Annotated in this window: 36 protein-coding genes (1 of these 36 running past the window's edge); 14 read left to right on the top strand and 22 right to left on the bottom strand. The window is 70.3% G+C overall.

Annotation, left to right across the window (positions count from 1 at the left end; all coding sequences use genetic code 11):
• On the bottom strand, positions 1–11,806 hold the 5' portion of the coding sequence (locus ACIBH4_RS17585) for a type I polyketide synthase (RefSeq protein WP_399172367.1). The gene continues 17,795 nt to the left of window position 1, outside the view; 11,806 of the gene's 29,601 nt are visible here — the first part of the coding sequence; the start codon lies at positions 11,804–11,806; its stop codon lies beyond the left edge, outside the window.
• Positions 11,807–12,075: 269 nt separating this feature from the next.
• A complete protein-coding gene (locus ACIBH4_RS17580) occupies positions 12,076–13,260 on the bottom strand; it encodes an RNA-guided endonuclease InsQ/TnpB family protein (protein ID WP_399172365.1) in 1,185 nt (394 codons plus the stop codon).
• A 219-nt stretch (positions 13,261–13,479) separates the two neighbouring features.
• On the opposite strand from ACIBH4_RS17580, the gene ACIBH4_RS17575 reads away from it, so the two are divergent.
• Positions 13,480–14,112, top strand: a complete 633-nt coding sequence (locus tag ACIBH4_RS17575) for a class I SAM-dependent methyltransferase (RefSeq protein WP_362521174.1) — start codon at positions 13,480–13,482, stop codon at positions 14,110–14,112.
• On the opposite strand, the gene ACIBH4_RS17570 is transcribed toward ACIBH4_RS17575, so the two are convergent.
• From ACIBH4_RS17570 to rfbC, 14 genes are all read right to left on the bottom strand, one after another.
• Positions 14,109–15,239, bottom strand: a complete 1,131-nt coding sequence (locus tag ACIBH4_RS17570; RefSeq protein WP_362521177.1) for an HAD-IIIC family phosphatase — start codon at positions 15,237–15,239, stop codon at positions 14,109–14,111. The genes ACIBH4_RS17575 and ACIBH4_RS17570 overlap by 4 nt on opposite strands.
• An 18-nt stretch (positions 15,240–15,257) precedes the next feature.
• On the bottom strand, positions 15,258–16,367 hold the full coding sequence (locus ACIBH4_RS17565) for an acyl-CoA dehydrogenase family protein (RefSeq protein ID WP_362521179.1): 1,110 nt from the start codon (positions 16,365–16,367) through the stop codon (positions 15,258–15,260).
• Entirely contained in the window at positions 16,360–16,650 is a 291-nt protein-coding gene (locus ACIBH4_RS17560) for an acyl carrier protein (protein WP_362521182.1), read from the bottom strand. The genes ACIBH4_RS17565 and ACIBH4_RS17560 overlap by 8 nt, the downstream gene beginning before the upstream one ends.
• On the bottom strand, positions 16,647–17,501 hold the full coding sequence (locus tag ACIBH4_RS17555; RefSeq protein WP_362769419.1) for a 3-hydroxyacyl-CoA dehydrogenase family protein: 855 nt from the start codon (positions 17,499–17,501) through the stop codon (positions 16,647–16,649). Before ACIBH4_RS17555 ends, ACIBH4_RS17560 begins: the two co-directional genes overlap by 4 nt.
• A 105-nt stretch (positions 17,502–17,606) precedes the next feature.
• Positions 17,607–18,638 carry a GDP-mannose 4,6-dehydratase gene (locus ACIBH4_RS17550; RefSeq protein WP_362521188.1) on the bottom strand — a complete coding sequence of 344 codons (1,032 nt, stop codon included), beginning with the start codon at positions 18,636–18,638 and terminating at the stop codon, positions 17,607–17,609.
• A 360-nt stretch (positions 18,639–18,998) separates the two neighbouring features.
• Complete coding sequence (locus ACIBH4_RS17545) at positions 18,999–19,535, bottom strand: cold shock domain-containing protein (RefSeq protein WP_364236992.1); 537 nt, start codon at positions 19,533–19,535, stop codon at positions 18,999–19,001.
• 162 nt (positions 19,536–19,697) lie between these two features.
• Positions 19,698–19,889, bottom strand: a complete 192-nt coding sequence (locus ACIBH4_RS17540; protein ID WP_399172382.1) for a DUF5988 family protein — start codon at positions 19,887–19,889, stop codon at positions 19,698–19,700.
• Positions 19,890–19,981: 92 nt separating this feature from the next.
• Positions 19,982–20,671 (bottom strand): LuxR C-terminal-related transcriptional regulator, encoded by a 690-nt coding sequence (locus ACIBH4_RS17535; protein ID WP_364236981.1) that lies wholly within the window; start codon positions 20,669–20,671, stop codon positions 19,982–19,984.
• Between the two features lie 636 nt (positions 20,672–21,307).
• Positions 21,308–24,139, bottom strand: a complete 2,832-nt coding sequence (locus tag ACIBH4_RS17530; protein ID WP_362769424.1) for an AAA family ATPase — start codon at positions 24,137–24,139, stop codon at positions 21,308–21,310.
• The gene (locus ACIBH4_RS17525) at positions 24,132–26,921 is read right to left on the bottom strand and encodes a LuxR family transcriptional regulator (RefSeq protein WP_362521203.1); all 2,790 of its coding nucleotides are present in this window, start codon (positions 26,919–26,921) and stop codon (positions 24,132–24,134) included. The genes ACIBH4_RS17530 and ACIBH4_RS17525 overlap by 8 nt, the downstream gene beginning before the upstream one ends.
• A 571-nt stretch (positions 26,922–27,492) precedes the next feature.
• Entirely contained in the window at positions 27,493–28,938 is a 1,446-nt protein-coding gene (locus ACIBH4_RS17520) for a carboxyl transferase domain-containing protein (RefSeq protein WP_362521206.1), read from the bottom strand.
• Positions 28,939–29,040: 102 nt separating this feature from the next.
• Positions 29,041–29,925 carry a DUF742 domain-containing protein gene (locus ACIBH4_RS17515; RefSeq protein WP_362521209.1) on the bottom strand — a complete coding sequence of 295 codons (885 nt, stop codon included), beginning with the start codon at positions 29,923–29,925 and terminating at the stop codon, positions 29,041–29,043.
• 91 nt (positions 29,926–30,016) lie between these two features.
• The gene (locus ACIBH4_RS17510) at positions 30,017–32,875 is read right to left on the bottom strand and encodes a BREX system ATP-binding domain-containing protein (RefSeq protein ID WP_362521212.1); all 2,859 of its coding nucleotides are present in this window, start codon (positions 32,873–32,875) and stop codon (positions 30,017–30,019) included.
• 436 nt (positions 32,876–33,311) lie between these two features.
• A complete protein-coding gene (gene rfbC, locus ACIBH4_RS17505; RefSeq protein WP_362521215.1) occupies positions 33,312–33,905 on the bottom strand; it encodes a dTDP-4-dehydrorhamnose 3,5-epimerase in 594 nt (197 codons plus the stop codon).
• 456 nt (positions 33,906–34,361) lie between these two features.
• Between rfbC and ACIBH4_RS17500 the strand changes: the two genes are divergently transcribed.
• From ACIBH4_RS17500 to ACIBH4_RS17490, 3 genes are all read left to right on the top strand, one after another.
• The gene (locus ACIBH4_RS17500) at positions 34,362–34,502 is read left to right on the top strand and encodes a hypothetical protein (RefSeq protein ID WP_362769427.1); all 141 of its coding nucleotides are present in this window, start codon (positions 34,362–34,364) and stop codon (positions 34,500–34,502) included.
• On the top strand, positions 34,499–35,602 hold the full coding sequence (gene manA, locus ACIBH4_RS17495; RefSeq protein WP_362769429.1) for a mannose-6-phosphate isomerase, class I: 1,104 nt from the start codon (positions 34,499–34,501) through the stop codon (positions 35,600–35,602). Before ACIBH4_RS17500 ends, manA begins: the two co-directional genes overlap by 4 nt.
• A 450-nt stretch (positions 35,603–36,052) precedes the next feature.
• A complete protein-coding gene (locus tag ACIBH4_RS17490) occupies positions 36,053–36,568 on the top strand; it encodes a calmodulin-binding protein (protein ID WP_362521221.1) in 516 nt (171 codons plus the stop codon).
• Between the two features lie 120 nt (positions 36,569–36,688).
• On the opposite strand, the gene ACIBH4_RS17485 is transcribed toward ACIBH4_RS17490, so the two are convergent.
• Positions 36,689–37,030, bottom strand: coding sequence for a hypothetical protein (locus tag ACIBH4_RS17485; protein ID WP_362769432.1), 342 nt, complete (start codon positions 37,028–37,030; stop codon positions 36,689–36,691).
• A 340-nt stretch (positions 37,031–37,370) separates the two neighbouring features.
• Here ACIBH4_RS17485 and ACIBH4_RS17480 point away from each other — a divergent pair, with 340 nt between their 5' ends.
• Entirely contained in the window at positions 37,371–39,005 is a 1,635-nt protein-coding gene (locus ACIBH4_RS17480; protein ID WP_362769434.1) for a protein kinase, read from the top strand.
• A 109-nt stretch (positions 39,006–39,114) separates the two neighbouring features.
• On the opposite strand, the gene ACIBH4_RS17475 is transcribed toward ACIBH4_RS17480, so the two are convergent.
• Entirely contained in the window at positions 39,115–40,008 is an 894-nt protein-coding gene (locus ACIBH4_RS17475; protein ID WP_362521233.1) for a hypothetical protein, read from the bottom strand.
• Between the two features lie 388 nt (positions 40,009–40,396).
• The gene (locus ACIBH4_RS17470; protein WP_362521237.1) at positions 40,397–41,503 is read right to left on the bottom strand and encodes an RNA-guided endonuclease TnpB family protein; all 1,107 of its coding nucleotides are present in this window, start codon (positions 41,501–41,503) and stop codon (positions 40,397–40,399) included.
• A 122-nt stretch (positions 41,504–41,625) separates the two neighbouring features.
• On the opposite strand from ACIBH4_RS17470, the gene ACIBH4_RS17465 reads away from it, so the two are divergent.
• Complete coding sequence (locus tag ACIBH4_RS17465; protein WP_362521242.1) at positions 41,626–42,639, top strand: LacI family DNA-binding transcriptional regulator; 1,014 nt, start codon at positions 41,626–41,628, stop codon at positions 42,637–42,639.
• Positions 42,640–42,795: 156 nt separating this feature from the next.
• Here the strand turns inward: ACIBH4_RS17465 and ACIBH4_RS17460 are convergent, their stop codons facing one another.
• Positions 42,796–43,014 (bottom strand): hypothetical protein, encoded by a 219-nt coding sequence (locus ACIBH4_RS17460; RefSeq protein ID WP_362521247.1) that lies wholly within the window; start codon positions 43,012–43,014, stop codon positions 42,796–42,798.
• 540 nt (positions 43,015–43,554) lie between these two features.
• Here ACIBH4_RS17460 and ACIBH4_RS17455 point away from each other — a divergent pair.
• The 5 genes from ACIBH4_RS17455 (at position 43,555) to ACIBH4_RS17435 (ending at position 51,436) form a co-directional block, all read left to right on the top strand.
• Positions 43,555–44,877 (top strand): cellulose binding domain-containing protein, encoded by a 1,323-nt coding sequence (locus ACIBH4_RS17455; protein ID WP_362521254.1) that lies wholly within the window; start codon positions 43,555–43,557, stop codon positions 44,875–44,877.
• 399 nt (positions 44,878–45,276) lie between these two features.
• Positions 45,277–46,287 (top strand): ketoacyl-ACP synthase III family protein, encoded by a 1,011-nt coding sequence (locus ACIBH4_RS17450; RefSeq protein WP_362769437.1) that lies wholly within the window; start codon positions 45,277–45,279, stop codon positions 46,285–46,287.
• A complete protein-coding gene (locus tag ACIBH4_RS17445; RefSeq protein ID WP_362521267.1) occupies positions 46,284–46,535 on the top strand; it encodes a phosphopantetheine-binding protein in 252 nt (83 codons plus the stop codon). Before ACIBH4_RS17450 ends, ACIBH4_RS17445 begins: the two co-directional genes overlap by 4 nt.
• An 18-nt stretch (positions 46,536–46,553) precedes the next feature.
• A complete protein-coding gene (locus tag ACIBH4_RS17440) occupies positions 46,554–47,597 on the top strand; it encodes a ketoacyl-ACP synthase III family protein (protein WP_362521272.1) in 1,044 nt (347 codons plus the stop codon).
• 20 nt (positions 47,598–47,617) lie between these two features.
• The gene (locus ACIBH4_RS17435) at positions 47,618–51,436 is read left to right on the top strand and encodes a beta-ketoacyl synthase N-terminal-like domain-containing protein (protein WP_362769440.1); all 3,819 of its coding nucleotides are present in this window, start codon (positions 47,618–47,620) and stop codon (positions 51,434–51,436) included.
• A gap of 339 nt (positions 51,437–51,775) precedes the next feature.
• Here the strand turns inward: ACIBH4_RS17435 and ACIBH4_RS17430 are convergent, their stop codons facing one another.
• Both ACIBH4_RS17430 and ACIBH4_RS17425 read right to left on the bottom strand, forming a co-directional pair.
• Positions 51,776–52,339 carry an Hsp20/alpha crystallin family protein gene (locus ACIBH4_RS17430; protein WP_362770353.1) on the bottom strand — a complete coding sequence of 188 codons (564 nt, stop codon included), beginning with the start codon at positions 52,337–52,339 and terminating at the stop codon, positions 51,776–51,778.
• Positions 52,340–52,545: 206 nt separating this feature from the next.
• Positions 52,546–52,686, bottom strand: coding sequence for a hypothetical protein (locus tag ACIBH4_RS17425; protein ID WP_350947093.1), 141 nt, complete (start codon positions 52,684–52,686; stop codon positions 52,546–52,548).
• Positions 52,687–52,954: 268 nt separating this feature from the next.
• Between ACIBH4_RS17425 and ACIBH4_RS17420 the strand changes: the two genes are divergently transcribed.
• The 3 genes from ACIBH4_RS17420 to ACIBH4_RS17410 all read left to right on the top strand — a co-directional run bounded on the left by ACIBH4_RS17420 (position 52,955) and on the right by ACIBH4_RS17410 (position 57,522).
• On the top strand, positions 52,955–53,599 hold the full coding sequence (locus ACIBH4_RS17420) for a hypothetical protein (RefSeq protein ID WP_362506361.1): 645 nt from the start codon (positions 52,955–52,957) through the stop codon (positions 53,597–53,599).
• 261 nt (positions 53,600–53,860) lie between these two features.
• The gene (locus ACIBH4_RS17415; protein WP_362506364.1) at positions 53,861–55,687 is read left to right on the top strand and encodes an ABC transporter ATP-binding protein; all 1,827 of its coding nucleotides are present in this window, start codon (positions 53,861–53,863) and stop codon (positions 55,685–55,687) included.
• 146 nt (positions 55,688–55,833) lie between these two features.
• A complete protein-coding gene (locus ACIBH4_RS17410) occupies positions 55,834–57,522 on the top strand; it encodes a PQQ-dependent sugar dehydrogenase (RefSeq protein ID WP_362770351.1) in 1,689 nt (562 codons plus the stop codon).
• The last annotated feature ends 149 nt before the right edge of the window (positions 57,523–57,671 follow it).

The raw sequence follows: 57,671 nt of genomic DNA, 5'->3' as shown, positions 1-57,671 counted from the left end.
GCGAGGCGAGCCGTCGCGCCTGCGCGCGCAGCGCCTCCTTCGTCCTGCCCGACACCACCCACGGCACCGCGCCGAGAGCGAGAACGGGGTCGGAAGCCGCGGCTGCGGAATCCTCGCGGCCGTCGGGACCGGCGAGCGCGACCTCGCCGACCGGCTCCTCCGCGTCCGGCGCCTGTTCGAGGATCGCGTGGGCGTTCGTGCCGCTGATCCCGAAGGAGGACACGGCGGCCCGGCGCGGCCTTCCGGTCTCCGGCCACGGGGTGGCCTCGGTCAGCGGCTCGACCGCGCCCTCCGTCCAGTCCACGTGGGACGACGGCGTGCCCACGTGCAACGTTTTGGGCAGCGTCCCGTGCCGCATCGCCATGACCATCTTGATCACGCTGGCCACGCCCGCCGCGGACTGGGTGTGGCCGATGTTCGACTTGACCGACCCGAGCAGGAGCGGGCGCTCCCTGTCCTGCCCGTATGTGGCGAGGAGTGCCTGGGCCTCGATGGGGTCGCCCAGGCCGGTCCCCGTGCCGTGCGCGTCGATCGCGTCGACCTCGGCCGCCGACAGCCGCGCGCCCGCGAGCGCCTTGCGGATCACCCGCTGCTGTGAGGGGCCGTTCGGCGCGGTCAGACCGTTGGAGGCGCCGTCCTGGTTCACCGCGGAACCGCGCACCACCGCGAGGATCGGGTGGCCGTTGCGCCGCGCGTCGGACAGCCGCTCCACCAGGAGCAGGCCGACCCCTTCGGCCAGGCTCATCCCGTCGGCCGCGTCGGAGAACGCCTTGCACCGGCCGTCGGCGGCGAGTGCCCGCTGGCGGCTGAACGCCACGAAGGCCGCCGGGGTGGTCATCACCGTCACGCCGCCCGCCAGGGCGAGCGAACTCTCGCCCTCGCGCAGCGACTGGCAGGCCAGATGCAGCGCCACCAGCGACGACGAGCACGCCGTGTCGACCGTGACCGCGGGACCTTCCAGGCCCAGTACGTACGACACCCGGCCCGACAGCACGCTCGGGATGGTGCCGGTGACCTGGTGTCCCTCGGCGTCGGCGGAGTCCGAGCCGTACTCCTGGTAGCTGGAGCCGATGAACGTGCCGGTGGAGTGGCCGCGCAGCGTGAGGGGATCGATGCCGGCCCGCTCGATGGCCTCCCACGCGGTCTCCAGCAGCAGCCGCTGCTGCGGGTCCATGGTCAGCGCCTCACGCGGTGAGATACCGAAGAACCCGGGGTCGAAGTCGCCGGCGTCGTGCAGGAACCCCCCTTCGACCGAGTAGGTCGTGCCGGAGTGATCGGGGTCGGGGTCGTAGAGCCCTTCCGCGTCCCAGCCCCGGCCCGCGGGGAATCCGGAGATCGCGTCGCCCCCCTCGGTCACCAGTTCCCACAGCTGTTCCGGAGAGCCGACGCCGCCGGGGAAGCGGCAGGCCATCCCGATGATCGCGATCGGCTCGTCGGCGCGGACGGCGATGGAGCCTCCGGCTGTGTCTTCGCCGTCTTCGCCGTCCTCACCGGCCGTACCCTCCGCGCCCGCGACCCGCGCCCGCAGGAACTCCACCAGCGCGGCCGGGTTCGGGTGATCGAACACCAGCGTGCTCGGCAACGCCAGACCGGTCACCGCGACGAGCCTCTTTCTCAGCTCCACCGCGGTGAGCGAGTCGAAGCCCAGCTCTCGGAAGGCGCGCCGCTCGGAGACCGTCTCGGCCGAGGCGTGTCCCAGCACGGCCGCCACCTCGGCGCGTACCAGGTTCAGCAGCTCGCGCCGGCGCTCCTTGTCGGTCAGGCCACGTAGCCGCGCGACGAATTCCGGGTCGCCGGAGGCTCCTGGCCCGTCCTCGCTCTCGCGCTGCGCCCTCACCTCCGCGAGCTCGCCGAACAGGTTGCTGGGCCGGGTCGAGGTGAAGATCGGATAGAACCGGTCCCAGTCGACGTCGGCGACCGTCACCACCGCGTCCCTGCCGCCGACCGCCCGGTTCATCTCGCCGATCGCGATATCGGGGGGCAGCAGGGCCAGGCCGCGCCTGAGCAGGTAACCGGCCATGCCTCCCTCCGCGGCCATGTCCCCGGCCGCAGCGGCGTCCCCCTGCCCGGCCGTGTCGCCCGCCGCAGCCGTGTTTCCCTCCGCGGCAGCGCCCCTCGCACTGTCCCCCGTGAGGTCCCCCGCGACGGCCATGCCCGCTTCCGCCCACGCGCCCCAGGCCACCGACGTCGCGGCGAGACCTCGCGCGTGCCGGTGCTCGGCCAGCGCGTCGAGATAGGCGTTGGCCGCCGCGTAGGCGCCCTGCCCAGCGCTGCCCCACACCCCGGCGATCGAGGAGAACAGCACGAAGAAGTCGAGCTCGCGATCCCCCAGCAGGCCGTCCAGGTTGGCGGCACCGGCCACCTTTGCCGTCGTCACCTCGGCGAGGGTGGCGGCGTCCGCCCGCTCAAGGGGTGCGACGGCCTGCCCCACCCCGGCCGCGTGGACGACCCCGGTGAGCGGGTGCTCGGCCGGGATCGTGGCCAGCACGGCGGCGAGCGCGTCGCGGTCGGCCACGTCACAGGCGACGACGCTCACCTCGGCACCCAGCGCGAGCAGCTCGTCGCGCAGCTCCGGCGCCCCGGGGGCGTTCATGCCGCGCCGGCCGGTCAGCACGAGACGCGTGACGCCGCCGCGTACCAGCCACCGCGCGGTGGCCGCGCCGAGGGCACCGGTCCCACCGGTGATCAGCACCGTGCCGCCGGAGCCCAACCCGACGGTGCCTGAACCCGATATCCCACCACCGGAACCCGACGCCGTACCACCGGAATCCCGCACGACAGCATCGGAATTCGACACCGCACCGCCGGAACCACGCACGGCACCGCCGGTCGGGCCGGCCTGGCCGGACGCGGCGGGGTGACGCCGCAACCGCCGCCCGAACACGCCCGACGCCCGCACCGCCACCTGGTCCTCGCCGTCCAGGCCCGCCAGCACGCTCGCCAGCCCCTGGGCGCAGCGTCCTTCGACGACCTCGGGCAGGTCGACCAGACCACCCCAGCGCTCCGGATGCTCCAGGGCCGCGACCCGGCCCATGCCCCACACCTGCGCCTGCACAGGACGGGTCACCCGATCGCCGGGAGCCGCGGACACGGCGCCACGGGTGACACACCACAGCGGCGCATCGATCTCCGCGTCGCCGAGCGCCCTCAGGAGCGCGACCGTGAGTGCGAGACCGCTCGGCACCGCCCCACCGTCCTCGACGGGCGCCTCCGCGGGCGCGAGCATCGACACCACACCGGAGATCTCGTCCAGCTCCCCGAGCCGGGCCGCGAGCGACGCGGGGTCGGCTGGATCGGCATCCGTCCCCTCCAGCACGAGCCGCTGCACCCGCGCCCCGTGTCCCTCCAGCGCGGCGACCACGTCGCCGTCCGAGATCCCGTCGGCGGTCACGACCAGCCAGGTGCCCTCCAGTACGGCGAGAGGGGGCGTACGGCGGGGCTTCCACTCCACCCGATAGCGCCAGGAGTCGAGCGTCGCCACCTCGCTCCGGCTCCGCCGCCACGACGACAGGGCCGGGAGCAGGGTGTCCAGCGAGGAGGCGTGCTCGTCGCGCAGGCCGAGGATCGCGGCCACGTCCCCGGCGTCACCGCGCCCGACCGCGTCCCAGAGCCGCGCGTCGGCCGGATCGGCGACCGCGTCGTTCGCGACGGGCGGCGGCTCCGGCCAGAACGACTCGTGCTGGAACGCGTACGTCGGCAGGTCCACCCGGCGGGCCCCGCGCAGCAGGGCCGGCCAGTCGACGCGCACGCCGTTCACATGCAGCTCGGTCAACGCGGTCATGAGCGCGGCGCCCTCGCCGCGGTCGCCGCGCAGCACGGGCAGTAGCAGCGCCTCCGCATCCTCGGGGAGGGCGTCCTGGGCCATCGCGGTCAGCACGCCGTCCGGCCCGATCTCCAGGAACGCGGTCACGCCCGTCCCGTGCAGTTCCCGCACGCCGTCCCGGAACCGGACGGTCTCCCGCACGTGCCGCACCCAGTAGTCGGGGGAGCACACCTCGTCCGTGACGAACCCACCGGTCACGTTGGAGATCATCGGGATCCGAGGGGGCGCGTACGACACCGTCTCGGCGACCGCCCTGAACTCCGCGAGCATCGGCTCCATCAACGGGGAGTGGAACGCGTGCGACACCCGCAGCCGCTTGGTCCTGCGCTCCTGGGCGGCCAACCCGGCGGCGACCTCCAGCACCGCGGCCTCGACCCCGGAGATCACCACCGACGCCGGGCCGTTCACCGCCGCGACGGACACCTCGTCCTCGCGCCCGGCCAGCGCCTGACGGATCTCCTCCTCACTCGCCTGGATCGCCACCATCGCGCCACCGGCGGGGAGCGCCTGCATCAACCGGCCCCGCGCGGCGACCAGCGCGCAGGCGTCCTCCAGCGTCAGCACCCCGGCGACGTGCGCCGCGGCGAGTTCCCCGATCGAGTGCCCCGCCAGCGCGGCCGGACGCACGCCCCACGACTCGACCAGCCGGTACAGCGCGACCTCAAGGGCGAAAAGCGCCGGTTGCGTGTACGCCGTGCGGTCGAGCAGTTCGGCGTCGAAGAAGAGCGCCTCCCGCAGCGGGCGGTCCAGGTGAGGACTCATCCGGGGAGCCAGCGCCGCGAGCACGCCTTCGAGCGCCTCCGCGAACACCGGGAACCGCTCGTAGGTCTCCAGGCCCATGCCCACTCGCTGGGCGCCCTGGCCGGTGAACAGGAACGCCGGCCTCGGCTCGTCCTTGGCCTGGCCTCGTACGACTCCCGGCGCGGTCAGGCCTCCGGCCAGCGCACGCAACCCGGCCAGCGCTCCGGCGTGGTCCTCGGCCCGCACGACGGCCCGGTGCTCGAAGAGAGAACGGGTGGTCACCAGCGAGAACGCGATATCGGCGAGGGACGCCTCGGGACGGCCTTCCAGGTGGGACAGCAGCCGCGCGGCCTGCGCCCGCACCGCCCCCTCCGTCCTGCCGGAGACCGGCAGCGGCAGCGGCAGGCCCGCCGTCGGCGACCCGGCGGCCGAGGGCGTCTCCCCGTCGGCCGACGGGGTCCCCTCGGCGACGTCCTGTTCGACGCCCTGCTCGATGATGAGGTGGGCGTTGGTGCCGCTGAAGCCGAACGAAGACACGGCGGCCCGGCGCGGGTGACCCGTCTCGGGCCACTCCCGCGCCTCGGCCAGCAGCTCCACCGCGCCCGCGGCCCAGTCCACGTGCGAGGACGGCGCGTCGACGTGCAGGGTCCTGGGCGCGACGCCGTGCCGCATCCCCATGATCATCTTGATCACACCGGCGACACCCGCAGCCGCCTGCGTGTGACCGATGTTCGACTTGATCGACCCCAGCAGCAGCGGCCGGTCCTCCGGCCGGTCCTGACCGTAGGTGGCGAGCAGCGCCTGCGCCTCGATCGGGTCACCGAGAGTGGTCCCGGTCCCGTGCCCCTCCACCACGTCCACCTCGGACGCCGACAGGCGCGCTCCGGCCAGGGCCTGGCGGATCACCCGCCGCTGTGAGGGGCCGTTCGGCGCGGTCAGCCCGTTGGACGCGCCGTCCTGGTTCACCGCGGAACCCCGCACCACCGCCAGCACGTCGTGACCGTTGCGCCGGGCGTCCGACAGGCGCTCCAGCACCAGCACCCCGACGCCCTCGGCCCAGCTCACGCCGTCCGCGCCGTCCGCGAACGACTTGCATCGCCCGTCGGCGGACAGCCCTCGCTGCCGGGAGAACTCCACGAAGGCCCCGGGCGTGGCCATCACGGTCACACCGCCGGCCAGGGCGAGCTCACACTCCCCCGAGAGCAGTGCCTGTGCGGCCAGATGCACCGCGACCAGCGAGGACGAGCAGGCCGTGTCGACCGTCACGGCCGGCCCTTCCAGCCCCAGCGTGTAGGACACCCGGCCGGAGACGACGCTCGCGGCGGTCCCCGTACCCCGGTAGCCCTCGAACTCGCCCGCGCCCAGGATCCCGCTGTAGTCGGTGTACATCACCCCGGCGAACACGCCCGTCCGGCTGCCCCGGAGCGTGGCCGGGTCGATTCCCGCCCGCTCGACGGCCTCCCAGGAGGTCTCCAGCAACAGGCGCTGCTGCGCGTCCGTCGCGAGTGCCTCCCGCGGGCTCATTCCGAAGAAGTCCGCGTCGAACTCCGCCGCGTCGTGCAGGAAGCCGCCCTGCCTGGTGTACGAGCTGCCCGCGTGGTCGGCGTCCGGGTGGTAGAGCACCCCCAGATCCCAGCCGCGATTGACCGGGAAGCCCGTGATCGCGTCATGGCCCTCCGCCACCAACCGCCACAGGTCCTCCGGCGAGGCGACGCCACCCGGATAGCGGCAGCCCATCCCGACGATCACGACCGGGTCGTCGGCGACCGGCGTGATCGTGGCCGGAACGGCGACGTCCCGCTCGCCCAGCGCCTCCTCCAGCAGGAACTCCGCCAGCACGGCGGGCGTGGGATGGTCGAAGACCAGCGTGGCCGGCAGGCGCAGCCCGGTCGCCGCGTTCAACCGATTGCGCAACTCCACCGCGGTCAGGCTGTCGAAGCCCAGCTCCCGAAACTCCCGCCGGACGTCCACCGCCTTCGGCGAGGTGTGCCCCAGTACCAGTGCCACCTCGGTACGCACCAGGTCCACCAGTAGCCGGACACGCTCGGCGGGTTCCGCCCCGATCAGCCGTCCCACCAGCGCGCCGTCGCCGGCCACGGCCGACGCCATCCCTGACACCGCCGACCTGCGGACCCCGCGCACCAGCCCGCGCAGCAGGTGCGGCACCTCACCACCCACCCGCACCGCCGCCAGGTCCAACCGCACCGGAACCACGGCGGGCCCGCCGGACCCGATCGCCGCCTCGAACAACACCACACCCTGCTCCGGCGTGATCGCCGACATCCCGGCACGCGTCAACCGACGCGCCTGAACCTCGTCCAACCCACCCGTCATCCCCGCGCCCTGCTCCCACGGACCCCACGCCAACGACACCCCCGCCAACCCCAGCCCCCGCCGATACTCCGCCAACGCGTCCAAGAACGCGTTGCCCGCCGCGTAATTGCCCTGCCCCGCCCCACCGAACGTCCCCGCCACCGACGAGAACACGATGAAATCGGCCAGATCCTCATCCTGGGTCAGCTCGTGCAGATGCCACGCCGCATCCACCTTCGGCCGCAACACCACATCCAGATCCTCAGCCGACAACGACGGAATCGTCCCATCGGCCAGCACACCCGCAGTGTGAATCACCGCCGTCAGCGGATGTTCCTCCGGCACCCCGGCCAGCAACGCCGCCACCTGATCCCGATCGGCCACATCACACGCCGCGACCGTGACCTCGACCCCATGCGCGATCAACTCCGCCTGCAACTCCACCGCGCCAGGGGCGTCCAGGCCCCGGCGGCTGGTCAGCAGCAGACGACGCACCCCACGCTCGGCCACCACATGCCGCGCGAACAAACCCCCCAGACCACCCGTACCACCAGTGATCAACACCGTCCCCTCGGAATCCCAGACCCGCCCCTCACCCAAGCCGGAGACGGAACCGGACCCGAGATCAACACCACGCTCGGAGGCGGGCGTCACCCGCGTCAGGCGCGGCACCCGCACCTCACCCCTGCGCACCGCCACCTGCGGCTCACCCGAGGCCAGCACCCCCGCCAACACAGACGACGACAACTCATCGTCGATGTCCACCAGCACGAACCGACCAGGATTCTCCACCTGCGCAGAACGCACCAACCCCCACACCGCCGCAGCCCCCAAATCCACGACCACCTCACCCTCACCCGCGACCACCGCACCCCGCGACACCACCACCAACCGCGAACCCACACACCGCTCATCGGCCAACCACCCCTGCACCAACCCCAGAACACCAACCGCCAAAGCACGCACCGCCCCCACCACCGCGCCCGCCTGATCCGAGACCGCCTCGGTCACCACCGCGTCCGGCACCGGCCCCGCCACCAGCGAGGACAGATCCTCATGAGCCGGAATCGCCTGCCCTGCCGCCCGCCATGCCTCGGCGACACCCAGCACGTCCGGGCCGAGCACCGCCACCGGTGACACCTCACCCGAAGAGGGCTCCGCCACCGGCGTCCACTCCACCCCGAACAGCGCCTCCCGCTCGACTCCCCCGCTCTGGAAGGCCGCGCCAAGCCGGTCGGACGGGATCGGGCGCAGCACCAGTGAGCGCACCGAGAGCACCGGCTCCCCGACCACGTCCACCGCGCTCAACGACAGCTCACCATCACCCACCCACGCCAACCGCACCCGCAGCACCGACGCCCCACCCGCGTGCAGACACACCCCACCCCACGAGAACGGCAACCGCACACCCTCAAAACCATCCAGATCAGCAAAAGCCACCACATGCAACGCCGCATCCAGCAACGCCGGATGCAAACCGAAACCACCCGCATCGGCAACCTGCTCAGGCACCACCACCTCGGCGAACAGCGCACCGTTCACCCCCCGCCACGCCGCCCGCACCCCCTGGAACACCGGCCCGTAATTCAACCCGCTGCCGGCCAGCCGCTCGTACAACCCGTCCACCTCGACCACCGACGCACCCCTCGGCGGCCACACCTCACCCTCGAAAGCCTCGAACTCCTCCCCGGCCCGGCCACCGGCCGCCGCACCGTTACTTCCCGCGCCGATCCCCCCACCGGCCAGCACACCACTCGCGTGCCGTACCCAGGCGTCGTGTTCACCGGCCCCCGCAGGCCGAGCATGAACACTCACCTCACGCCGACCCACCCCATCCGCAGCCCCCACCCGCACCTGCACCGCCACCGCATCGTCCTCACCCAGCACCAACGGCGCCACCAACGTCAACTCCTCCACCACCCCACACCCGACCTCATCCCCCGCCCGCACCACCAACTCCAAAAACCCCGTACCCGGGAAAATCACCATCCCGCCCACCACATGATCCGCCAACCACGGATGCGACCCCAACGAGACACGACCCGTCAACAACGCCTCATCACTATCGGCCAACCCCATGACCGCACCCAGCAGCGGATGCCGGGCAGCCGTCAGGCCGAGCCCTCGGGCATCCCCGGTCGAGGTCGGGTTCGGCCAGTACCGCTCGCGCTGGAAGGCGTACGTCGGCACCTCCACCCGGCTGGCACCGGGGAAAACCGCCTGCCAGTCCACCGGCACCCCGCGCACGTGCAGGGCCGTCAGCGCCGACATGACCGCCGTTCGCTCGTCGCGCCCTCCGCGCAGTACCGGCACCAGCACCGCGTCCGCCTCCCCTGCGGGGTCCGTGGCGTGTAGGTGCGAATCCGGCGTCGAGTCGGTGTCACGTGAGTCCGGACTCGCGGCGAGGGTGTCGGCGGCCATCGCGGTGAGCACCCCGTCGGGGCCCAACTCCAGGTAGGCCCGAACCCCCTGGCCGTGCAGGGTACGGATGCCGTCGGCGAAGCGAACCGCGCCACGCACCTGTTCCACCCAGTACTCCGGCGAACACAACCGCTCCGCCGTCGCCGACTCCCCGGTCAACGTCGACACGATCGGGATCTCCGGCGGGCTGAAGGAGAGCGACCCGGCCACCGCGCGGAACTCCTCCAGCATCGGGTCCATCAGCGGGGAGTGGAACGCGTGCGACACCCGCAACCGCTTCGCCCTGATACCCCGCTCCTCCAGGGCGGCGGCCACCTCCAGCACCGCCTCCTCAACCCCGGAGATCGCCACCGACGCGGGACCGTTCACCGCCGCGACCGACACCTGCTCCTCACGTCCGGCCAGCAGCTCGACGACTTCCCCCTCGGAGGCCCGCACCGACACCATCGCCCCACCGGAGGGAAGCGCCTGCATCAACCGCGCCCGCGCCGCCACCAACACGCACGCGTCCTGCAGCGACAACACCCCCGCCACATGAGCAGCGGCGATCTCCCCGACCGAGTGCCCGGCCAGCACGTTCGGCCGGATCCCCCACGAGGACACCAGCCGGAACAGCGCCGTCTCCACCGCGAACAGCGCGGGCTGCGCCCACCCCGTCCGATCCAGCAACCCCGCCTCCGCCGACCCCGGCTCGGCGAACAACACCTCACGCAACGAGCCCTCAAGCAGCGGATCCAGCTCCGCGACCACCTCGTCCAACGCGGCCGCGAACACCGGGAACCGCTCGTACAGCTCCCGGCCCATCCCCGCCCGCTGCGACCCCTGACCGGTGAACAACACCGCCAGCTTGGCCTGCCTGCCATGGCCCTTGATCACACCGGCGGCGCCGCCGTCCGCGAGCGACGTCAGCCCCGCTCGCAGTTCGGCGTGATCGGCGGCGAGGACCCCCGCTCGATGCTCGAACGCCGACCGCGTCGTGGCCAGCGAGAACGCCAGGTCGTCCAGCGACGTCTCGGGCGCACCGTCCACATGGGCGAGCAGGCGCGCGGCCTGGGCCCGCAGCGCCTCGTCGGTCCGGCCCGACAGCAGCACGGGCACCACGCCCGCGGGCGTCCTGCCGGCCGCGGGCGCGTCCGTTTCAGGCTCCGGCGCCTCCTCCAGCACCACGTGGGCGTTGGTGCCGCTCACCCCGAAGGAGGACACCCCCGCCCGGTGCGGCTGCCCGGTCTCGGGCCAGGACCGCTGCTCGGTCAGCAGCTCCAGCGTGCCCGCGGACCAGTCCACCCGCGACGAGGGGGCGTCGACGTGCAGTGTCTTCGGCAGCACCCCGTGCCGCATCGCGAGCACCATCTTGATCACACCGGCCACACCGGCGGCGGCCTGCGTGTGACCGATGTTCGACTTCACCGACCCCAGCAGCAGGGGTCGTTCCCTGTCCTCGCCGAACGTGGAGATCAACGCCTCGGTCTCGATCGGGTCGCCCAGCGTCGTACCGGTCCCGTGTCCCTCCACCACGTCGATGTCCGCCGCCGACAGCCGCGCGTTCGCCAGGGCATCACGGATCACCCGCTGCTGTGAGGGGCCGTTCGGCGCGGTCAGGCCGTTGGAGGCGCCGTCCTGGTTCACCGCGGAACCACGGATGACCGCGAGCACCTCGTGCCCGTTGCGCCGGGCGTCCGACAGCAGTTCCAGCACCAGCACGCCCACGCCCTCGGACCAGCCCGTGCCGTCGGCGCTGTCGGCGTACGCCCTGCACCGCCCGCTGGGCGACAGACCACCCTGGCGGTTGAACTCGATGAAGGTGCTGGGCGTCGACATGACCGTCACACCGCCCGCGAGCGCGAGGGTGCACTCACCCGTCCGCAGCGAGTGCGCGGCCCAGTGCAGCGCGACCAGCGAGGACGAGCAGGCCGTGTCCACCGTCACCGCCGGGCCGACCAGGCCGAGCGTGTACGACAGCCTGCCGGACATCACGCTGTTCGCCGTACCGGTGAGCCCGAAGGCGTCGATGTCGTGCGGCAGGGTGTCGCGGTAGTCGGGGGACATCGCGCCGATGAAGGCGCCCGTCTGGCTGCCCCGCAGCGCGATCGGGTCGATGCCCGCTCTCTCGACAGCCTCCCAGGTGGCTTCGAGCAGCAACCGCTGCTGCGGATCCATGCCCAGCGCCTCCCGGGGGGAGATGCCGAAGAAGCCGGCGTCGAACTCCGCCGCGTCGCGCAGGAAACCACCGGACAGCGACGGCGGTACGGCGTCGCCGTACTCGTCGCGGAGCCGGTCGAGGTCCCAGCCGCGGTCGGCGGGCGGCTCGGATATCGGGTCGCCGCCCTCGGCGAGCAGCCGCCACAGGTCCTCGGGCGAGGCCACACCGCCCGGGTAGCGGCAGGTCATCCCGATGATCGCGATCGGCTGCTGGTTCTGTTCCTCAAGATCGTGGACGCGTTGACGGGTGCGCCGGAGATCGGTGGTCGCCCGCTTGAGGTATTCCCGGAGTTTCGCTTCGTTGTCCACAGCTCAACCCTTTTCAACGACCAGCACGAACTCATCAACTCGCCGGGACCCGGATGCCTCGCAACCGAGTTCGGCGATCACAGCACCGCCGGACGGACCACACCGGCCGCGGTCGAACCCACAGGCTCCGCCAACATCGGATCAGTCTCGGCTCCGCGCTCCCCGAAAATCATTAGTAACTCCGGCGCCGAGAGTGGGAAAAAGACCAGCGAGCCGGGCCGTACACTCGCGCAGTGACTCCTCCGCTCCCTGAAGGGAGCGGCTTCTCGTTAAGCCGCTTCCGCAGCGTCGCGAAGGGCAAGCCCTGCCCTGAGAATGTTGGTCGCCGCGTTTACATCGGCGTGCGCGGCATGCCCGCACGACACGCACCGGAACTCGGCTTGAGTGACGCGGTTCTCCTTCGCGCAGTGCCCGCATCGGGCACAGGTGCGGGAGGTGTTGGCGGGGTTCACCGCGATCAGCTCTCGACCGGCGCTTTCAGCCTTGTGCGACAGGATCGTCAGGAACACCCCCAACCCCGCGTCCAGAATGCTGCGATTGAGACCGGACTTGGCCGCCACGTTGACGCCGGGCGCCGCCAGCGTGCCGGAGGCCGAGCGGGTCAGGTTCGCGATCCGCAGGTCCTCGTGCACGATCACGTCGTAGCCGCCGACCAGCGCGAGGGCGGCCTTGTGCGCGCCGTCCAGGCGTTGACGGCGGACCTTGGCATGCAGGGCGGCGACGCGGGCCACCGCCTTGCGGCGCCGCGCGGAGCCGCGTTTCTTGCGGGAGAGGTCGCGCTGGGCGGCGGCGAGGCGCTCGGCGCAGGCGGCCAGGTGGCGCGGGTTGGCCAGGTGCTCACCCTCGCTGGTGGTGACCAGCGACGCCACCCCCAGATCGATCCCGACGGCAGTGCCGGTGGCGGGCAGGGGTTCGGCGGGCACATCGTCACACGACAAGATCACGTACCAGCGGGAGCCCTCCCGCTTGACGCCGATCGTCTTGACGGTGCCGCGCACGGCCCGGTGCCGGTGGACGCGGACGTGGCCGACACCCTGAAGGCGCAGATATGTCGCGGTGGGGTGTTCAGGCTGGGAGTCCCACCGGCAACCGTCGCCGTCCTTCGGCCATTCGACGCTGTCGAACCGCCCCCGGCCCTTGAAGCGGGGAAAGCCCGGCGTGCGCCCGGCCTTGACGCGGGCGAAGAACGCGGCGAACGCCTTGTCCAGGCGGCGCAGGGTGGCCTGCTGGGAGGAGAACGACCACCGGCCCTGACCGCCCGCGTCGTCGGCGCGGATGTGCTTGAGGTCGGCGGACTGGTCACCGTAGCGGACGCTCACCTTCGCCCTGGCGTAGGCGGTGCGGCGGTGCTCCAGCGCGGCGTTGTACAAGGCACGGTGATCATCCAGGCACGCGGCCAACGCGGCACTCTGGCGGGCGGTGGGACGCAACAGGAACTTCAACGACCTACGCACGAGCACCACCCCCCTCGCTCGAACCTTTGTTCCCACCGTATCGAACACCGGAAAGAGGAGACGCGGAATGCGCGAACCCGCCAGGCCACTACACGCTCGGGCCTTAGCGGCCCTCCCGCTCCCGATTCCCCCGTCGCCTGAAGACGACGGTCCCCTCGGGAGGAACTGATGGCCGGTCAGCTGCATGTCACAGCAGAGTTGTCGGAGTACGTTCGGCGGATGTCGCTTCGGGAGGACGAGATCCTGCGTTCCCTGCGCGAGGAGACCGCCGCCCTGCCCGCGGGCATGGCGATGCAGGTCATGGCCGAGGAGGGGCAGCTGTTGACGCTGCTCGCCCGGCTCGTGGGCGCGCGGACCGTGCTGGAGGTCGGCACCTTCACCGGCTACAGCACGCTGTGCCTCGCCCGCGCGGTCGCTCCCGAGGGGCGCGTCATCACCTGCGACATCACCGAGCGGTGGCCCCGCGTCGGAATGCCCCACTGGCGCCGGGCCGGTGTGCTCGACCGGATCGACCTGCGGATCGGCGACGCCTCGGACACCCTCGCCGCGCTCCTGCTCGACGAGGGGCCCGGCTCGGTCGACCTCGTGTTCATCGACGCGGACAAGCCCGGCTACCCGAAGTACTACGAGGCCGCCCTGTCACTGCTCAGGGAGAACGGGCTGATCGTGGTGGACAACACCCTGTTCTTCGGCAAGGTCACCGACCCGGCGGCGCGGGACGCGGACACCGAGGCCATCCGCGAGTTCAACGCCCTCCTGCGAGAGGACCACCGGGTGGACATCTCACTGCTGCCGGCGGCGGACGGCATCACCCTGGTGCGCAAGCGGGGAGCGACCGAACCGCCCTGCTAGACGACGGGTGAGGGGCTGCGCAGATCGAAGGGCCGGGGGCCTGACGAGGTCCCGAGGGTCCCGAGGTCGCGTGCGACGAGGGTCATGGTGGTGGGCGGGCCCTGCGGTGCCGGGACGAGGTGGAGTCGTTCCAGACCGCTCACCCCGGAGGCGGGCAGCCTCCCGACGCACGGGCACTTTCCTTCGGTGAATCCGCTGAACCGGTAGGCGATCTCCATCATCCGGTTGCGGTCGGTGCGGCGGAAGTCGGCCACCAGGTGCACGTCCGCGCGGGCGGCCTGGTCGATCAGCCAGCGCAGGATCACCGTGCCCGCGCCGAAGGACACGACCCTGCAGGAGGTGGCGAGCAGCTTCAGATGCCATGTCCTGCGGCCCAGCTCCAGCAGGATGACCCCGACCGCCCCGTGCGGCCCGAAACGGTCGCTCAACGAGGTGACCAGGACGCGGTGCCCGGGATCGTCGAGCAGCCGCTCCAGCGTCTCCCGCGAGTAGTGCACACCGGTCGCGTTCATCTGGCTGGTGCGCAGGGTCAGCTCCTCGACGCGGGCGAGGTGTTCGGCCGTCGCGTGCTCGATGTGCATCACCAGGCCGAGCGAGCGGATGAACTCCTCGTCAGGACCGGTGAAGCCGGACTTCGCGGCCTGCCGGCGGAACCCCGCCTGGTACATCCGCCGCCGGCTTCTCGCGTCCTCGGTCACCGTCTCCGGGCTGAACTCCGGCAGCCCGACCAGCTCGGCGACGTGTTCGGCGGAGTAGCACCGTACGTCGGGAAGGTGGAACGCCACCTCGGCCCGTTCCGCGGCCTGGTCGTCGATGAACGCGATCGTGTCGAGGGCGAACCGCAGTTCGTCCGCGATCTGCCGGATCGAGTCGGACTTGGGCGACCAGCCGATGTGGGGCAGCACGAAGTACTCGGCGACGCCGAGCGCCTCGAGCTTCGCCCAGGCGTGATCGTGGTCGTTCTTGCTCGCGACGGACTGCAGGATGCCCCGGGAGTCGAGCACCCGGATGAGTTCACGGATGGAGTCCGGCAGGCGGATCTCGTCGTTCTCCAGCAGAGTTCCCTGCCACAGCGTGTTGTCCAGGTCCCATACCAGGCATTTCACCACCGAGGTCTTGTCGGGCACCTGTCCTCCTCGTCTTGGTCAGTGTGACTGTGCGACGGCGTGCTGGGCGAGAATGAGCTGGCAGATCTCGCTGCTGCCCTCGATGAGCTCCATGAGCTTCGCGTCCCGATAGGCCCGCGCCACCACATGGCCGTCCTGCGCCCCCGCCGACGCCAGCACCTGTACGGCCGCCGCCGCACCGCGTGCGGCCTCGGTCGAGCCGATGTACTTGGCCAGGACCGTGGCGATCACCATCTCCGGTGACCTCTCGTCCCAGCAGCGGCTCGCGTGCTCGCAGACCCGGGTCGCCGCCTGCTCCGCCGCCATGAGCTCGGCGAGGTGGCGGGCGACGAGCTGGTGTTCGGCGAGTGGCCGGCCGAACTGCCTGCGGGTACCCGCGTGCGAGCCCGCCGCGGAGAGACAGGCCCGCAGGATCCCGACGCAACCCCAGGCCACCGATATCCGGCCGTAGGCCAGGGCCGTGGTGACCAGCAGCTGGAGCTGCTGGCCGCCGCCCCCGAGCACCGCGCTCGCCGGAAGCCGTACGGCGTCGAGGTCGACGTCGGCGTGCCCGGCGGCCCGGCAGCCGCTGGGGTTGGGCACCGGGCGTACGGTGACCCCCGGGGTCTCGGCGGGGACGACGACGGCGGCGCCCTCGTCCCCGTACCGTCCGAAGACGACGATCAGATCGGCGTAGCGGGCGACGGTGGTCCACGTCTTTCGCCCGTCGACCACCACCGTGTCGCCGTCGGCACGTATCCGCGTGGTCAGCGCCGTCACATCGCTGCCGGCCTCGCGCTCGCTGAAGGCGACGGCGGCCAGCTCGCCGCCGGTCAGCCTCGGAAGGTACTCCTGGCGCTGACGGGCGTCACCGAGCCGCTGGATCGTCCAGGCCGCCATGCCCTGTGACGTCATCACGCTGCGCAGGGAACTGCACAGGCTGCCCACGTGCGCGGTGAGGGCGCCGTTGTCGGAGCTGTTCGCACCGACACCGCCGTATTCGGGCGGCACCTCGGCGCAGAGCAGGCCCAGCTTGCCGAGGGTCCGCAGCGTCTCGGTGGGAAGGAGACCTTCGAGGTCCCATTCCGCCGCCTGGTCGCCGACCAGGTCGGTGACCCCTTGGCGCGCCTGGGCGAGCCATTCAGGCATGGTCCGCCACCGGTGTGTCCAGCAGCCGCAGGACGAGGGAGGCCATCCGCTCGACGGTGCGGAAGTTGTCCAGCTTCAGGTCCTCGCCGAGGATGGCGATGCCGTACCTCTGCTCCAGGTGGACGACCAACTCCATGGCGAACATCGAGTTGACGAGCCCGGAGGCGAACAGGTCTCTGTCGACGGCGACCTCCGTTTTGATCCGCTCCTGGAGGAAGTCGAGGATCTGTTTCCGGATGGTGTCGGGGGTCGGCTGAAGCGTCTCTTCTGGGTGCGTGTTCACGAAAGCACCTTCTCGTAGTCGTAGAAGCCCTTACCGGATTTACGCCCAAGATGGCCCATCGCCACCTTCTCCAGCAGGAGTTCACAGGGCTGGAAGTTCGCGTCGCCGGTGCGCTCCCACAGGGCTCGCAGCGCGTCGACCAGGTTGTCCAGCCCGATCAGGTCGGCCGTGCGCAGGGGCCCCGTGGGGTGTCCGAGGCAGCCTCGCATCAGGTCGTCCACCGACTCGGCGCTGGTCACACCGGCCGCGACGATCCGTGCCGCCTCGTTGATCATCGGGTGGAGCAGCCTGCTCGTGACGAATCCCGGAGCGTCCCTCACGACGATCCCGCGGCGCCCCATCCGTGCCAGCAGTCCGGTGACCGCGGTCATCGTCTCGTCGCTCGTCAGGTCGCCTCTGATCACCTCCACCATCGTGATCAGGTAGGCGGGGTTCATGAAGTGGACGCCGACCAGCTCGTCCGGGCGGACGGTGAACCTTCCCAGCTCCCCGATCGGGATGCCGGAGGTGTTGGAGATCAGCGGGGTGCCGGCCCTGAGCAGCTGTGACGTCTCGCCCAGTACCTTCGCCTTGATCTCGGCGTCCTCGACGACGGCTTCGACGACCGCGGTGGCGCCGGCGACGGCCGCGGGGTCCGTGGTCGTCGTCAGGTCGGCCACCTGACCCTTCGCCGGTACCGTGCCCATCAGCCGCGCGTGCCGGAGTTGGAGGTCGACGCGGTGCCGGGCGTCGGCGAGCTTGTCCTCCGACACGTCGACGAGTACGACCGGGATACCGTGGCCGATCGCCACGACCGCGATCCCCGTGCCCATCACTCCGGCCCCTAGGACCCCCAGACGGGCATCTTCCACTTCGTTCATCCCTGAGCCTCACATAGCGGTTCGAGTTTGCCTTTCCCGTGCTTCACGGGCCGCCTCTCCCCCTGTACGCCGAGGGCTTGAGAGACGGCCGTGAACTCACCAGCTCGACGCGAGGATGAGGTCTCCGAAGTCCCGCTCGCGCGAGGCGTGCTGGAGGTCGGACTCCACCATCATGTGCATCAGCTGCTCGAAGCTCACGCTGGGCTCCCAGCCGAGCTCGATCCGGGCGCGGCTCGGGTCGGCGCAGAGGGTCTCCACCTCCGCGGGACGCACCAGCGCCGGGTCGACGACGACGTGGTCGCGCCAGTCCAGTCCCACATACTCGAAGGCCATCTGTACGGCGTCGCGCACCGAGTGCATGTGCCCGGTGCCCACGACGTAGTCGGTGGGTTCGTCCTGCTGCAGCATGAGGTGCATCGCCCTGACGTAGTCGCCGGCGAATCCCCAGTCGCGGACCGCGTCGAGGTTTCCGAGATACAGCTTGTCCTGCAGGCCGAGTTTGATGTGGGCGACCCCCAGGGAGATCTTCCTGGTCACGAACTCCGTGCCCCGGCGCGGCGACTCGTGGTTGAACAGGATCCCGGAGACGCCGTACATGTCGAACGACTCGCGATAGTTCCGGGTGATGAAATGGCCGTATGTCTTCGCGACCCCGTAGGGACTGCGCGGATGAAAGATCGTCGTCTCGTGCTGCGGGCTCTCCGCCACCTTGCCGAACATCTCCGAGGACGACGCCTGGTAGAAGCGGATCTGACCACTGTTGCCGTCACGTGACTTGTCCAGCCCGCATACCAGGCGGATCGCCTCCAGCATCCGGAGCACGCCCATGCCGTTGACCTCGGTGGTCAGCTCGGCCTGGTCCCAGGACATCGGGACGAAGGAGATCGCCGCGAGGTTGTACACCTCGTCGGGCTGCACCTTGTCCACCGCGCTCACCAGGCTCCCCTCGTCCAGCAGGTCGCCGTTGACGAATGACAGATCGCTGACAAGGCGGCTGACACGGGATTTCCTGGGATTCGCCTGGCCTCTGATCAACCCCCAAACCTGGTATCCCAGGGACAGTAGATGCTCAGCCAGATAAGAGCCGTCTTGACCGGTGATACCGGTGATCAGCGCGCGCCTGGACATGCACTTTCCTTTCAGCACCGCGAACAGATTCCGACCGGACACCGTCGCGACCGCGAAGACGCCGACGGCGTGCCCACAGCGGGAATCGAGTCCGTCGGGCCGGCGGACCGCCGGCCCGTGACCGAGGGAGTTCTTCCGGGTGTCAGATGATCGGCGGTGACAGTGGCCTGCCACCAGAGTCGAGAAGGCCGGGAAACGCCGAGGAATTACCGGGACTCCAGGGATTCCTGGGACTTCTGGGACTTCTGGGACTTTAGAGACTGGAGGGCTCACCGCGAACTCCCACGGAACCGTCGGCGAGATCGTGATCGGCACCCGGGCCATCCGGCTGACAAGATCGGCGGCCCGGTGCCGGAAGCGCTACTCCTCGACCCAGCCGTGTGTCTGGGCGAGGCCGACGAGGCATCGGCGGACGCCGAGCAACTGTTCCGCCGTCATCGTCGGCACGGCCACGAGCAGGGCTTCCGTGATCTCCTGCGTCATTTCCCCGACGGAGAGCACGTCACAGAAACCGGCGTCGTTGCCCTGGCGGTCGGTGGCGGAGACAGCCGGTGCCGGCGCCGATGCCGGTGCCGCCGCGATCGACGCGGGCGTCGGCGCGGGTTTCGGCACGGCGGGCGGAGACGACAGGGACGACGATGACGACAGGGACGGCGAGGGCGGCGAGGACAGGGCGGCCTTCGGTGCGGCAGGCCTGTCGAGTACGCGGACCTGGGACGCCTTCAGTCCCTTTCCGCCGTTCTCGACCCTGAATTCGACTCTCGTGTCGATCGAGAGGAGACGCTTGTCGCTGTTCAGGTCGTTGACGTGCATGAAAACATCTTCGCCACCCGAGTCGGGGGCGATGAAACCGAATCCGCGAAATTCATCGAAGCTGACGAGCTTACCCGTTACCACCACACCGCACCTCACCAGAGCCACGTTTTCCCGAAATGGGTACCTCTTGCTCGGATAATCGTCTGCGATAACCGCGGAAACCCACTCCCGATTCCGATGGGAGCGCGACCACGGTTATCCCGCATACGATTTACCGCTCACTTCCAAAGTTGTCGAGTATGTTTACTCGGCTATCTTGGTACGCTCGGACCACTGGAAGACCGGAAGGCTCTCCCCGTCGACCGTAAGAAATTCACCGTTGTGCACGAAGTGCTCGTATCCCGCACCGGAGAGAATCTTCACCTTCTCCTCCGGGGCGACCATGGTTCGAACGGGGCTTTGACCGGAAAGTCGCTCCGGCCCACCGGATAGCACAATTTTCGCACTGGTCACGATGAAACCTCCCTTGCCGTTCCGGCGGCGCGGTCGTCTAGATCACCACGCGACCGCAGGCCGATTACATGGACTTACTTCACGAAGTCGGGCAGAATCCGGGGCGGCCAGGAGCCGAGCCGGAAAATGCCCATGGAGTACGCCTTGGAGACCAGAGCCGGGCGGTTGGTGGCCTTCAGCTTCCGCAGCAGCGTCGTCACGTGATACTCCACGCCGCCGCGGCTGAGGTACAGCATCGACGCGAGCTGCACGGTCGACACCCCGGCGGCCACCCCTTCGAGTACCCGCGCCTCCATGCTGCTGAGCAGTCTCTTCTTCCCGGTCAGCAGGTCGTCACGCTGCTCCCGGTCGGGTCGTACCACCACCATGACGCTCTCGACGTGGCCGGCCTCGCCGTGCAGCGCGATCCCGGTGAGCTCACCGCCGAGCACGGTCTGGTCCGGCCGCACGGCGATCACCCGCTCCTCGAAGCGGGCGCGCCGGTGGTCCGTCAGATGGGTGAACTGCTGTCCCAGCTTGTCGCGGACGCTCAGATGGAGTAACTCGCAGAACGCCAGCCCTCGAATGTCCGCCAGGGAACGCCCGAATTGCTTGGTGAATTCGAGATTCGCCTCGATAACCCTGGTCGCGTGGTCGAGATTCGCCACGCAGATCCCCGACTGGTCGAAAAAGGAACGATACTGGTCTATCCCGTCGGCGGGTTGGCCGACTAACCGAAGCCGCCGTTCCTCATCAACCGGAGCGATGCCGATATCAATACTCATCTGATTACCATTCCTCTCCTCCAGCAGACGAGACGATGACCCGATAACTATGGGGTAACGACCAAATCCACTTATTAACATGATATTAATCGGTCCGAAAGCAGGTCAACATAAGTCCACGACAAACAGTAAAAGACTGTGGTGCGTGAGGCGTCCGGTTCGGACCTTGCGGTGCGGTGGGGCGGTCTCGTTCGGTACCGAACTTCCCTGCGCCCACCCGGGGAAATAGTTCACGTCCCGCACTAAATAGCGTGCGTGCGGCCGGGGCCCTCGAACCGGCGACGGCACCACACCGCCCGCCGGAAATTACCCGTCGCGACGCGGATCATGCCGGACCCGCGAACCGCGACGCGGATCATGCCGGACCCGCGAACCGTGATGCCCGGCGCCGACCGGGGTCCCCGGCGCGGATTTCCGCCGACCGGCCCGAAGCGATGACTTCGCGGGCTCCCGGCTCCTCGGCCCCCGCCGGGTGACCGCCCACAGGCATCCGGCCGGCGGACCACCCGGCCGTCCGACCGGCGGAGACCGCGCCGGACGACGGCGGGAATCGGGGGCCACGCCCCGGAGACCTTCACAGAAGGTGGCAGGCGGCGATTCGCCTGGCGGGATCCGGCGGAGCGGCCGTCACACCGCCTATTCGTCCGCGTTCCGCGCGCCCAGTTCCTCGACGAGCGCCGCCCTGCCGCTCACCCCGAGCTTGCGATAGGTGCTCGTCAGGCTCTTTTCGACGGCACGCCGGGTCACCCCGAGTGAGTCGGCGATCCGCTGGTTCGTCCATCCCCGCAGTACGAAGGCGACGACCGTCTCCTCGGTCTTGGTCAGCTCGCCTCGCTCGGGTGCGGACAGTCGCAGCGCCGGGCCGTTCAGCTCCGAGTCCCTGTCGCCCTCGGCCCAGGAGACGCCACGTTCCCTCGCGATCCGCGTGCCCTCGGAGACAAACTCCTCCGCGTCGTCGGCACCCATCTCCGCGAGTCTTCTGCCGAGGAGCGTGAGTGTCCTGGACAGCTCGATCCGATCCTCGGAACGGCGAAGCGCCTCGACGGCCCGCCTGAGGAGATCGACGCCCTCCTCACCAGGAGCGATCATGCCGCGCAGCCGCAGCGCACGGCCGTACGTCGAGGGGGCGCCCCACTCGCAGGCGAAGGCGTACTCCTCATCGGCCAGCTCGGTCGCCGCCTGCACCCTCCCGAGCCGGTGGTTCACCGCCGCGGCCCATACCCGCCAGGGGTACAGTGCCGCGTTCGTCCACCCGCAGCGCGACAGCTGCCTGCCGCTGTCGAGGAACCTGTGCAGCGCTGCCGCCAGATCGCCCCGCACCGCGTCCAGCATCCCCCGGACCATGCGATGCGCGACCACCACCCGGAGGTCACCGCTCTCCGGACTGGTGCGGATCACCCGCTCGCCCAGCTCGACGTCCTGCGTCTCAAGCGCGATCATGGCGAGCGTCCAGATGGACAGCGTCCTCGCCTCCGGCCAGGACGAACCGGCGTTGTCGGCCACGCTCAGCGCGGTGCTCCTGGCCTGGAGCACATGCCCCGACGCGCGAAGGATCATGCTCCGCTCCGCGTTGACCAGCGCGATGACCCCTTCGAGCTCCTGGCGCTGAGCCTGTTCTCGCATCGCCTCCAGCCACGGGGTCACCGAAGCCGCCGTGTCGGCGAGGACCAGTGCCTGGACCAGCAGCGGGAGAGCGGTGTAGGCATGCCCCGCGCGCGGCGGCTCCCGCTCCAGGATCCGGCCGACGAGGGCGGAGATCTCGGCGGCCGTGGCACCACCGGTCATCGTCGCCGCGTACGCGAGCACGGCCAGCAGCTCCCGCCCGGGACCCGTGGAGACCGGCACCTCCGCACCGAACCCCCGTAGCCGGTCGGCCGCCGCGCCGAGATGCGCGGCGTCCTGCATCCCGAGACAGCGGGTGCGGGCCTCCAGCCGCAGGCCGAGGTCTCCCTGCGCGTACGAAGGACCCCGCTCATGGAGCTGCCGCGCCACGTCCTGGACGAGCGCGCCCGATGACGGGTTGACCGTGCCGATCACGGGCGGGATCCACAGCACCGCCTCCGCCCGCTCCGTCACCGAGGTGAGCATCGGCACGGCCTGCGAGATGTGGGTGACCGAGGACGCGAGGTCGAATCCCCGCTCGGCGGCGGCCAGGTCGACCAGGAGCCGCCCCCTGGCCTCGCTGTCCGGCGGCCTGTCCAGCAGCGCGTGCCGGATGTAACGGGCCGCCTTCCTCCCGGCACCGCGTTCGAGCGCGGCGCCGGCGGCCGCGCGCAGGACACCGATCTCCCAGGCCTCGTACCCTGCGGTGACCTGCAGAAGCTGGTCGGCGACGTGCTCGGCCGGGTGGCCGACGGTGTGCAAAAGCGCCGCCGCCCGGCGGTGCATCGAGGCGCGCGTGTCGGTGCTCATCCCCGATTCGATGCCGTACCGCACGCTCTGGTGGACGAACCGGGGCAACTCGCCGCCGGCGAGCAGGCCCAGGCGGTCCAGGGTCTGCATCGCGGACTTGTAGTCGATACTGTCCAGACCGGCGAGTTCGCTGATCAGCTCCGGCTCCGCCAGGTCTCCGAGCACGACCATCGCCTGCGCGAGATCCCGGACGACCACGGGCTGGATGCCGAGGCAGAACATCCGGCGGTCGCGGAGGAACGGCTGGCTCGCGGCGTGAACCTCACCGGCCCGTGCCGCGACCGGCTGGAAGCCGGCCGTGCGCAACCTGTGCAGCATCGCGGCCAACGAAGCGGGATTCCCACCGGACACCTCATGACAGGCTCGGGCGAATTCGAGATCGCAGGACTCCCCGAACTCCTCGCCGATCAGCCGACGCACTCCTCCGACGGAGAGCGGCCTCGGGTGCAGCGTACGAGCGCCCGAGGCGGCGATCTCCCTGAGCAACATCGGGTCGGAGGCCGCGCACTCCTCGGAGAAGGCCCCGGCGACCAGAACCCGCGTGCCGTCCAGCCGCCTGGCGAGGTACGCCAGCCAGCGAAGGGACGGCGCGTCCGCCCACTGCAGGTCGTCGACCACCACCACCAGGGCCCTGCCCTCGCCGCCCTCGCTGAGGTTGGCGATCAGCGAGTTCAGCCCCTGCAGGACCGACTCCTGCCTGAGCGACCGGTTCGGTCCGATCGCGTGCGACTCACCGAAGAACATCCCCTGCACCAGGCTCGCCGTGCCCTGGAACCAGGTATCCCAGCGATCCTTCTCCGCCCCGGCCAGGATCGGCTCGAACAACTGCTGGACGACGCCGAACGCGAAGTCCTGTTCGAGGAGCGTGCCGCCGGCGCGCAGGACCCGCGCGTGCGGGGCGGCCGCGTCGGCCAGGGTGCGCAACAGGGCCGACTTGCCGACGCCGGGCGGGCCGATGACCGCCATCATGGATCCGTTGCCCGCCACGGCCGCCTGAACCGCCTGCTCCGCCCGCGCCAGCTCCTTTTCCCGTTCCAGCAGCATGGATTCACTCACCCATGTTCCGCGGTGCCGGGATCGAGGCGAGGAGCGAGGCGAGTTCGTTGCGGTTGGTGACCGCGAGCTTGCGATAGATCGTGGTCAGCCGCAGCTCCACCGTCCGGAGGCTCACCGACAGGACGCTCGCGATGTAGGCGTTCGAGTGACCCGCGGCGGCCAGCCCCGCGACCCGTTCCTCATTGGCGGTCAGTGGGTACCTCGTTTCGTTCAGCGCCGACGCCCCTTCCGCGACAACCTCCACGGCAGGGCGCTCGGACCGTCCGGTGAGTCTAGCGGCAGGCGCGTCGATTCTCACCGTCGCCTCCGATCGACTCCGAGTCACGATGTATCCCCTCGCCGCCGACGACGCCGCGGCGGGCTCGGCCGGCACCGTCGCGTGGCGGCCGTACGGCGCCGGCTCCCGCGGGATTCGCACGTCGTGTTCGAGGTCGCTCGCCGCCTGGACACCGTCCAGCACCTGCGACGCGCACAGTCGCGCGACATCCAGCGCACTGGGGGCGCCCCACTCCCTCGCCCGCTCCCACCCCTCCAACGCCAGCCGCCTGGCGGTCTCGGTGTTGCCGCACGCGCTGTTCGCCACGGCGGCCACCGATCGCCATGACAGCACCGCGGGATTCGTCCAGCCCCTGGACAGAAGCACGCGCCCGCACTCGTTGATGTCGCGCAGCGCGGCCTCGGGGTCCGCCAGCTCCATGTGCACCCTGGCGCGCGTGTACAGCAGTGCCGCCCAGGCCACGCCCTGGTCCGCTCCCGAAGGGAACTCGAAGGCCAGCGACTGCTCGGCCTTCTCCACGGACCGGCCGGCGAGATGCAGGTAGGCCTCCGTCGCGACAAGGAAGGGGACCATCCGCGGATGCCACGAGGTGAGCGGCAACTCCGCCAGTGCCGCCTCGAAGTCGTACACCGCCTGCCCGAGGTTTCCCCGCCGCATCTCGCATCGGCCGCGGTGGATCAGCGCCAGCGCGGCCGGTGCCCGTGCGCCGCAGCGCCGGGCGTCGGCCAGGACCTCGTCCAGCCCGATCACCGCCTCGGCGACCTCGTCGGCCAGAAGCAGCGCCCTCGCCGCGTGGATCCTGGGGCTGAACGGCTGCTCCTCACCCCTCACCTGGAAGGCCGTCCTGGCCAGTTCCCGCACCCGTGGCAGACGCTCCCCCCTGGCGGCGAGCATCCAGGCCGCGACGCCCGCCCGCACGGGGTCTCCCGGCTCGTCGGACGGTTCGGGGAACGAGTGCACGGGCAGCGCGGGATCACCGGGCGCGCAGTCGTTCTCCGCGAGCCATCCGATGGCCGCCAGCGATTCGAGGCCGGCTCCACCCGCCCCTCTGCGCGCGTGGGCCGTCGCGACGGCGCGGTACGTGGCGGACGCGTCGCCCCGCGAGCCGAGCAGATCGGCCGCCCGGACGAGTGTCCCGACCGACACCTCGGTACCGCTGTTCAGCAGCACCTGCTGCAGCCGCCTGTCGCTCGTCTCCGAGTTGCGGTCCGCCTCCATCATCGCCAGCTCGATGAGCAGCCGTTGCCGCTGCTCGTCCCCCACCGGCTCCCTGAGCGCCCGGCCGAGCAGTGCCGCGGCACCCTCGTGATCCCCGTCGAGACGACGCTGCGTGGCCACCCGGCTCAGAAGGCTCACCACCCATTCGGCACCGACCGGCCGCGTGTTGAGCAGCAACCGGGCGAGCCGTTCCTCCGGGATCGCCGCCCGGTACCCGAGCTCGACGGCGCGCATCGCGAGTGCCTGCCGCTCCCCGATCTCCATCCGGGCCAGCGCCCTGGCGGCGATGAGCGGGCTCGACGGCGACGGGGTCCTCCCCTCGGTCACCAGCCCCAGGCGCACGAGGACGGACAGTGCCTGCTCGGAGGACATCGTCCTCGGTGGCGCCAGCGAGGCGAGCAGGTCGGCGTCGAGGCCGCCCTCGCAGACGGCTATCGCGAGCAGCAGCGCGAGCGCGTCCGCGGGCAGGCGGGAGATGCCCCTCGTCACCTGGTCACCGCTCACCTCGGCGGCCCGCTCCAGCAGAGCCGGGACGTACCGCGCGACGGGCGGCAGGGAGGCGCGCACGAAATGGTCGAGCACGGCGAGCAGGGCCGCCGGGCTGCCGCCCGTGGCTTCGGTGGCCGCGGTCACGAACGCCCCGTCGACGGGCCCCGCGTACCGGGAGACGATCACCTCCCGGACCCCGTGCTCGCGCAGCGGCGGCACGTGGATCACGCTGCTGGAGACCGGCCCGGGCTCGGTGACCGGTTCGACGGCGCAGTCTTCGCCGGGAGCTCCGGCCTGCACCAGGAGAATCGGCGCATATCGCAGCCGGTGTGTCATGGCCGCCAGCCATGCCTTCGATTCCTCGTCCGCCCACCGGGCATCGTCCAGGGCGATCAGCAACGGACGGTTTCCCGCGAGCGCCACGAACTCCCCGCACAGCGCGGGAATCAAGGTCGTGGCCGGCTGTTCCTCCGCCCACAGGCGCCGCGCGAAGGCCGGATATCCGGCGCCGGCCAGTCCGGCGGCGATCTGCGAGACCACGCTGTAGCGGAGATCGGCCTCGGCGGGCGAGCAGCGGGCGAGGACAGCGAGCAGCCCGGCCTTCCTGGCGCGGGCGACGACCGCCCTGAGCAGCGCGCTCCTTCCCGTGCCCGGCGCCCCGAGTACGGTCACCACCCCCGGACGGCCACGCAGGAGCATCGCCACCTGCTTACCCAGCAGGCTTGTCTGCCCTTCCCTCTCGGCCAGGAACTCCGGTGCGGCATCCCTCCAGCGAGCGCCTCGCTCGGTGACACTCACCGACCACGTGCGTGCCGGCCCGTGCGTCGCGGCTCTCCCCTTCGCTAGCGCCATGCGCACGACACCGGCTCGTCGCTGACGGCCGGCGAGACCGCTTCGGACTCCCCGCCGGGGCCTGCCGTGACACGAGAGGGGGCCGAAGCCCTCCGGGGCAGGCTCGGAGCCCCGACCACGGTCGCATCAGTGCCACGGACGGGCGCGGGAACCTCGCCGTTCAGCCCGACCGATCCGTCCGTGACCTTGGCTTCGACTCTGTGTCCAGTATCGCTGAACATTTCGCACCTCGAATCGACGACGCATGCGCTTGATCTCAAGCACTCCGATCGCCTACTGAGGAGACCTTAATCACAGCAATGTTGGTTTACAAGCATTTGCCTTGGATTTACCTGTGATTGCCTTTATTTATCTGTGTTCGACGGCCTGACCACCTCTCCTTCGAATGGCCGGAGACACCGGGCCGGCGTCTCGGAGAAGCGGCCCCCCTCCGAAGGAGGAGCGGGCGAGCGGTGGCACGACGACAACGGACGACCTCACACCTCACCGGTACGGCGGCGCGCCCGCGACCTGACGTCTACAGGGGGATGTTGGTGTGGCGGCCCCGGCGCGCCGGAGCGGCGGCCAGGGCCTCGCCGAGCCGCAGCCGGGTGTACGCCGGGTCGATCACCTCGTCGACGACGCCGATGCTCACCGCCCTGGCCACGCCCCCCGCGATCCTCTCGTGCTCCGCGGCCAGGCCGGCCAGCAGCTCCTCACGCTCGTCCTGCGCCACGGCGGCGAGCTTCTTGCGGTGCAGGATCTCCACCGCCGCCTTCGCCCCCATGATCGCCACCTCGGCCTCCGGCCACGCGAACACGGCGGTGGCACCGAGTGACCGGGAGTTCATCGCGATGTAGGCGCCACCGTAGGACTTGCGCGTGACCAACGTGACCCGCGGCACGCTCGCCTCGGCGAACGCGTGCAGCAGCTTCGCTCCCCGGCGAACCACACCCTCCCACTCCTGCCCGACTCCGGGCAGGTAGCCGGGGACATCGACAAGCACGAGCAGGGGCACGCCGAACGAGTCACACATCCGAACGAACCTTGATGTCTTATCCGAGGACAGCGAGTCGAGGCAACCGCCCTTGCGCAGCGGATTGTTCGCGATCACCCCTACCGTCCGCCCGGCGAGCCGGCCGAACCCGATCACCATGTTCGGCGCCCACCTGGGCTGCAACTCGACGAAACCCGGCTCCCCGTTCTCTGCGTCCTCGCCGTCCAGAATCGCCCTGACCAGCGGGCGAACATCGTACGCGCGCCGGGGTGAGTCGGGGAGCAGGTCGCGCAGCGGCCTCGCCTCGCGCACCGAGTCCACGTCGACGAATCCCGGCTTCGCCAGCAGCGTGACGAGCCGGCGGGCGTGGGCGAAGGCCTCCTCCTCGGACCCCGTGGCGATGTGGGCCACCCCGGACTTCCGGCTGTGCGCGTCCGGCCCGCCGAGGCTCTCCATGTCGATCTGCTCGCCGGTGACCGACCTGACGATGTCCGGGCCCGTGATGAAGACGCGGGCGGCGTCAGACATGATCACGATGTCGGTCAGCGCAGGACCGTAGGCCGCGCCGCCCGCCGCGGGACCGAGCACGACGGACAGCTGCGGGACCTCGCCCGAGGCCCGGACCATCGCGGCGAACATCTCCCCGATCTCGTGCATCGCCGACACGCCTTCGTTGAGCTTCGCGCCGCCGGAGTGCCACACGCCGATCACCGGGCAACGTTCGCGCACCGCGAGGTCGATGGCGTCGGCGATCAGCGGGCACTCGTCGACCCCGATCGCACCGCCCTTCACGGTGGCGTCGGTGCAGTAGATCACTACTCGCACGCCGTCGACCCGGCCGTAGGCGACCGCCACTCCCACGCCTTCGCGCCGGTGGATGATCTCAAGCGAGCCCGGATCCGACAGCCGTGACATCCGAACCGCCGGGTCGCGAGGGTCAAGGGACGGCTCATCTCGGTCCACCACAGCCACTGAGGGAAATGTCATCGCTCACCTCTGCGAATCGCCCGTCGTCCGAACCGTAAGTGAACCAGCGGCGGCGCCGGGAAAACCCCTAGTCTTGCCCGGTCGATCCACAGACGCCTCGCGTCAGGGCAGCCGGAGCAGCCCTTCGCGCACGCGCGTGATGATGCTGAGCGACGGTTGGTTGTCGACCTCGGCGAGGGGATGCATTCTGAGGAGGTTCCAACCGATCGCGTCACCGATCAGGACGATGGCCACCCCGATCGGCATCCTGAGGCGTCCCGCGATCTCGACCACCGCCATGGGCTCCCGGCACATGTCGCAGATCCAGCGATATTCCGGAGACAGCGCGGGATCGTCGGCGCTCAGCGTGCCCTGCGGCGTCACCGAGATCAGCGTGTCCATGCGCAGCGGGGCGTCGCCGTGCGTACGCCCTCCGGAGATCACGTACGGCCGTGGTCCGACCGGCCGCGAGTTCTCGTTCTCGTACCTCGTCGAGTGCGGAGGCGCCCAGTCCGGGTCCGTTGCCGGCGTGGGGGTGGCACGAGGCACCGCGTCCGGGGAACTTTCGACATAGTGGTGCTCGTCGGCGTCCGCCCACGACCTCTCCGGGACGTCGTATCCCTCCGGGGCGTCATATCCCTCCGGGACGTCGTATCCCTCCGGGGCGCCGTACCCCTCCGGAGCGTCGTATCTCTCCAGGGCGCCGTACCCCTCCGGGGCGTCATATCCCTCCGGGGCGCCGTACGCCCCTTCCTGACCGACGACGGCCACCTCGGCATCCCAGACACCGTCGTCCGTCTCAACATCCCGCGCGCCGTCGTGCGCCTCGACGTCCCGCGCGCCGTCCTCCACCTCGACGTCCTGCGCGTCTTCCGCCTCCGCTTCCGCGGGTTTGGGCAGGAACTGGTGCTCGGCCCAGGTCCTGTAGTCGCCCCAGCCGCCGAACGCGGAAGCATGGTAGCTGGGTTTGTCAGCGAATCGCCGTCGTCGCCTCCTACCGTTGGACATCGCCGGGATCTCACCTGCTCTCGAAAGATCATTTGCCTCAAGATCGCACGATGATGGGATATGATCATCCCATCGAGATCATCGCGATCCGTCATCCTGCGATCTCGCCGCGTGGTCGATGCTCCCCACGAAGGTCTGCTGATTGTCCTCGGCGATACCTAGGTGTTTGCATAGTATTCCGCGAATCCGCTGGCGGATTCGGCGAGGGGGTGGGAAGCGTTTCCAGCGCCCATCCCAGGTCCGCACGGCCACTCACATCCAGCTTGCGAAAGACACTGGTGAGATGGCTTTCGACGGTGCGTAACGTGATGCGCAGGGCTTGGGCTATCTCCTGATTGGTCGCACCGGTCGCCGCGAGTTCCGCCACGCGTCCCTCTCCCGTGGTCAGCACGTTCTTGACCCCACCGGCTCCCTGGTACATCCGGCCGCCCGCGGCGACGAGCCGGCCACGGGCCTGCTCGGCCAGCCTGCGAAATCCGCACCGCACCGACAGGTGCACGGCGCGACGGAAATGTCCGCGAGCGCCCTCGCGGTCGTCCATCCGCAGCAGCGCCTCGCCGAGCAGACTCTCGGCCCGGACCAGATACCAGCGCGCCTGGGTCCCGGCCAGCGTCTCCACCGCCTCGGTGAGCGTCTCCACCCCGTCGCCTCCCTCCGCGATCGCCCCCCTCGCCAGCAGGGCGAGCCCTCGGGCAGGCGCGTTCCCCCAGGCCTCGGCGAGTTCCTCGCCGTGCTCGATGAACTCCCCCGCCTCGTTCCCACGCCCCAGTTCGGCGAGGAGACAGGCCGCCTCCAGCCACCACGGCACGAACATCGGATGCCTGACGACGGCCTCGGCGAGCAGCGCGCCGCACTCGGTCAGGGACGACAGCGCACTCGCGTGGTCACCTCGCGACGCCGCCAGATACGACTTCGTCATCAGCACCCGTGGATAGTCGAGAAGGTAATCCTCCGCCTCCGGCGAGCCCATCTGGCCGAGTACTGAAGCGGCCTGGCCGAGGTCGCCCCGCCAGGCGAGCACCGCGGCCAGGGCCGTCCGCGGTGCCGTCACACTTCTCGACCACGGCTGCTCGTCCGCCAGTTTCATGGCCCTGATCGCGTCCACCAGCGCCCCGTCGAGGTTGCCCGCCTCGCCCAGGATCCACGACCGCCTGGACAGGGCCATCACCTGCCCCCAGGTGTCCCCCTGCTCCGCGCCGTGCGAGATCACCCGGCCCATGGCCCGCACCGCCTCCTCGACCTCGTCGGCGAGCGAGAGTACGTACGCGGCGGCACCGACCGCCTGGCTCCAGGAGACCTCGTCCGGGCCGCTGAGCGCCTTACGGGCGAGCGGCAGGCAGGTCCGGGACGAGAAACCCGACATGGCGAAGACCAGGGCCCGCCCGGCGAGCAGTTCGCGTCCGCCCCCGGCGGACACCCCCGGGGTCCGCGACATCACCGCCCATTCCGAGACGGTCTTCGCGGTGGACCTGCGGTTCCACCCGATCAGCAACAGCGCGGACTCCACCAGCATCCGCGACTCGTGATCCCCGGTGGCCGCTCCGTCGAGTTCCGCCAGGACGGTGTTCAACGTCGAGACCACCTCCGGTTCCCTTCCCAGGGGCGGTGCGACCCTGGACATCTGGATCGCCAGACGTGCTCTTCCCCGCACGTCGCCCGTCTCCCGCAGCCCGTCGCAGAGCATCGCGTACGCTCTCGCCGGATCGTCGTGTCCGACCAGCCGCGCGAGGTCGGCCCGCGCGCCGACGTCGGCGGGATCGGCCATCACCATCCGGTCCAGGTAGTGCGCCGCCACCTCCGCATCCCCGTTCGACTCGGCACGGCGTGCTCCCTCCCCGAGCACGCCCCGCATCCAGGTCTCGGGAAGTCCGGGCAGCAGCGCCAGTTGCGCGCTGACCTCCTCGGCCGGACGGCCTCCGTCGTTGAGCAGCCTGGCGGCCAGTTCCCGCCGTCGGTCGAGCGCGGCGGCCGGCATGTCGTTCAGCACCGCGGCCCGCACATGATGCTCGTTCAGCTCGTCCAGGCCGGCGTCGATGATCTCCTCATCGCGCAGGATCTCGATCGCGGCGGACACCAGCGGCTCGGGGACCCCGGCCAGCATGCCCACCAGTTCCGTGTCGGGGCGCCCCAGCACCGCGAAGGCCTCCACGACCCCACGCACGTATTCCGGCCGGCGATCGAGCGTCGCGAGCAGATGTCCGGCGTGGAGTTCGGCCCCGAGTTCGGCGGCCCTGGACTCGCCTCGGGCGTCAGGTGGCACGCCCTCCTCGCTCAGGCGCCTGAACAGCCGCGCGAGCAGTGCGAGGTTGCCCCGGCAAACACTGGTGCATACGCGAACGAACGGCTCTTTTGGTACGGTCTCCCAGCACCGCCGGGCCAGCTTCCCCGCGTCCTCCTCGGAGAGCGGCCCAAGGTCGACGACGCGGTGCCCGCGCGCGACGACACCGGGAACCGCCCGCCCGTTCGACAGGCCGGAGCGGTGCTGAGCGAGCAGGACGAACACCGGCAGATGGTGCCCGCGGTTCACCAGGAAGTCCAGCCATGCCAACGACTCCTCGTCGCACCACTGCGTGTCGTCGAGCATGACGGCCACCGGTCCCGACACGGCCGCCTCGCCGACACGCCGGAACAACAGGTGTGACAGCGGCACGGTGCCATCTCGCATCGGAAGCGGCCCTCCGCCGAACAGGCTTTCCGCGCCGCCCCATGGCAGGCGGGCCCCTGCGGGCGAGCAGGAGCCGCGCAGGATCGTCACTCCGACGCTGCGGGCATATCGCTCAAGTGCGTCCAGCAGTGCGGTCTTCCCCGATCCCGCGGGACCTCGCAACAGCGTCAGAGACGCCCCGCCCTCCGCGGCCCCCTCCAGCCAGGACACCAGTGTGCGGAACTCCGCTTCCCGACCCACCGGCCTGGCCTCGACATGGAAGATCCGTCCCGACATGGTCACCATCTCGCTTCATCACGTCACCGAATCTCGCCAAAAGGGGTCGTGAAAGCCAAGCGCTCTTCTTGAGCGTGGCGTGCGGGCACCGGGCCGACACCGACGTCAGCGTGGCCGGGAACATTCGAGACGCCGTCGCAGGGCGTGCGGGGATCGCGCGGGCATCGACATGCCACCTCCGGACGGGCGCCCGGTCATCCGCTGATCCGGTACAGCCGTGTTTCCGATGTTTTTCCGACGTTAGCTTCTAGAATCTCGCTCGGCAAAGACCTCTTTGCCGCGAGTTCATCCAAATTCCGCCTTCGCCGGGGACGGCGCCCCTCCGGCGAGCGGCTCCGGTGGGCCGCTCGTCAGAGGCCGAGGGACGGTCGGGCGAGGCGCGCCTTCCGCACCCGCCACCGCCCGCGGGCCGCACGCCGTCTCACGCCCGTCTTTTCAACCCGTCTCAGGCGCGGAGCCTGGCGTAGAACCGGTTGCACTCCTCATAGGCGGGGAGCAGACCCTGCCGCCGAGCCTCGGAGAGGGTCGGGGCCGTCGCGTCCTTGTCCGACAGCAGCGGCCTCACTCCGGCGGGCCAGTCGATCCCCAACTCCGGGTCGAGAGGATCGATGCCGTGCTCACGCCTCGGCGCGTATCCCTCCGAGCAGAGGTACACCACGGTCGCGTCGTCGGTCAGCGCCATGAAGGCGTGACCGAGCCCCTCGGAGACGTACACGGCCCGGTGGTCCTTGTCGTCCAGGACCACCGACTCCCACCGCCCGAAGGTGGGCGATCCGACGCGGATGTCGACGACTACATCGAAAACCGCACCCTTGACACACTTGAGGTATTTGGCCTGACTCGGCGGGACGTCGGCGAAGTGCACGCCGCGCAGCGTCCCCCGGCGCGAGACCGAGTAGTTCGCCTGCGAGAGGGCGAGGGGCCGGCCGGTGACCTCACGGAAGCTCTCCGCGCGGAACCACTCGTGGAAGCTGCCCCGGTCGTCGGGGAACACCTCCGGTTCGAACACCCACGCACCCTCGATGCCGAGTGAACGCATGCCCACCTCTCCTTCCGTGACCCCGCCTCATCCGGGGAGGGTGACTCCCTGACGGCACGCGCGACGGGTGCTTCCCAGCGGAGTCTCCTCCGACCGCCGACCCCTTGTGAACCCGTCGCCGTACACCGCGAAGGCGCGTACGACCCTTCGCGGGACCGTTCCAGTACCGCGCGGGTGGATCGTCCCAGGTGGGCGCCCATCAGGCCGATGACCGGCCGATCTGGCCACTTCCGGCCATCACGAGCCTTGTTCGCCCGCCCCGGGGGAGCACTCGGGAAAACCGCGTTCACGATCGGCGCGGTGACCCGTTCCCGGAGCGACCCTCCCCTCCTCACGGGCTCGACGCCGGGCCCCGCCGACGCCCCGACGGCCACACGACATCGAGGGCGCGTAGCATCGACGTTCTGCGACATTCATTCGATTTCTGCTCACGAACGCACACGGACACAGAGGATCATGAACGACTCCTTCATCCCCGCCGCCCGCGCGGCACGTGGGATCGGCCCTGGCGGCACGCCCGCACGGTGTTCCTCCCGGCCGGAGAACGACGGCGGGCGCCCCGGCACCACCGCGTCCGCGCCGGTGGAGGCGTCATGATCGACCTCCTCCGCAACCCCGTGAAGAACTACGACTGGGGTTCGCGTACGGCCATCGCCACGCTCGCCGGGCACCCCTCCCCCACCGAGCTGCCCGAGGCGGAGATGTGGTTCGGCGCCCACCCGTCCGGCTCCTCGTCGGTGCTTCGCCAGGGGACGTGGCACTCCCTCGCCGAGGTGGTGGCCGCCGCCCCTGAGACAGAGCTGGGCGGGAAGACCGTCGAGCGGTTCGGCTCGCGGTTGCCGTACCTGTTGAAGCTGATCGCCGTGGACCTGCCGCTCTCGCTCCAGGTGCACCCCTCCCAGGAGCAGGCCAGGGAAGGGCACGCCCGGGGCATCTACGTCGACCCGTTCCCCAAGCCCGAGCTGATCTGCGCGCTGACCCCGTTCACCGCGCTGGCCGGGTTCCGTCCTCCCGAGGAGGCCGCGACCCTCATCGGCGGGCTGGGCGTACCGGAGCTGGAGCCCGTCGTCGCGCCGCTGGCGGCCGGAGACGCCTCCGCCGCGCTCCGCGTCCTGGTGGAGTGGCCAGGAGACGGTAGAGCCGATCTCGTGGCCGACATCGCGCGGGCCGCCTCCTTCGCCGGAGGTCCCGAGAACGAGCTGGTCGTACGCCTGACGGAAATCCATCCGGAAGACCCCGCCTGTCTGGCCCCGTTGCTCCTGCGGCGCCACGAGCTGCGGCCCGGTGATGCGCTCTTCCTGGGCGCCGGGGTTCTGCACTGCTACCTGAGCGGGTTCGGCGTGGAGATCATGGGCGGCTCCGACAACGTGCTGCGCGCCGGGCTGACCGGCAAGCCGATGGACGTGGAGGAGCTGCTGCGGGTCACCGACCCCTCACGTCCGGCTCTTCAGGTCGAGCCGGTCGGCGATCTCTACCGCACCCCCGCCCCCGAGTTCCGCCTCGGTAGGGCCGTCCCCGGTTCCGGCCTCACCCTGGAGGGCGGCGTGCCGCGCATCCTGTTGTGCACCGAGGGTGAGGCCGAGATCGGCGGGCACACCCTGCGGCCCGGCGAGTCCGTCTTCGTCTCCGCCGCCCAGGGGCCCGTCGAGTTGCGCGGCCAGGGAACGGTCTTCTGGGCTGAACCGGGGATCGACTAGGCGCCTGACCAGCGGCTCGCGCCTGTCCGCCCCTCCCTCGTGAGGCCGCGGGCAGGCGCGATCCACGGCGGGCGGGCGCCCTCGCGTCCATACCGGCCTGCTATGGCGGATAACCCCCGGGCTAGGCGGGGCGTCCCCACCAGCGAGGCTGGAGGTATCCGATGACACCGTCCGACGACCTCACGGATCCAGACCTCCGTCTGGAGCTGATCCTGGTCGAGGTACTGCACCACGAAGCCGAGCACCTCGCGACCTCTTGACGCGTCCCGGTCCCGGCTCCAACGGGGGGAGCCGGGACCGGGACGCGTCGAAGAGCAGGGCAAGTCGCGGTAAGGGGCGGAGATTTTTCGATCAAGGCCGGTGTGGAGCCGGGTGACCGGCGTGCGAGGAGTCCTACAAGGGCGTTGAGACCGTGACGGTCACGGCCCGTAGAACACAGGAGGAACCTCCGTGCGACGCTTCTTCACCGGGATCGGCTACCTCGCCGCCCTGGCGGTGATCGCCACCACGATGGCCGCACCCGCTCAGGCCACGGCCACCACCCGCGCCTGCTCGATGCCCTTTTCCACCCAGGCCACCCTCGCCCGGACCGACGCGCCGTCGCGGGCCACCATGGTCGAGCCGGCCTACTTCACGATGACGACCGTCGGCTCGCGCCTGCCGTTCGTCATCAAGCTCACCGACGCCAAGAAGATAGAACACGCCCGGCGGATCATCAGCGGCGAGGAGACCGAGAAGACACACGTCCTGGGCCGGATCATCAAGACGCGGGCCCCGTACAACCCCTCCTACAGCTTCCACCTCGATCCGAACACGATCGACTTCTTCCAGATGGCCATCGAGGTCTGTGACGCGTCGCTCCCGTACGTCGAGGATCATCTCGACGAGGCGTGCGGCGCCTTCCTGCCCGGCTGCTTCTTCTGCCCCTGGACCTCCAAGCTCGTCGCCGAGGTCCCCGCCCCCTGACCCTCGCCGCGGGTTCGCGGCCGGCCGCGGCCATCGCCTCCCCTCGGGACCGGTGGCCGCGTCCGGAGCCGGTCTCCTCCCGGTTTGCCGCGTACAGCCGTCAGAGTGCCGGGAGCGTCCTCAGGTTTCCCGGTCGCGCGATGTCGTGGACTCCAGCACCCTTTTCGCCTTCGCCATCAGGGTGAGCGCCACCACCGCGAAGGCGAGCGCGAGCAGGGTGAAGAGGGTGAGCGACAGTTCGTCCGTCCGCTCCAGCAGCCGGGGCGACGCCGTCGAGACGGCGAACAGCGCGAAGAACAGCAGCGACCACGCGTACGGCCTCACCCGCAGGACCCCGCCCCGCCTGGAAACCATCAGCGGAACCCGGCCCTTCAGCAGCACGCGAACGCCGTGCGCGGCCATCACGCATCCGATCCCCAGCAGGGCCCAGCTGAACGCGACCGACAGTGTGTGCGCGCTCATCGGGATCGCACCTCCCTGGCCGTCGCCGGTGATCGGAGACGGCGTCTCCGATCACCGGCCGCCTGCCCCGCGAGGGGTGCGGCAAACCAGCCGTCCGTACGGCGAAACGCCCCGTCACCTCCAGCTCGGAGAAGGGCTTCCCACCCGGCCGTTTCCGGCTCGCCCTCGTCCCCCCGGCCTCCTCGATCGGCGTACGACGATCGAGGAGGCCGGCTTCCACACCCCGTCGCCCCCCGCGGACGTGCGGTCCTCCCACTCCCCTCGACCCGACGCGACCGTGGCGGCCCGGCTACCGCCGTCGTTACGCTGGGGACCCGCGCCGACGTGCATGGAGGAGCTCATGGCCGCTGGCCCGCTGGAACCGGATGACCCGCGCACGCTGGGAGCGTTCCAGGTCGTGGGGCGCCTCGGCGAGGGCGGTCAGGGCATCGTCTACGAGGGGTGGAGCGCCTCCGGCGACCGTGTCGCGATCAAGGTCCTCAAGGGCGGCACGAATCCCGACATCCGCCGCCGGCTCGCCAGGGAGCTGGAGTCGGCCCGCCGGGTGGCCCCCTTCTGCACGGCCCGGGTGCTCGCGGCGGAGCTCGACCGGCCGGACCCCTACGTGGTGAGCGAGTTCGTGGCGGGCCCCTCGCTGCAGGAACGGGTACGTGACGACGGTCCCCTGCGCGACGGTGACCTCGAACGGCTCGCCGTCGGCACGGCCTCCGCACTCGCGGCCATCCACGGCGCGGGGGTGGTTCACCGGGACTTCAAACCGGCCAACGTGCTTCTCGGCCCCGACGGGCCACGCGTGGTCGACTTCGGTATCGCCCGGCCCCTCGACGCCGACACGGCGTCCCTGACGATGTCGGGCACCCCGCCCTACATGGCTCCCGAGCAGCTCACGGGAGTGCACGGCTCACCCGCGGCCGACGTGTTCGCCTGGGCCTCGACCATGCTCTACGCCGCGACCGGCAGGGCACCGTTCGGCAACGACACCGTCGCCGCGGTCTTCAACCGCATCATCAACCAGGAACCCGACCTTTCCGGCGTTCCCCAGGGCCTGCGCGAGACCCTGGCCGCCTGCCTGTCCAAGGACCCCGCGGCACGTCCCTCGGCCCGGTCGCTTCTGGTGCGTCTGGTCGACCCCGGAGCCTCCACCGTCACGGTCCCCGACGTCGGTCCGGTGCCCAGCGCGTACGTCCCCGCCGGCTGGTCGGATCGCGCCCCGAGCGGCCTGCCCCGTCCCGTCGAGGCGGAGCCGCCACCGGTCGTCCGGCCCGGAGTCCACTCCAGGCCCACCGAGCCGGCCGGCCCCGTACGGGACACGGCGCTCCTACCCCCGAGCGGCGCCGGTACGGCGGGTCGTGACACGAAGATCTACGCGCCCCCGTACGGCGAGCGGGTCACCCGGCGGGCGAGGAACGTGGCCATCCCGGTGGCCGCCGTCGTCCTCGCGGGTCTGGCGACGGCCGGCGTGCTGTACGCGACGGGGACGATCGGAGGTTCCCCTGCGAACGGGGCGGCGCCCCGGAGTGAATCCGAAGGGACCCCTCGCCCGGCACCGGCCTCCGGATCCGGCGACACCGCCGACCGGGCACCGGCCTCCGGACCTGAAAGAACCCCCGACCGGGCACCGGCCTCCGGATCGGCCTCGGCACCGCCCACGGCTCCCGGAGGGGGCATCCCCTCGGCCTTCGCGGGAACCTGGACGGGACAGGTCGTCTCGCAGGACGACCGCGAGCGCACCGCCGGCGTCACGATCACCCTGAACCCGGGAGGATCCACCGGGACCTGGGTGTCCGGTGACTGCGAGCAGCAGGCCACGCTCACCCGCGTACGCGACACCGTGCTCGACCTGAACGTGGCGCAACGCGACCAGTGCGTGAGCGGGGACATGACCCTCACGCTGAAGGACCCCCAGACGCTGGACTACGTGAAGCAGGAGGGTGGGGGCTCGCTGGAATACCGAGGGAGCCTGCGCCGCTCCTGACCGCCCCGTATCCTGCGGGATCGCCCGGCTCCTTCTGGATCGCCCGGCCCGCTCCTGCCCCCTGCCCTCGCTCCCCTCTGAGGCGCCCGCCCGCTTCGCTTCTCGTCGTTCAGCCCGCGCGCACGATCTGGAAGGAGTACGACCCGGTCTTCGCCGCGGGTGACCTGACGACCAGCGCGTAGCGCCCGTCCCCGCCCGAGAGCGGCATGTCGAACTCGTTGCCGCACAGCGGGTAGGGCTGCCGGGGATCGGCGAGGCTCTTCTCCGCCGCGTCGTAGAGCTCGACGTCGATGGAGGTGCACGGCCCGCCTCCCGCGATGATCCTGATGGCCTTGGCTCCGTCGGCGTCGAACTCGAAGCGGTCGATCCGTCCGGGGACGTCCAGCGACCCCGCCCCCTCCGGGCTGCCCTCACCGATCTTCAGGCCGATCGTCGCGGGGAACGTGCGGACCTTCACGGTCGCGATCCGGAAGCTGTACGCCCCGATCACGTTGGTGTTCCCCCAGACCTCCAGCCGGTGGCCGCCCACCTTGGTCAGCTTGTTGCTGAGCGACGTACCCGCGCTGAAATCGACACTGGCCGGGGTCAGGGGCTCGTCGTCGACGTCGGAGAACACCTGGAACTGGATGCCGTCGCCCTCCATGTCGGCGACGTAGAACTCCCTGGCGTCGCTCAGATCCAGCGTGAATTTGTGCCTCTCCCCCGCGCGGGTCAGCTCGGCCGAGACCGTGCTGCCGTCGACGAGGGTGCCGCCCGGTTCGACGGCCGCGGAAGGCCGGTCCTGCCCGCCGGTCTCCGCCTGCTCGGGAGTGCTTTCCGGCTGGGCCGGGGGATCGCTCTCGACGGGCGCGGTGGTCGCCTCGCTCGTCACCTGCGCGGGAGCGGCCGCACCATCCCCGGTTTGGCCGCCGGTGAGGCCGCAGCCGGTGAACGCCGCCAGGGCGAGGACAAGAAAGGCGCCGTGCCGTACGGGGGCGGCGAGGCGTGGAGGGAGGTTCTTCATGACAGCCATTCTTCGGGACCCGCTTACAACCCGGTTGTCGGTCACTTTCTCATTCCCCTAGCGGCCTTTTGCAGGTTTCGCGCTTCCGGCACCTCCATCGGCCCTGGTCTTTCCCGGGTCGACACCGGTCAAGAGGCACTCGATCACGTGGATGACGCCCGGTGGTCACCCTCGCGCCGGGCGGGCGTCGTGGGCGATGAGCAGGTACGGCCGGATCGGACAACGTTGTCAACGTGACGGACGGCCTGTCGGTATGGTTCGGATTTGACCTCCTCCCCTCCCTGAGGGAGGAGAGTCCCCACGGTCACCCGTGAGGGTTCCTGCTTCACCGCCAGTTGCCCGCCCGAGAGGACTCTCGTTGAGGTCTTACACCGGCTCCACAGGCGTTTCACCTCTCCGCCAGCCCGGCGGCGAGGATGTTCTTCGCGGCGTTGACGTCCCGGTCATGGACCGCGCCGCAGGCACACACCCAATCACGGACGCCCAGCGGCATGGACCGCTGGAGGGTGCCGCACGCCGAGCACAGCTTGGAGGAGGGAAACCACCGGTCCACGACCAGCAACTCCCGCCCGTACCAGGCTGCTTTGTACTCCAGCATGGAGCGCATCTGGCGCCAGGAGGCATCCGAGACGGCGCGGGCCAGGCTGTGGTTTTTCACCATGTTGCGCACGGTGAGGTCTTCGATCACGACCGTTTGGTTCTCACGGACGAGACGAGTGGTGACCTTGTGCAGGTGATCTCGGCGACGGTCGGCGATGCGGGCGTACACGCGGGCGAGGGCGAGTTTCGCCTTGGCCCGGTTCGCCGAACCCTTTTCCTTGCGGGAGAGGTTGCGCTGAGCCTTGGCGAGTTTGCGCCGGTCGGCCCGCTCATGCTTGAGGTTGACGATCTTCTCTCCGGTCGACAGCGTCGCCAGCGCCGTAATACCCGCGTCCACCCCGACCGCGTTGGTCGTTGGATCCAGCGGCCCGATGGCGTCTTCACACAAGATGGAGACGAACCAGCGGCCCGCCGCGTCCTTCGACACCGTCACCGTGGACGGCTGCGCCCCCTCGGGCAGCGGGCGCGACCACACGACGTTCAGTGGACCGTTCATCTTCGCCAGGGTGAGCCGACCATTACGATAGGTGAACGCCGAGCGGGTGTACTCGGCCGACGGCCGGGACTTCTTACGGGACTTGAACGTCGGGTACTTCGCGTGCTTGGCGAAGAAGTTGGCGAACGCCGCCTGAAGGTGGCGCAATGCCTGCTGAAGCGGCACCGAGGACACCTCGTTCAGGAACGAGAGATCGTCGGTCTTCTTCCACTGCGTGAGCGCGGCCGACGACTCCACATAGGAGACGCGACGGCCGTCCAGCGTGTAGGCGCGGGTGCGCTCTTCGAGGGCCTTGTTGTAGACCAGGCGCACGCAGCCGAACGTCCGGGCAAGCTCTTCGGCCTGCTCGGGAGTCGGGTAGAAGCGGAACTTGAACGCCCGCTTCACGATCTGCGCCACGTCTCACATTCCAAAGCAAGATCAGCTAACAGTAGACATGTATTCGATTCCAGATCCGTGCGGCACCGTGCCGCGTTTCCTCTCCGGCCTGAAGGCCGGAGTATCCACGCTGGAGGTATTCGATGACCAGCGATGGCGGCCGGGCGAGGCGGCCCACCATGGTGGACGTGGCGGCCCTGGCCGGGGTGAGCCTGAAGACCGTCTCGCGGGTCGTGAACAACGCTCCGCACGTACAGCCCGAGCTGGTCGAGCGGGTGCTCGCCGCCGTGGCCGAACTCGGCTTCCGCCGCAACCACCTGGCCAGCTCGCTGCGTTCCGGGCAGGCGACCGCCACCGTCGGGCTGCTGATCGAGGAGATCGCGAACCCTTTCTACGCGACGATCGCGGGAGTCGCCGCCGAGGTCGCCGGGCACCACGGCACGATGCTCATCATCGCCAGTTCCGAGGAGGATCCGGCGCGCGAACAGCAACTGCTGCGGGACATGTGCGCCCGCCGCGTCGACGGGCTGCTCGTGGTGCCCGCCGGCGAGGACCACTCGTTCCTGCGCGCCGAGGTCGAGCTCGGCACCCCCGTGGTCTTTCTCGACCGTCCGGCGGGCGGGTTGCCCGCCGACACGGTGCTGCTCGACAACCGTGGGGGCGCGCGGGCCGGGGTGTGCCGGCTCGTCGAGTCGGGCCATCGGCGGATCGGCGTCCTGCTCGACTCGATCGGCGTCTACACGATGCGCGAGCGGCTCGACGGCGCGCGGGACGCGCTGGCCTCGGCCGGCGCGCCGTACGACACCGGGCTGGTCCGTGACGGCGTCCGCGACCCGGCCGCGGCCGCCCTGGCCGTCTCCGAACTGCTCGACCTGCCGGATCCGCCGACCGCCTTCTTCAGCCTGAACAACCGGATCACTCTCGGTGCGGTCGAGGAACTGCACCGGCGCGGCAGCGACGCCGCGTTGCTCGGGTTCGACGACTTCGACATGGCCGCTCTGGTGCCGTACCCGCTGACGGTGATCGCCTATGACACCCGTGAGCTGGCCAGGACCGCCGCCGAGCTGCTGTTCCGGCGGATCGGCGGGGATCGGTCGTGGCCGCGCACCGTGGTGCTTCCCACCGAGCTGGTCGAGCGGGGCATCCCGCCGCGCTGAGCCCGGCGACCGGAGACGGCGACCACCTGCCGACCGGCTCCCCACGGGTCCGCGGGCCGGCGTGGTGGGGAGGGAGTCGACCCCACGAGCCGCGGGTCATGGGCACGCGCCCCCGATTCGACCTCTCGGAGCCGGGGGTGCGTGCGTCTCACGGGGTCACGCGTAGAGGAAGTAGTAGCTGTACCGGCCCTCCCACTCGCATGAGTAGTCGTTCCACCAGTCCTCGGTGATGCCGTGGGTTCCGATCCGCTCGCACTCCGCGTGTTCCTTGAAGACACCCGCCAGCCTCTCGGCGTGTGCCGGGGCGGCGCCGGTCGTCAGAGAAACTCCGAGGACCATGACGGCCGAGACGAGAACAGCGCGTACCTTTCGCATTCGTCCTCCTGTGACTGGGGAGATCATGAAGGTGAACATTATCACTCGGCACGCGCCGGGGAAGATCATCACACTCGAATCATTCACGGGACGGGGGATGAAACTTTCATCGGTCCTGTCGCGGGCCGCACATGTTTCGCGGATGTTTACCGCCGGTAAATCCCATGCCACCTGCCCCCGGAGGTCCGGCCGCTGTCCAATTCCCGACGTGGCGGCCCTGAAAGGCCTCGCGGGCGCGTATCCGACCGCCTGTGCATGCCATGGATGATCTGGACTGTATTCGTACTACGTGATCCTCAAAGTACGATTTATGCCCCTTATCCTGTTCCATTGGAACGATGCATCGAAAACTTTGACCATCGTCACTTACGTGTCATATCGTCGCCCCGCCCATATCGATGTGAGCCGCGACACTCGAACAGGACGTTTTTCTCGCAGGCGCTACGGTCGGCCTGCTGATCGAGGTCGCCACGGCGCGGCAGGAAACACGGACGGTCACCGGGGACGAGCGGCGAGCATCCGACAAACCGGAGTCGTACCATGCAAGCTCGAATCCGCACGGCCGTGATTGTCGGCATGGCGATGACCATGCTGGCCGCCGTCGGCGTGTCAGCAGTCTTCGCGCCACCGGCTCACGCCACGCAGGTGATCACCGACATCGCCTACGCGCCCGCACAGCCGGCCACCAGCAAGGGGCATCTGCTGGACCTCTATCTGCCCTCCACCGGAATCACGCCCCGGCCGCTGCTGATCTGGCACACCGGCTCGGCCTGGAGCAGTGACGACGGCAAGGCCGGCGCGGACGCGATCGCGAACATCTTCACCCCTCTGGGCTTCGCCGTGGCCGGCGTCAGCGTCCGCTCCAGCGCCCAAGCGATCTTCCCGGCCCAGGTGCACGACATCAAGGCGGCCATCCGCTGGCTGCGCGCGAACGCCGCCACGTACCAGATCGACCCCAACCGCTTCGCGATCATGGGCGACTCCTCGGGCGGCTGGCTGACGGAGATGGCCACCTTCTCCGGTGGCGTGGCCGCACTGGAGGGCACCGTCGGCACGACCGGAGTCTCCAGCGCCGTGCAGACAGGACTCGCCTTCTACAGCCCGACCGACTTCCTGCAGATGAACGCGCAGAACCTGCCGACCGGCGGACTCGACCACAACTCCCCCGCCTCCCCCGAGTCCCTCCTGGTCGGCTGCCCGATCCAGACCTGCCCGGCCACGGTGGCCCAGGCCAATCCGATGACCTACGTCGACAGCAACGACCCGCCGCTGATGTTCATGCACGGCCAGGCCGACTTCCTGGTACCGCACGGGCAGAGCGTCCTGCTCTACAACAGGATCAAGGCCCAGTGCGGCAGGGCGACGTTCGTCTCGGTGCCCGGCGCGGATCACATGATGCCCCAAATCATGGACCCCGCCCAGCACGGTCTGCAGACCGTCCGCACCACCGCCAACTGCTCCGAGACCGTCAGCACCGGCACGTTGAACCCCACCTGGGCCAACTTCACGACCTTCCTGCGCGGCGGACTCAAGATGGGCACCTCCTGCGAGGTCACCTACACCACCGGCGCCTGGAACGGCGCCTTCAACGGCAGCGCGACCATCAGGAACACCGGCACGACCCCCATCGAGGGCTGGACCCTGACCTGGACCTGGCCGGGCAACCAGCAGATCACGAGCGCCTGGAACGCCACGGTGACCCAGGTCGGCACCCAGGTGACCGCCCGTGACGCCGGCCACAACTCCTACATCGGCCCCGGCTCCAGTCAGAGCCTCGGCTTCTCGGCGACCGCCACCGGGACGAACGGCATTCCGGCCCAGTTCAAACTCAACAACCTCGTCTGCACGAGAGTGCCCGCCTGAGACGACGTGCCGGGCCCGAGCCGAACGGCGAGGGCCCGGCACCGTTCTCTTGTCGCCGGGATTCCAAAGAATTACATTCTGGGAAACCGTGACCTGGAGCGGAAAGGCGCATTTCCAGAGTTGAATACATTCCGTCGGAACCTGATCACGGAATGTCACCGACCGGCCGCTCACGTCCATATTGCTTTACCCAACGGTCCGCCCCTATTGTTGCCTCCGACGGCCGCCGGCCCATTTCCCGTTTTTCATTGCCCGGCCGCAGGTCACTTGATATCCCGTGACCCGAAATAAATCGGATAAGCCGTCTTCCACTGCCAGAAGGCCGTTGTCCGGGATCGTCGATGAGTTAGGGGACGTGTGCGTACATCCAACATATTCGTCAGGAGTCTCGGCGTTTATGTGCCTGACAGTGTGAGCGTCGAGCAGGCGGTTCGTGAGGGCTGGTACCCGGCGGAGGAGGTCGAGAGGTTCCAGCAGGTCGGCGCGGCGGTGGCCGGTGACATGCCGGCGCCCGAGATGGCGCGGCTCGCGGTCCTGGACGCGTACGACCGCTGGGGCGAGTCCTCCCCGCGCGACCTCGACCTTCTGCTCTACCCGTCGGTCTGGCACCAGGGCCCGAACGGCTGGCAGCCCCAGCACTACCTGCAGATGCACCTCCTCGGTGGGAACGTTCCGGCGTTCGAGATCCGGAGCGGCTGCGTGGGGATGATCAGCTCGCTCGAACTGGCGGCGAGCTACCTGCAGGCCGACGCGGACAGGGAGACGGCGATGGTCGTCTCCTCGGACAACCACGGCACCCCGCTGGTGGACCGCTGGCGGATGACCCCCGGGGCGCTGATCGGCGACGCCGCGGCCGCGCTCCTCCTCGGCAAGGGCTACGGCATGGCCGAGCTCCTCTCGGTGAACGCGACGGTGATCCCGGAGGCCGACGCGGTCAACGACGGCGCCTACCCCCTGTTTCCCCCGGACGCCACCGTCGGCAGAGGGCTGAGCTTCGGGGACCGGCACGAGGAGTTCCGCCAGAGGCTGCTCAAGAAGCAGGGGACCGGAATCCACCTCACGATCCAGAAAACGATGATGCACCAGGTCGAGAAGACCCTGGACGAGGCGGGGATCGAACTCTCCGACATCACGCGGGTGGCGTTGCCGCACGGCCGCCGCGAGGACCTGGACGGGCAGATGTCCTGGCTGGGCATCGAGGAGGACCAGACGACCTGGGACTACGGAAGGCGCGTGGGCCACTGCGGCGCGGTGGACCAGTTCATCGCCTTCGAGCATCTCGTCGCGACCGGCGGGCTCGTGGCCGGCGATCACCTGCTCACGGTCGGGTTCGGCTCGGGAACGTCCGTCGCCGCGGCGGTCTTCAGGATCCTGGCCACCTCTCCCGTCACGACAGGGGCACGCGCATGACCGATCTCACGCGAAGGCTGGTCGACTTCATCCAGGAGAACCTCGTCCTGGACGGCGACGACATCAAGGTCGACGAGACGACCCCGCTCCTGCTGTCGGGTCTCCTGGACTCCCTGCGGACGGCGCGGTTGCTGAACTTCCTCCGCAAGGACGTCGGCGTCCCGATTCCCGCCGCGAGGCTCGACCCGGAGAACTTCAGGGACGTCGTGACCATCGTGGCGATGGTCAGAGAACTCGAATCCGTCTAGCCGGGCGAGGGCAGAGTCATGCAGTTGGCGGACACCTACATCAGCGGAGTGGGAGCCTTCCTCCCCCGGACCGTCGTCAGCGTCGAGAAAGCCGTCGCCAAAGGCTGGTATCCGGCGCAGGAGGCCGAGTTGCACAACCTGGCCGGGACGGTGGTGGCCGGTGACGTACCGGCTCCGGAGATGGCCCTGCACGCGGCGCGGAGCGCGCTCAAGCGCAGCGGGCGCGCTCCGGGCGACCTGGATCTCCTCCTGTACGCCTCGACCTGGCACCAGGGGCCGGACGGCTGGCCCCCGCACTCCTACCTGCAGCGTCATCTCGTCGGCGGGGACGTCCTGGCCACCGAGATCCGGCAGGGCTGCAACGGGATGTTCATCGCCCTGGAGCTCGCGGCCGGCCACCTGGACGCCGTACCCGGCAGGCAGGCCGCCCTGCTGGTCGCCGCCGACAACTACGGCACCCCGCTGATGGACCGGTGGCGGATGGGCCCCGGCTACATCGGCGGGGACGCCGCCGCCGCGCTCGTGCTCACCAAGGGGACGGGTTTCGCGCGCCTGACGTCGGTCTGCACGACGACGGTGGCCGAGGCCGAGGAGCTCCACCGGGGCAGCGAACCCCTCTTCCCTCCGGGCGTCACCGTTGGGCGCCGGATGAGCTTCGCCGCCAGGAACGAGCAGTTCAGGCAGCAGGTCATGCCCAAGGGCGAGGCGACCACGGCGCTGTTCAAGATCCAGCGGGCGTTGATGGAGGTCGTCGAGCGCGCGTTGACCGAGAGCGGGATCGAGGCCGGCGACCTCACCCGGGTGGCGTTCATGAACTACTCGGAAGAGATCGTCGAACAGCGGTGCATGGCCATGCTCGACCTGCCCATGTCCCGCTCGACCTGGGACTACGGCCGCACCATCGGCCACTGCGGGGCCTCCGACCAGGTCCTCTCCCTCGACCACCTGCTCCTGAGCGGGCAGCTGGGCCCCGGCGACCACGTGCTGATGCTCGGCACCGGGCCGGGAGTGACCGTCTCCGGTGCCGTAATCAAGATCATCGACAGTCCTCAGTGGGTCTGACCGAAGGGAAACGAACGCAGATGGCCGACAGTACGCGCGGAGTCCAGGTGGAACCAGTGGCGGTGATCGGGATTGGATGCCGCCTTCCCGGTGACGCCCGCTCACCGGACGAGTTCTGGGACCTGCTGCGTGCCGGCCGGAACACGACCGGGCCGCTACCCGCGGAACGCTGGCGCCCGTACGAGAACCGGAGCCCCGAACACGCCGCCTCGCTACGCGACGCCGTACGTCACGGCAGCTTCCTCGACGACATCGAGGGCTTCGACGCGGAGTTCTTCGGCCTGTCGCCCCGCGAGGCCGAGCTGATGGACCCGCAGCAGCGGATCCTGATGGAGACCGCGTGGGAGGCCCTGGAGAACGCCGGCCTGCCGCCGCACGAACTGACCGGCACCGACGCCGGGGTGTTCGTCGGGGTCTGCACCGCCGACTACGGAGGCCGCCTCCTTGAGGAACTGCCCCAGATCGAGGCGTGGACCGGGATCGGCGCCGCGACCTGCGCCGTCGCCAATCGCATCTCCTACTCGCTGGATCTGCGCGGCCCCAGCATGGCGATCGACACCGCCTGCTCGGCGTCGCTGGTCTCGCTGCACCTGGCCGCCCAGAGCCTGCGGCTCGGCGAGAGCGACGTCGCCCTCGCCGGCGGCGTGAACCTGCTGGTCACCCCGGGGCAGACCCTCACACTCGGCACGGCGGGAGCCCTCGCCCCCGACGGGCGGTCCAAGTCGTTCGACGCGTCGGCCGACGGCTACGGACGCGGCGAGGGCTGCGGCGTGGTCGTGCTCAAGCGGCTGTCGGACGCCCAGCGCGACGGTGACCGGATCCTCGCGCTCGTCATCGGCAGCGCCGTGAACCAGGACGGGCACACCAACGGCATCATGGCGCCGTGCGGGGAGGCCCAGGAACACGTGATGATCCGGGCCTGCCGGCAGGCGGGCATCGCACCGTCCACCGTCGACTACATCGAGGCGCACGGCACGGGCACCCGGCTCGGCGACCCGCTTGAGGCGGGGGCGCTCTCCTCCGTGTACGGCACGCCGCGGCCCCCCGGCGACCCGTGCCTCGTCGGCTCCGTGAAGTCCAACATCGGTCACCTCGAGGGCGCCGCCGGCATCGCCGGCGTCATCAAGGCGGTGCTCGCCCTCGACCGCGGTGAGATCCCCCCGAGCGTGCTGAACACCCTGAACCCGGCCATCCCGTGGGAGACCTCGGGCCTTCGCGTGGTGACCGAGCAGTCGGCCTGGCCCGAGCGCGACCACCCCCGCCGGGCGGGCGTCTCCAGCTTCGGGTACGGCGGCACGGTCGCGCACATCGTGCTCGAACAGGCCCCCGCGGCCCAGGAGGCCCCCCGGGTCGAGGAGGGTGGAGAGCGGCTGTTCCCGCTGTCGGCCGCCTCCGAGCAGGCTCTGCGGCAGTACGCGGGCAAGCTCGCCAACCGCCTCGACCAAGGGCTCGGCCAAGGGCTCGACCTGGCGTCGGCGGGGCACACGCTCGCGCTCCGGCGCACCCATCTGGCCCGTCGCGCCGTCGTGATCGGGGCGGACGGGAACGAGCTCGCGGCCGGCCTGCGCAGGCTCGCGGATGACGTACCCGCCGAGAGCGTCCTCACCGGTGACGTGCTGCCCGAGCTCGGTCCCGGGCCGGTCTGGGTCTTCTCCGGGCAGGGCTGCCAGTGGCGCGGGATGGGGCGGGAACTGCTCGCCGTGCCGGAGTTCGCGTCCCTCGTCGACGAAGTGGAGCCGATCTTCATCGAGGAGATCGGCTTCTCTCCCCGGCAGGTCCTCACCGACGGCGATCTCGACACCATCGACCGCGTGCAAACCATGATCTTCGTGATGCAGCTGGGCCTCGCCAGGCTCTGGAACGCGTACGGGGTCGCTCCGAAGGCCGTCATCGGCCACTCCGTCGGCGAGATCGCGGCGGCGGTGACGGCCGGCGCGATGACCGTCGCCGACGGCGCCCGCCTGATCTGCCGTCGCTCCCGGCTGCTGCGCCAGGTCGAGGGCGAGGGGGCGATGGCGATGGTCGACCTGTCGTTCGAGGAGGCGACGGAGAGGCTCGCCGGCCGTACCGACCTGGTGGCCGCGATCTCGTCGGCCCCCGGCTCCACCGTGCTGTCCGGCGACGTCGCCGCGGTCGAGGCGGTGGTGAACGAGTGGCCCGCCGAGGGCATCGTGGTGCGGCGGGTGGCCTCCGACGTCGCCTTCCACAGCCCGCACATGGACCCCCTCGCCGTCGAACTCGCCGCCGCCGTCGCCGATCTCTCGTTCGGTGCGCCTCGCGTCCCCATGTACACGACCGCGCTGGCCGACCCCCGATCGACGCCCGTCCTGGACGGCGCGTACTGGGCGGCGAACCTGCGAGACCCCGTGCGGCTCACCGCGGCGACCAGGGCCGCGGCGCAGGACGGCTACCGCGTGTTCCTGGAGATCTCCCCCCACCCCGTGGTCGCGCACTCGGTGACCGAGACGCTCTCGGAGAACGGGTTCGACGACGTGTTCGTCGGCACGTCACTGCGCAGGAACCAGCCCGAGTCCTCGACCTTCCTCGTCGCGCTGGGCACGGCGCACTGTCACGGCGTCGAGGTGGACTGGAGCCGTCTGCAGCCGTCCGGCGGCCTGGCCGACCTGCCGCCGTACGCCTGGCAGCACCGCCGCCACTGGCGCGAGGCGTACACCGGGGACGACAACCGGGGGCACGACGTGCACTCCCACACCCTGCTCGGAGCCGGGAGCAGCCTCGCGGGCAGCCGGACCCGGGTGTGGCGGACCAGCCTGGAGGACGCCAACCGGCCCTACCCGGGCAGCCACGCCCTCAACGGGGTCGAGATCGTGCCCGCCGCCGTGCTCGTCAACACGTTCCTGCACGCGACCGAGGACGAGGACGTCACGCTCACCGACGTGGAGATGATGCATCCGCTGATGACCGCGGAACGCAGGCAGATCCAGGTCGTGCACGAGCCTCCTGCGGTGCGGCTCGCGGCCCGTACGCCGGCCGGTCCCGACGAGCCGGAACCCGCCTGGCTGGTGCACGTCACCGCGGACGTGGCCGCCCCGGGCCAGGTGAAACCCGACATGCTGCCCGACGCCGGCGCTCTCACCCCGATCGATCCCGGGTTCGTGCACAAGCGGCTCGCCACCGTCGGCGTACCCTCGACGGGCTTCGACTGGACGATCGAGACGCTGCTGAGCGGGGACGGCGTGCTGCGGGCCACGGTCCGCACCGGGGAGGCGGAGGGCTGGACGCCGGCGCTGGACGCGGCGATGTCCGTGGCGCCCTGCGTGTTCCCCGGCGATCCGGTGCTGCGCATGGTCGTGCACATCGACGAGGTCACGCTCACCGGCACGCCCCCCTCGACGGTGATCATCGACGCGGCCGTCGACCCTGCCGCCGAGGACACCGTTCGGGCGCTCCTCGCCGACGTGGACGGCCGGGTGGTGGGACACCTCACGGGACTCCGCTACCCGGTGATCGACGCGCCCACCCCGGCCGAGGAGGATCTCGGCGGGCCCGCGGAGTCGTTCTCCGGCCTGGCGCCCGAGGACCTGCGCGAGCGTGTCCTGCCCGAGATCCGCGCGGAGATCGCCGCCGTGATGAGGCTCGCCCCCGAGGACCTGGCGACCAGGCGTCCCCTGGTCGAGCAGGGGCTTGACTCGGTGATGACCATCATGGTCCGGCGGCGTCTGGAGAAGCGCTTCGGCCGCCGTCTCCCCGCGACCCTGCTGTGGCAGCAGCCCACCATCACCGCGATCGCGAACCACCTGGTGGGGCTTCTCACGGCTCCGAGACCGGACGTGGCGACGGAGACCGCCGCCGAGAGCGTGCTCGTGATCGGAGGCTGAGGCCGGCGGGGGGGGGGGGGGGGGGGGGGGGGGGGGGGGGCGGGCGCCCGGGCGGGCGGGGGGGGGCGCCGGGGGGGGGGGGGTCCCCCCGCGCGCGGGGCGGGGGGGGGGGGCGGGCCCCCCCCCGCGCGGGGGGGGGGGGGGGGGGGGGGCGGGCCCGGGGGGGGGGGGGCGGGGGGGCCCCCCCGGGGCCCCCCCGGCCGGCGCGTTTGGTGGGGAGTGGACCGGTCAGCCGGTCGTGCGGGCCCCACGGACGTCGGGACATCGGAGCGTCGGGACATCGGGGCTTCAGGAGACGGCGCCGAGAGCCTCGACACTCGGACTCGACGCGGAAAGCCGTCAGGACCGCCGTCCGCCTTCGGATCGCCCTCCGGAGCGTCCGCCCTCAGAGTGTCCTCCGGAGCGGCCGCTTTCCGAACGCCCACTTTCCGAGTGTCCCTTGGAGTGCCCGGCCCTGACCTCGATGCGTCGCCCCTGTCCCTGCGTGGCCTTGGGGATCCGCAGGGTCAGGATCCCCTCGTCCATTGACGCCTCCACGCCCTCCTGGTCCACGTCGGAGGGGAGTGAGGTGTGAAAGTGGAATCGTCCCGTCCGAACCCGCAGCGCGTTGGAACGTCCCTCTTCCGTGTGGACCTCGCCGTTGACGCACAGTTCGCGACCGTTGATGGAGATCTCGACGTCCTCGGGTGCGATGCCGGGCATCTCCAGCCTGGCGAGGTAGGCGTCATCGATCTCGTCGATCTCGGCGATCGGCATCCACGGGCGTTCCGCCTCGCCCTCGGCCGTCTGCCGGGTCAGCAGTCCGAGCTGGTGGAACAGATCCTGCATGTCCCCGAAAGGGTCCCGTCTCAGTACCGCGAGCGGCTCGACCCCGTGCACGTGACCACCTCTGGTACGCCTCATCGGCAATGTCATGACATCCCCCTGCTTACGCTTGAATCGGCTACCTCGTCCCCCACGAGGAGCCTCGGCCGCAGCAGGGCAACGGCCCGCGCGGCCAGTAGCACAGCGCTACCGCGTAGTGACAGATACCCGACATAGGTCGCGACTACACTCGCCGCCGCCCCCACCCGCCCCGTCGGGCGGCGCCCCCGGCGACCTCCACCGGGTCACCTCTCGGGCTCCCCCTCCTCGGCACGGTAGGACGTGGTCCAGGTCGCACCGCATCGGCAGTGGGACAGCACGAGCAGCTCGCCCCCTTCGGTCACGGTCATGTCGCGATTGAGGCGGACGTGAACATGCGTGCTCATGACGGGTGGACCTCCACTTGATCATTGGTTCCGGCCGGTCCTCGGCCGCGAATCCCCCGGCGCCGTCGAGGACCGCGGTCACGCCGCCCGGCCCGGGGAGGTGATGTCTTTCCTCACCACATACCCAAAATATGTGATTTCAGGACAAAAGTGATGATTGTCCATCTTTGGACCATGGACCCGTGTCCTCCCGGAAGGAGGTCGAACACCGGCGAACGCGGCGATTCCCCCGCCCCGCGCTCGCGAAATTTTTCCATATGGTAAAAGCATGTTCTTCGAGCCCCCATCGGCACAGGAAGAAACAACCCGCCCGCCCGACCTCGGGCCGCCCGCCTGGTACGCCCCGCCCGCCGAGGAGATGGGCGCGACGATGACCAGCGATCTGCTGCTCGCCCGCACCCCGAACGTCGCCGTCGCCCTGCCGACGATCCGGGCGTTCAGCACCGGATGCCTGTTGGACGTGGAGATCGTCATGCGGCGGCGTTCCCTGCCTCCCGACGACTTCCAGGCTCTCCAGATGTCCGTGTTTCCCCACATGATCTCCAGCGTGAGCGCCCGCGGGTTACCGGACAACCTGCTGCGGTTCGGCGTCCGCTTCGCCGACGGCACCAAGGCCACCACCGTCGGACAGAGGTTCGACCTGGCACGGCTCCCGCGAGATCCGCCATCGGTTCCGCGGCTCTCCTGGCTGCTCGGAGGCACGTCCCTGCGCAGCGGCGACAACGACGAAGGGATCTTCCTCAACATAGGACTGTGGCTCTGGCCCTCACCACCCCCGGAGACCTTCGAACTCGGCGTGGAGTGGCCCGATGGCGGGATCGAGCTGAGCATCGCCACCCTGGACGGCGCGGCCATCGTGTCCGCCGCCGAGCGATCGGTCCCGTACTGGCCTGATCCCCCACCGGGCGACTGACGCGCTCCCCGGTCTGAAGGCCGGAGCGCGGCGGACGACTTCGGTAGCCCCTGACCTGCTCGGCCCCCACGAGTCCCGCTCGCCGCCCTCCCGGCCACGGCGGCACGCACTTGACCGGGAGGGGCCACCGTCCCGAGAACCTCGGACCCGCCGCCCATCCGGGGCGGCGGAGCCCCGACGATCCGGCCGGCGAAAAATCGTTCGCCTCCTCCTGACACCCTGCGTCACCATTGCCATAGCCGAGGGTGTTCGGAGGGGCGGATGGCCGTGCTGGGATCACTCGATTCTCCGGAAGACAGACCGTCCGCCCGGAGGTCGGCCGTTCTGCTGGCGCTGCGGTACTACAACCGGGAGTTGCTGAGGCAGTGGCGGGTCGCCGTACCCGCGCTGACCCTGCCCGCGTTGGGAAACACCTGCCTGTTCTATCTCGCCCCGCTGGCGGTGGGTGCGATCGTGGGGCGCCTGTCCGAGGGCGGGGACGACGTCGCCGCCCTCATGCCGTACGTACTCGGCTTCGGCGCGACGCTGCTCGCCGGGGAGGTGCTGTGGCGGGCGGGTATCCACTTCCTGAACCGTACGGACGCCCGGGGTGTCGAGTGGCTCGGGGTGACGGCCATGGACAGGCTGCTGGCCAAGGACGCCGCGTTCTTTCACGACAACTTCGCCGGCTCGCTGACCAAACGGGTGCTGAGCTTCTCCGGCGGGTTCGAGAACTTCGTGGACACTCTCACCTTCTCTATCATCGCCAAGGTGGTGCCGCTGGCCTTCGCCTCGGTGGTGCTGTGGCGGTATCACCCGCTGCTGGTCTTCGTCCTCCTGGGCCTCATCGTCGTCACGGGCCTCATCATCGCCCCGCTCATTCGCCGTCGCCAGAGGCTGGTGGACCAGCGTGAGGCCGCGAAGGTGCGGGTGTCCGGGCACATCGCCGACGTGCTGGCCAACATGGAGACGGTCCGCGCGTTCGCCGCCGAGGAGCGCGAGGCCGCGAAGCACCGGGCGCGGGTCGCCGAGCAGCGCGGGCTGACGCTCCGTTCCTGGGACTACGCCAACCTCCGGGTGGACACCGTCATCGCCCCGCTCTCGATCCTCACCAGCACCCTCGGCCTGCTCCTCGCCATCACCCTCCGCGGTGGCCTGGGCGTGGAGGCGATCGTGGTGACGTTCAGCTACTACACGACCTCGATCAACATCATGTTCGAGTTCAACCAGATCTACCGTCGCATGGAGAGTGTGCTCACCGAGTCCGCCCAGTTCACCGAGCTTCTCCTCACACCGCCGGGAGTCGTCGACCCCAAGGACCCGCAACCGCTGCGCCCCGCCGACGCCGGCGTCCGGTTCGAGCGGGTGACGTTCGCGCACTCCGGCAACCCACCTCTGTTCGACGGCCTGGACCTGCACATCCCCACCGGCACCAAGGTCGGCCTCGTGGGCCGGTCGGGCGGCGGCAAGACCACCCTCACCCGGCTGCTGCTACGTCTCATGGACATCGACGAAGGCCGGATCCTCATCGGCGGCCAGGACATCACCCGGCTCCGCCAGGCCGACCTGCGCAGCCTGATCTCCTACGTCCCCCAGGAGCCCGCCCTGTTCCACCGGTCGTTACGCGACAACATCGCCTTCGCCCGGCCGGGCGCCACCGATGCCGAGATCCACCGGGTGGCGCGGGCGGCGCACGTCACGGAGTTCGCCGAGACCCTGCCGAACGGCTTCGACACGCTGGTCGGGGAACGCGGCGTCAAACTCTCCGGCGGCCAGCGGCAGCGCGTCGCCCTCGCCCGTGCCATCCTGCGTGACGCGCCGATCCTGCTGCTGGACGAGGCCACGAGCGCACTGGACTCCGAGAGCGAGACTCTCATCCAGGAGGCCCTGTGGAGCCTGATGCGCGACCGCACCGCCCTCGTGGTCGCGCACCGGCTGAGCACCGTCGTGCGCATGGACCGTCTCGTCGTCCTCGACCAGGGGCGCATCGCGGAACAGGGCGACCACCACGAGCTCCTTCGGGCCCAGGGACCGTACTCCCGCCTGTGGCACCACCAGTCCGGCGGTTTCCTCCTCGAAGAGGACGGCTCGGACGCCGTCCACCGCTGAGAGTTTCACCGTTCGCGTGAAATTTTCACCGGTGTGACGCCGTAATCCCAGAGTGTCAGGGCGGATCGATCACGGTGTTTGAGGTTCCGCGGCCCGCGTGCCTACGGTGCTGACATACGTAAAGTAATCCGGTCAAGGAGGCCATCATGCGCGCCCGCGTCATACCGGCCCTGATTCTGGCTCTGCTCGCGCTGGTCGTCACCGCTCCCGAGGCCCGCGCCCAGGTGGTGGGCGGCTTCGACTTCTCCCGGGCGCAGGTCTCCGTCACGGGCCTCCAGGTTCCCTGGGGTCTGGCGTTCCTGCCGGACGGCAGCGCGCTGGTGTCAGAACGCAACACCGGACGCATCCTGCGGGTGCGGCCGGACCAGACGCCCACGGCGGTCGCCACCGTCAGCGGGGTGAGCGCCTCGGGTGAGAGCGGCCTGCTCGGCATCGCCGTGTCGCCCACCTACGCCCAGGACGGCTGGGTGTACGCGTACTTCACCAGCACCGCCGGGGACAACCGCCTGGTCAGGCTGCAACTGACCGCGCCACAGACGCAGACGGTGATCCTCTCGGGGGTGCCGAGCGCCACCATCCACGACGGCGGTCGCATCGCCTTCGGGCCCGACGGCATGCTCTACGTGGCGACCGGCGACGCCGGCAACACCGCCAACGCGCAGAACGTCAACAGCCTCGCCGGGAAGATCCTGCGGATGACACCCACCGGAGGCGTGCCCGCGGGCAATCCGATCGCAGGCTCCCGCGTCTGGACCTACGGCCACCGCAACGTCCAGGGCCTGACCTGGGACTCCCAGGGCAGAATGTACGCCGCCGAACTCGGACAGAACACCCGGGACGAGATCAACCAGATCGTCGCGGGCTCCAACTACGGCTGGCCGACGTGCGAGGGCACCTGCAACAACCCCTCCTTCCGCGACCCGATCGTCACGTGGACGACCGCAGAGGCGTCGCCGAGCGGGCTGGCCTGGGCCAACGACACCCTCTTCGTCGCCGCGCTGCGCGGCCAGCGGCTCTGGACGGTGCCGCTGAGCGGTGCCGGCACACCCGGCACGCCGCTGGCCGAGTTCCAGTCCGCCTACGGGCGGCTCCGCACGGTCGCGGTCGGTCCGGACGGCTGGCTCTGGGTGGCGACCAGCAACCGGGACGGCCGCGGCACCCCGGCGGCGCAGGACGACCGCATCGTCCGCGTCCCGCCGGCCACCACCGGGGGCGACACCACCCCGCCGACCGCGCCGGCCGGCCTCGCCGCGTCGGGGACGACCTCCACCGGCACCACCCTGGCCTGGACCGCCTCCACCGACAACGTGGGCGTGACCGGATACGACATCCTGCGCGCGCCGGGCGCGTCCGGTGGCACCTTCACGCAGGTGGGGACCTCGGCCACCACCTCGTACGCCGAGACCGGGCTCACCGCGAACACCACCTACCGCTACCAGGTCCGGGCCCGCGACGCGGCGGGCAACCTCTCGCCGGTGTCGAACACGGTGACGGTCACCACCACCCCGGGTGGCGGGGGCCCCGGCGGATGCTCGGTGACGGGGACCGTCCAGACGCAGTGGTCGAACGGGTACGTGATCCAGCCGGTCACGGTCACCAACACCGGCACGTCCGCGACCAACGGCTGGACGGTGACCTTCACGCTGCCGAGCGGCCACGCCGTCACCGGTTCGTGGAACGCCACGCTGACCGTGAGCGGGCAGACCGTCGCGGCGAGGAGCGCCGGGCACAACGGCGCGCTCGGCCCGGGCCAGAGCACCACCTTCGGTTTCCAGGCGAGCCGCTCCAACGGCAACACCCAGACACCGTCCGGCTACCAGTGCACAAGCCCCTGAGTCCCGCCCTCGGCTGAGAGAGCCGGGGGGGGGGGGGGGGGGGGGGGGGGGGGGGGCGGGGGCGGGCGCGGGGGGGGGGGGGGCCCCCCCCCCCCCGGGGGGGGGGGGGGGGGGGGGCGGGGGGGGGGGGGGGGGCCCCGCCCGGGGGC

Origin of the sequence: Streptosporangium sp. NPDC050284 (genome assembly GCF_044459525.1) — a bacterium.
GTDB lineage: Bacteria > Actinomycetota > Actinomycetes > Streptosporangiales > Streptosporangiaceae > Streptosporangium.
Note: the sequence above shows the minus strand (reverse complement) of the source record. Positions and strands in the feature narration are given on the sequence as shown.

Excerpts from the sequence above, each read along its gene's own strand:
- ACIBH4_RS17575 (WP_362521174.1), top strand. The coding sequence starts at position 13,480 with ATGTCGCTTCGGGAGGACGAGATCCTGCGTTCCCTGCGCGAGGAGACC.
- ACIBH4_RS17565 (WP_362521179.1), bottom strand. The coding sequence starts at position 16,367 with ATGCCTGAATGGCTCGCCCAGGCGCGCCAAGGGGTCACCGACCTGGTC.
- ACIBH4_RS17550 (WP_362521188.1), bottom strand. The coding sequence starts at position 18,638 with ATGTCCAGGCGCGCGCTGATCACCGGTATCACCGGTCAAGACGGCTCT.
- ACIBH4_RS17535 (WP_364236981.1), bottom strand. The coding sequence starts at position 20,671 with ATGAGTATTGATATCGGCATCGCTCCGGTTGATGAGGAACGGCGGCTT.
- ACIBH4_RS17520 (WP_362521206.1), bottom strand. The coding sequence starts at position 28,938 with ATGACATTTCCCTCAGTGGCTGTGGTGGACCGAGATGAGCCGTCCCTT.
- ACIBH4_RS17515 (WP_362521209.1), bottom strand. The coding sequence starts at position 29,925 with ATGTCCAACGGTAGGAGGCGACGACGGCGATTCGCTGACAAACCCAGC.
- ACIBH4_RS17510 (WP_362521212.1), bottom strand. The coding sequence starts at position 32,875 with ATGGTGACCATGTCGGGACGGATCTTCCATGTCGAGGCCAGGCCGGTG.
- rfbC (WP_362521215.1), bottom strand. The coding sequence starts at position 33,905 with ATGCGTTCACTCGGCATCGAGGGTGCGTGGGTGTTCGAACCGGAGGTG.
- ACIBH4_RS17500 (WP_362769427.1), top strand. The coding sequence starts at position 34,362 with ATGAACGACTCCTTCATCCCCGCCGCCCGCGCGGCACGTGGGATCGGC.
- manA (WP_362769429.1), top strand. The coding sequence starts at position 34,499 with ATGATCGACCTCCTCCGCAACCCCGTGAAGAACTACGACTGGGGTTCG.
- ACIBH4_RS17485 (WP_362769432.1), bottom strand. The coding sequence starts at position 37,030 with ATGAGCGCGCACACACTGTCGGTCGCGTTCAGCTGGGCCCTGCTGGGG.
- ACIBH4_RS17480 (WP_362769434.1), top strand. The coding sequence starts at position 37,371 with ATGGCCGCTGGCCCGCTGGAACCGGATGACCCGCGCACGCTGGGAGCG.
- ACIBH4_RS17475 (WP_362521233.1), bottom strand. The coding sequence starts at position 40,008 with ATGAAGAACCTCCCTCCACGCCTCGCCGCCCCCGTACGGCACGGCGCC.
- ACIBH4_RS17465 (WP_362521242.1), top strand. The coding sequence starts at position 41,626 with ATGACCAGCGATGGCGGCCGGGCGAGGCGGCCCACCATGGTGGACGTG.
- ACIBH4_RS17460 (WP_362521247.1), bottom strand. The coding sequence starts at position 43,014 with ATGCGAAAGGTACGCGCTGTTCTCGTCTCGGCCGTCATGGTCCTCGGA.
- ACIBH4_RS17455 (WP_362521254.1), top strand. The coding sequence starts at position 43,555 with ATGCAAGCTCGAATCCGCACGGCCGTGATTGTCGGCATGGCGATGACC.
- ACIBH4_RS17445 (WP_362521267.1), top strand. The coding sequence starts at position 46,284 with ATGACCGATCTCACGCGAAGGCTGGTCGACTTCATCCAGGAGAACCTC.
- ACIBH4_RS17440 (WP_362521272.1), top strand. The coding sequence starts at position 46,554 with ATGCAGTTGGCGGACACCTACATCAGCGGAGTGGGAGCCTTCCTCCCC.
- ACIBH4_RS17435 (WP_362769440.1), top strand. The coding sequence starts at position 47,618 with ATGGCCGACAGTACGCGCGGAGTCCAGGTGGAACCAGTGGCGGTGATC.
- ACIBH4_RS17430 (WP_362770353.1), bottom strand. The coding sequence starts at position 52,339 with ATGAGGCGTACCAGAGGTGGTCACGTGCACGGGGTCGAGCCGCTCGCG.
- ACIBH4_RS17425 (WP_350947093.1), bottom strand. The coding sequence starts at position 52,686 with ATGAGCACGCATGTTCACGTCCGCCTCAATCGCGACATGACCGTGACC.
- ACIBH4_RS17420 (WP_362506361.1), top strand. The coding sequence starts at position 52,955 with ATGTTCTTCGAGCCCCCATCGGCACAGGAAGAAACAACCCGCCCGCCC.
- ACIBH4_RS17415 (WP_362506364.1), top strand. The coding sequence starts at position 53,861 with ATGGCCGTGCTGGGATCACTCGATTCTCCGGAAGACAGACCGTCCGCC.
- ACIBH4_RS17410 (WP_362770351.1), top strand. The coding sequence starts at position 55,834 with ATGCGCGCCCGCGTCATACCGGCCCTGATTCTGGCTCTGCTCGCGCTG.